This is a genomic window from Ruminiclostridium cellobioparum DSM 1351 = ATCC 15832 (assembly GCF_000621505.1).
Lineage (GTDB): Bacteria > Bacillota > Clostridia > Acetivibrionales > DSM-1351 > Ruminiclostridium > Ruminiclostridium cellobioparum.
This window is the reverse complement of sequence record NZ_JHYD01000024.1, coordinates 115343-159468: the sequence shown is the minus strand read 5'-3', so window position 1 is coordinate 159468 and position 44126 is coordinate 115343. Positions and strand designations below refer to the sequence as shown.

Here is a 44126-nt window from a genome sequence, read left to right as displayed (position 1 = left end):
TTTTGTTCAGCCGGCCCGGATGCCTCTGACGACTTACTGTTCAGGTCACCTGAGTCACTTTGTTCTCCGGTTTTTTCCACGGTCTTGCTGCCGGTATCCTGCTGCTGCAATCCGGATTGCCGTTTTTCCGATTGCTGCATTTTAGAATCCGGCTGCTTGTCCTGTGTGCCGGGAGTAGTTTCTTTGTCTTGACCGGGTTGGCTGTTTTTTGGAGGTATCTTTTTTATATCGGTAAGCAGCTTAATAACTGCCTGGTTTCCAATGGTTTTCTGGAGGATATTTATATCCTGCTGTGTCAATGAATTGGGCAGTCTTTTGAGACGTTGAATTATTTCCATGTAGTTGGGCTGCTTGACTAAGGATTTTTGTTTGGATGATGAGTTCTGAAGGTTTTTGTTCTGTGCCGCTGCCGATTTATCAGGTGCTCTGGTGTACATCCTGTTCAACTCCTAAAATTTATTCCTATATTGAATAGTAAATTTTGAAGTTGATTTAACACCCGGATTTTAAGATTTTTTCTACAATAAAAAATTGATATGAGAAAAAGCCGATTCCAAACAGAATCGACTTTTTCTTTTTCCGCCCCCTAACAAGGGGCACAGCTTATTCTTTCCGTAACTTTAAAGTTTATTTTTGATAAGCACAATATAATTTTATTACCTGAATTTTATATCATCACGCTTTTACCAAGTTTCCCGTTTTCCGGGTTACAACAATATTGTCACCGTCCATGCCGACTTTAATGCTGTCTCCGGCTTTAACCTTACCTTCCAGCATTTCCTCGGCAAGTTTATCCTCAACCATGCTTTGAATAGCACGCCTTAATGGTCTTGCCCCGAATATGGGATCATAGCCCTTTTTGGCCAGATGCAGGAGAAGCTCTTCACTTATTTCAAGATCTATTTCATTGGCTTTAAGCCGCTTGACAAGAACATCCGTCATAAGTTTTACAATCTCTCTGATATTCTCCTCTGTCAACGGGTGGAATACAATAATATCGTCAATTCTGTTCAGGAATTCGGGTCTGAACATTTTTTTCAGTTCACCCATTACATTGCTTTTCATATCCTCATAGTTTTTTGCACTCTCATCCTTTACTGCTGAGAATCCAAGGCGTTTTGGTTCGGTAATGGTTCTGGCTCCCACGTTGGAGGTCATGATAATGATGGTGTTCCTGAAGTCCACCACTCTGCCCTGGGAATCTGTCAATCTGCCGTCTTCAAGAATCTGAAGCAGTATGTTGAATATATCCGGATGGGCTTTTTCAATTTCATCAAAGAGCAGCACCGAATAAGGTCTTCTCCTCACTTTCTCGGTAAGCTGTCCCCCTTCATCATATCCCACATATCCCGGAGGCGAGCCCACCAGCTTGGATACGCTGTGCTTCTCCATAAACTCCGACATATCAACTCTTATCATGGATTTTTCATCTCCGAACATTGCTTCGGCCAGTGCTTTACACAGCTCTGTCTTACCGACACCCGTGGGTCCGAGGAATATGAACGAACCAACCGGACGTTTTGGATCCTTTAATCCGACCCTTCCTCTCCTGATAGCTCTGGAAATTGATTTAACAGCTTCATCCTGACCTATTACCCGGTTGTGAAGGGTATCTTCCATTTTAAGCAGCCGCTCGGATTCCTCCTCGGCAAGCTTCTTGACCGGTATACCGGTCCAGCTGGCTACTATATCGGCTATATCGTCGGCAGTTACAGTATCGGTTTTGGTTTGATTTCTTTGATGCCACTGGTCCTTGACTTTTTCAAGTTCATTTTTCAGTTTCTGTTCTTCATCTCTGATCCTGGCGGCTTTTTCAAACTCCTGACAGCGTATGGCATCTTCCTTTTCCTTGCTCAGCTTATCCACCCTTTCCTCCATATCCTTGATATCGGGGGGAGCGGTAAAGGTTTTCAGCCTGATTCTTGAAGCCGCCTCGTCTACCAGGTCGATAGCCTTGTCAGGCAGGAACCTGTCTGTGATATATCTGTCCGAAAGCTTGACCGAAGCTTCCAGTGCATCATCTGTGATTTTTACCCTGTGATGTGCCTCATACTTGTCTCTGACACCTTTCAGTATTTCCACAGCTTCCTCCTTTGAAGGCTCTCCCACAGTAATGGGCTGGAATCTTCTTTCAAGAGCTGCGTCCTTTTCGATATGCTTTCTGTATTCATTTAATGTGGTGGCGCCGATGACCTGTATTTCACCCCTTGCCAGCGAGGGCTTGAGAATGTTGGAAGCGTCGATGGCACCTTCTGCGGCGCCTGCACCCACGATTGTGTGCAGCTCGTCGATAAACAGGATAACGTTTCCTGCCTTGCGGATCTCCTCCATGGCCTTCTTCAGTCTGTCTTCGAACTCGCCTCTGTATTTTGCACCTGCCACCATTGAGGATAAGTCCAAGGTGACAACTCTCTTATCACTGAGGATTTCGGGAATATTCCCTTCAACTATTTTCTGTGCCAGGCCTTCTGCTATTGCCGTCTTACCGACACCGGGCTCGCCTATGAGACATGGGTTGTTCTTTGTTCTTCTGCTGAGTATCTGGATTACTCTCTCAATCTCCTTATCCCTGCCTATGACAGGATCGATTTTCCCGTCCCTGGCCATATCGGTAAGATCCCTGCCGAACTGGTTAAGCGTCGGGGTGGAAGAATTTGAGCTGCTGTTCTTGGGTGAACCGTTTGACCCCGGCGTCTCTTCATTCAATATCTTCACCAGTTCATTCAGCAGCTTTTGGGGGTCAACGCCCAGGTCCATCATAATTCTGACTGCTACACTTTCGCCTTCCTTCATTATTCCCAGCAGGAGATGTTCCGTTCCGATATAACCCTGCCCCATACGCCTTGCCTCTTTAAATGCAAGTTCCAATACACGTTTTGTTCTGGGAGTGAATCCTACAGGTGTTTCCCCGGCAGTTTCACCTCTTCCGATAAGTTCGTCTATTTCCCTTGAAATTTTTTCTTCTGTTATTCCCTGTGCCTGAAGAACTCTTGCAGCTACTCCCGTTCCTTCTTTTACGAGACCTAACAGTATATGTTCCGTTCCGACATAGTTATGTCCCAGTTCAACAGCACTTTGCTGTGAAAACGAAATTGCTCTTTCTGCTTTTTCAGTAAATCTTTGATACATAATATCCTCCTTTCAAGCGCAACTCTATAGTAATTAATTGTTTTCCATTTTTTGAATTTTCATTCTAATGAGCTCTGCCCGCTTTACATCCCTCTCCTCCTGGTTCAGCTGCTTTCCGGCTATTTTCTGGAGAGTGGCAGGCTGTGAAAGCACCAGCATTTCATTTAATGCCAATATATTAATATCCTTTATTATTCCCATACTTACACCAAGTCTAACATCCGAGAGCAATTTAAAGCATTCCTGTGTGGACAGGACCCTGGCATTTCCCAGAAGTCCATAGGATCTGAAAATTCTATCCTCAAATATATATATATTCTGCTTATACAGTTGATATCTCAGCGCCTTTTCCCGGTCAATAATCTGTTTGCAGATGGCATCTATTGCGGCTATGGTTTCATCGTCCTTCCGTCCCAGAGTAATCTGGTTTGAAACCTGAAACATATCCCCAACGGCCTCACTATTCTCGCCATAGATCCCCCGTACTGCCACGCCCAGCTTGGTGCAGCTTTCCAGGATGGATTTCATAAACCCCGACATCACCAGTGCCGGCAAGTGGAGCATAACCGAAGCTCTCATCCCGGAGCCGATATTTGTAGGGCAGCTTGTAAGATAGCCATATTTGTTATCAAAGGCGTAATCAGCCTTTTCCGCAATAATTGAATCAATTTCATCACATATTCTATATGCCTTTTCCAGCAGTATCCCCGAAAATATGGCCTGAATCCTGATGTGATCCTCTTCATTGACCATGATGCTGACATTTTCGTTTTCATTTATGAAAGCTCCGCTGTTTCCCTTGGATTCCGCCAGCTCAGGACTTATGAGATGTCTCTCCATCAAAGATACCCTGTCAACGGGATGCATTGAAGTCATGTCGGCAAACATTAATTTTCCGTAATTTGAATATTCTGAAATGATGCCCTGCATTCTTTTTACAAGAGCAGCCTGGTGTTTTGGTGTCATTTTTGCCGAAAAGGGTATATCGGCAAAATTTCTTGCAAGTCTCACTCTGCTGGAGACAGCAACATCAAGTTCGGGGCCTTTTTCTACAGGTATTCCGTTCATTCTTCCACCTCCAGAGCACGTATTCTGTCACGGATTTCGGCAGCCTTCTCATATTCCTCTTTTTGCACCGATTCATTCAGGAGCTGTTTCAGCTTCTCTATTTCGTCGGGAACATTTACCTTACTGCTGACTCTTACAGGAACTTTTCCGTGATGCTCCGCATTTCCGTGAAGCCTCTTTATGATGGGGTCCAGTTTCTGCTGAAAGGCCTGATAGCATTGTGAACAGCCCACTCTTGAGGTTTTAAGAAACTCTTCGTATTCCATACCGCAGTTTTTGCATTTAAGTGTCTCAGGTGCTTCCTGTTTTACCTGAGTACCAAACAAACCATTGATCAAATCGTTAAACCCAAAGGGAGAAACAAATTCAGCATGGCTTATTTGATTGGCACATTGTTCACAAAGGTAAATATCTACCTTCGTATTGTTCATTATTTGAGTAAAATGCACATTTGCAGCTCTTTGCTGACAATTTTGACAAAGCATATTAACCTCCTAAGCCATTTTATGGCTTTGACATGTTATGGCTTTGAGCCGCAAGCGCGGCCACAAATCTCTTCACTCCCTCATCCGCTATAAGGCGAATAAAGGAGGTTAACCCTACACTTTATACTAATAGACTAAGAATCATATTTTTAAGCAGCGTTGCCCTTATAATATCCCTATCCGGCATGGGAATGGCACCGACTACTTTATCGCTGGCGGCGGCCTTCATAATATAGCCTTCTCTTTCACTGATTACATCGTAATCAATAAAATTATTTATGAATACTTCAGCCGACTGCTGTGAAATACTGGTTCCCATCGAAGACACAATATGCATCAGATAGTTGCCCGGTCTTGTAATGTTAATCCTCTTGATCTTCACATGACCTCCGCCGCCTCTTCTGCTTTCCACATAATAGCCCCTGTCGGTAGTAAACCTTGTGGATATTACATAGTTGATCTGCGAAGGCACGCAATTGAATTGGTTTGCCAGTTCGTTCCTCTGTATCTCAATAGCTCCGTTGGTATCGGAAATCATCTGTTTTATAAAGGTTTCTATAATATCACTTAAGCTTGCCACAGCATCACCTCCAAATAGCGAAATTGATTTTGACTATCTTTGACCTTAACTAAAGTATATTATATTTTTTAATTGCTTGCAATCCTTTTTTATATTTTTTTCGGAATAAAGACAGACTTAATATCCATTTTATGGCTGCTTGTTGTCAGTCCTGTTATGGGGATCGGTAATTTCGTTCAGCCTGTTTGCGATTTTGACCTGCTCCTGGGGTAATTTCCACTCCCAGTTGGAGGGTACAAATTCAGGGTACGGGGTGTTTACCTCCCCCGGGTTTTCCATATTTGTTACAGTTTTTACATCGGGATTATCCCTGGTTACCTTGTAATATCTCATAATTACCTCCACAACTGATATATAACTATTAATATAATTGTATTCTCATAATATCATTTACTATCATTGTCTTCTTAAAAAAATACTTTAAAAAATACTTTTTGATGATATAGTTATAATCCCTCTTAAAACGACTTATATACGACGTAAGGATAATTGGCAAAATGAAATGATTACCTGTGTTTACAGCCGTATTTTTTGATAATGCAGCGGAATTTTGCCTTATTAACGAAAAAAATGAGCTTGCAGCATTTTCTCTGCAAGCCCGTTCCTATTTGGAAATTATTGGTCAAATTAATTTTATTTCGCTCCAACTTTTGCTTTGTTCTCAGCAACTTTTGTTCTCTGATAGTCAAGAGCCTTCTGGTAATCTATTGAAGTCTTATAGTCTTCATAGTCTTTCCAGAGTTTGTCAAATTCTTCATCCGACTTAGCCATCAACAGCTTGGGAAGAATTTCTCCCCATTTATTTTCCGCCTTTGCAAGGATTTCTCCTTCATCACTGTCTGCAACAGGTCTGTTGTTATCATATACACCATAGTGGGAGCTCTTTCCTTTTGCCCATTCACGGTACTGGTTGAAAGGCTGGCCCGGATCCGGTTCCCAAAGATTCATCATTGAGGAATTGAACATCCAGATTTCACCGTAGGTGTTGTACTTCTTCTTGAAAGTAGCCATGTCGGAGTTCTTCATCTTGTTTATTTCAGGCTTTATAACAGGCTTATTGTCAACCATATCATAAGTTTCGCCTTCTCTTCCAAGGTAAAGGGCCTTCTGTCCGTCTTCACTCATGCCCCATGACATGAACTTGATAGCTCTGTCAGGATTCTTACAGTTCTTTGTAATCATAGTGAGCTCCCAGCCTGAATAACCGGTTGTGCTGAGCATAGGAGGATCCAGTTTGCTGTTTGCAGGCCCGTCAACTGAAATATAAGTTTCCTCAGGCTTGTTGGTATACAGCTGTCCCAGAGGTATCATAGCGTCCTTCCACTGATAGAACAGTGCAAAGTATCTGCCCTGCTGGATTTTTTCCTCGATTTTTGTTCTGTCATCAACAAATACATCTGTGGGCATCATACCTATTTCATGTGCTTTTCTGAAAGTTTTAAGCCAGTTGATGTAATCAGGATGAGGATTACCGCATCTGGTATCATAGAACTTTCCGTCTATCTCTCTGGGAATGGCAAGATATTCAAGAAGTATATCTTCATAAGAATTGTTACCTATTGATGTAAAGAAAGTTCCGCTGAACGGTATCAAAGCTTGACCGTTGTCAACCTTCGGGAACTTTTCTTTAGCAGCCTTAAGTGCATTGAGGAATCCGTCGGGAGTTCTCATATCAGGCTTTCCTATTGCTTCATAGATATCCTTTCTAACGAGGAAGGATCTATTTGAAATAACATTATATTTGGTATTATCGTCAGGTGTATTGCCGTTGCAGGGATATCCGAAAAGATTTCCGTCCTTGTCCTTGTACCAGTTGACGATATCGGGAGCCGCAACCTTCCAGAAATACGGATCGTATTTGTCTGCCAGCTCATTCAACGGATATGTATATGCGTCGGTGGACAACTGGGGAACCTGCTGTTCGTACCATCCCAGCGTTACCATATCAGGCAGTGAATTTGATGCTATCATGGTATTCAGCTTCTGTCCTGCATTTCCAACAGGCACTATAAAGTTGATGTCAATGCCTGTCTGCTCCTTAATCAGTTCATGAGCAAGATTTCCTTTTGGATTGTCAAACCAGGTTTCGTTGACATACCAATCCAATTGCATTGGGGACGTATCCTTTTTCCAGCCTGGTTCTTCTTCGGCTGCTGTTGTACTTTCAGCCGCACCGGTAGATACCGCTGCAGTGTCCGAAGCCTTTGAAGTATCACTGCTGCCGGTGGGCTGGCTGCCGCCGCATGCTGCCAGCAATGTAACTGCCATAGTCAATGCCAGTACAAGGCACAGTAACTTAGCAATTTTAATCTTTTTCATACTATTCCCTCCTGTTAATTATGTGTTTTATATAATACTCAAGCAGCGCGCTTAAGCATTTATAATCAGTAGAAATTGAATATTGCTCATTCTTTTACCGATCCTATGAGCATACCTTTTACAAAGTGCTTTTGCAGGAAAGGGTATATACATACGATAGGAATTGTAGTAATAATCATTGTAGCCATTTGAAGCGATGTGGAGGTAAAGTTTGTCTGGCTTACCGAACCTGCCATGAGGGATGTCTTGGCGGAATCCGAGGTCATGATTATTTTGTACAGATAGGTCTGTATGGGATGAAGCGCCTGCTTGTTTGTGTATATGATTCCCATGAAATAATCATTCCAGTTAAATACCCCGTTAAACAAAAGAATGGTTGCTATAACGGCTTTTGACAGAGGAAGTACTACCCTGGTAAAAACAGTGAAGTAATTTGCTCCGTCCATTTTTGCCGATTCCTCCAGGGCTTCCGGAATGGTTCTGAAGAAGGCCTGGAAAATTATCAGATCAAAGAAACTGAACATTACAGGAATTATATATACTATAAAATTATCAAACATGCCAAGGGTCTTGATAACTATAAAGGTAGGTATGAGTCCTCCCGAGAAAAACATTGTTACAAGCCCCATATTCATATAAACTTTTCTTCCGATCAGTTCCTTTTTCATAAAGGAATATGCCACCATTGCCGTAAAGAATACATGCGTGGCTGTTCCTACCAGAGTTCTGGCAATGGTAATGAAAAATGCAGTAATAATTTCATTGTTTCTGAAAACTTCCTTGTAGTTATCCCATGTAAACTTGCGGGGCCACCAGTAAAGTCCGCCCTGGGCCGAATCAAACCCGTTGTTCAGGGAATGTATCAGAACATACCAGATGGGATACAGGGCACAGAAACAAACCAATAACATAAATAATATATTTAAGGTGTCAAATACTTTAGATCCGATGGACGTTTTCATTTTACTCATATGCATTCCTCCTGTTAAACCAAAGACGTGTCTGTAAGTTTCTTTGATGCCTTATTTGCAGTATACAAAAGGATGAATGCAAATACCGATCTGAATAAACCTACTGCCGTTGCGTATGATAATCTGCCGTTTTCAATACCCAGACGATAGGCATAGATATCTATAACGTCGATAACATCGTACAGGACAGGCTTATAGAATACAAACAGCTGTTCAAAATTGGACCCCAGGAGGTTTCCTATATTTAATACAAGCAGAACTGCTACGGTTCCTTTTATTGAAGGCAGGATGACATTCCATACCCTTCGCAGTCTTCCTGCACCATCAATAACCGCCGCCTCAAACAGGCTTGGATCGATGCCCGATATGGCCGCTATGTAAATAATCGCGTTCCAGCCGATTTCCTTCCACGTCTCGGAGGTTATCAGTATTCCCCAGAAATACTGCGGCGTTCCGATAAGATGGATGGGCTCCTTCAATAATCCCACATGAACTAAAAGTGTAGTTATCAGACCCGAATCCGATAACCAGTTGTACATTATACCGCCTACTATTATCCAGGATAAAAAGTGCGGAAGATATGAAACTGTCTGAACAAATCTTTTGAACCTGGTAGATAACAGCTCATTTAAGAGAATTGCAAATAGTATCGGTATGGGGAATCCAATTATCAACCTTAAGAGGTTAAGACCGAAGGTATCCTTCATAACCAGCCAGAAACGGTCATCTGCAAAGAATTCGGTAAAATTCTTAAAGCCTACCCATTTGGAACCCAGCACTCCTTTTGCAACATTGTACCGCATAAAAGCGATTATGATAAAATACATCGGAATGAAATTAAAAATTATCATCCAGATTACGCCAGGGATTGCCATGGCCTGTAAATCCCTTTGCGCCCATATTCGGGAGATCAGACCTAAAACACCCGATCTCTTTGTTCCCAGGTTTCTTTTTTGTGCGACAGGCATATTGGACAAGATAAACACACACCTTCCTCGTTTTTTGAGAGTAGCAGTACGATAAATGAACAGTATTTGTGTGGCTGACCATCATAAAGTCAATTATGTTTGAAGCCTTCGCCTTCCAGACAAACATGTGCTTTCAAGCATTTTATTTTGAGATGGTAATTGACTTTGTAATTTTATTATAGTGTAAGCAGGTGAATATAAACAGGTAAGCGGTTTTAGATTTGGTTCGTTTTTTTTGGTTGTTTTATACAAAAAAATCGCACCTTTTTTACCGGTATTTGTTGATTACTGCTACAACATACAGTTGCCGGTACAACTGCAGTAAATGTGAAGCTCCAGCCACAGGTGAAACCCGGTGTCAACTCTGTGACACTCCCGGCAATCTGATGGTCAATTTTGTAAATGAGCCCTTAATACTTGTGATCTCTATTCCATATTTGTTTCCATAAAATAATTTGATTCTTTCATTTACATTTTTAAGTCCTATTCCGTTTCCTTTTTTCTCCAGGCGCATGTCGACGGGGATATCCGAAGTCAGAGCCTGCCTTACTTTTTTAAGGCTCTCCCCGTCCATACCCATGCCATTGTCTATTATTTCTATTGAAGTATTTTCTTCATCGGAGTATCCCCGTATGGTTATCTCACCATTTTGTCCAAGTGGTTCGATACCATAATATATTGCATTTTCAACTGCCGGCTGAAGCATCATCTTCAGCACTTCATATTCCATAAGTTCCGGGGGGATTTGAATGTTCAGCCTTATTTCATAGTCATACCTTATGTTCATCAGAAGGATATAATTTCCGATATATTCTATTTCCTCTTTAAGCCTTACGTATTCCTTTGTCCATTTCATGCTGTAACGCAGCAGCTTTCCGAGAGAGTTTATGGCATCGGCCAGTTCATATTTGCTGTCTATTTCAGCCATCATACTGATATTCTGCAGGGTATTGATAATAAAATGTGAATTGATCTGGGTGAACAGGGCATGTATTTCTGCATTTTTCTTAGCCTCCTGCTTCTTTACCACCTCGGATATCAAATCCCCTATTTTGGAGATCATTCTGTTGAAATGAAAAGCCAGTTCACTCATTTCATCCTGGCCGGAGACATTTACACGGGCATCGAGCTTTCCGTCCTCGACTTTGCGCATTGAAGCGATTATCTGCTTTATTTTCACAAGCAGAAGGTTTGTCAGGATATAGATTATAACGCTCATCAAAAGCATTGCCAGAATACTTTCCGCAATAATAAGGGTTCTGGCGTCATTCAAATTTTTTCTGATGGTATCATTTGTTACCACATAGCATATTGTGGCGTCCAGGGTTTCTATATAATCGGATATCAGTGTCATGGGCACTCTGCCCTTTTTAATATGTATTTCCGTGCTCTGACCTTTCAGATCATACCCCTTGTACAGCTCCGTCAAACCGTTGCCGTCCAGGTTGTACTTTTTGGCAAAAGCACTTTTACTGTCATAAATAATGTTACCTCTGTAATCTATGACAAACGCGATCAAATTCTGATTTTCCGACTGTGAGAACATATGCCTGAAAAAAGTATCGGTATACATTGAGGTCTCAATAAACCCCAATTGCTTGTAATTGGAGTATCTTAACGGAACAAAAAGCGACACTACGTTTTTTCTTTCAAGGGTACCGGGATTGAAGTTTACCTCGGGATGGTCAAACTGCCAGTAACCGTGCGAATATTTCATTGTCTCGGTCACTATTGTTTTTTTATTTTTAAGACGTGAATCACTGTAAATGATTGAACCTATTTCAGGAAATTCAGGATTGCTGACATAGATTCTTATTTGATATATATCAGGACTCAGGTTTCTTATGAGCAATATCCTTTTTGTCAGCTCCATGCTAAAATCCACAACTTCGGTCTGATCCTCCCTGTCCCAGCCTTTTATATAGGACATGGTATCGTAATCCCCCGATATTGCATTGATAGTCCTGTAGCAGGTGTCAACCTCCCTTTCAATACTATATTTGGTCTCTTTCAGCAGATCTCTGGAATCTCTTATAAGATCCAGTTCTGTGGATTTATTGGTTTCATTTATAAGCTGGCCGGCAAAGACAATTATAGTTATGCCGATAACCACCGAATAAATTATCATGAGCTTGTGGGCAAGTTTCAACCCGCTGAAGAACGTAATTATTGAAATAAACAGCTTTTTGGCTCTCATGGCTACCCCCGGCAACGGCAGTTAGTTAATATACAGCTTTTCCCTATATTCCTTTGGAGATATTCCTGTGAGTGCGCGAAAGGTGGTGGTAAAATGTTTGGTATTATTGTATCCCACCATCTCTGATACTTCATATATTTTATATATGGAATTCTGCAGCAGATCTTTTGCCTTTTCAATTCTGACCATCCTCAGATAATCCACAAAGTTCATGCCTGTCTTTTCCTTAAAAAGTATGGAAAAATAGGAGTAATTAAGGCTGATATGATTGGCCACCTCTGCCATGGTCAGATCATTCCGGTAATTGTCCTGTACATATTTGACGGCCATTTCAATGGTTTTGTCGGTGCTGCATATACTCTTGAACTGCAATAACACTTCATTGATACTCAATACAAATTTCTTTATGTATCTTGTAAAATCATTGATGTTATGAAATTCAAATATGCTTTTAAAGCTGTCTTCCTGTTCTTTGATAAACTCTATTTTATGAGGTATATGCTCCGAGAGATATTCTATTATCTCCAGTTTCAAACAGGCCGAAAGCTTTTCCAGATATTCCAGATGATATTTCCTTACGGCCTTTTCGTCAAAAATCTGATTGATTACTTTGCACAGCTCATCCTTGCGTTCGGTGTCCAGCATGCCGGTAAGATTTTTTACCAGTCTGACAGGCAGTACAAAATTGCTGTCGGGTTCAGCTATGCCGCTGTAATATATCACCGAACTGTCAGGTACCAGGAGTTTGTATTTCAAAGCATAATCCGACTGGTTGTAGGACCGGCGCATTTCAGAAACATCTGTAAAAGTGCCTCCTATTCCGGCCGTACATCTGGTGCCGAACATTCTGTCAACTGCTTCAAGCAAATTCTTTACATCGGTTCCGGCGTTTAGTATCAGGACCGCATTATCCCTGTTATCCAGAAAATAAAAACCAAAGGTGCCTGTTTCATTCAAACAGTTCCTGAGCTTTGCCACCAGGGACAAGTTGCTTTCAAGTTTATCCCCGGCCTCATAGACCTCGCAGGAATTTACCGTTACTACCCGGTAAGCCTCATTCTCAAAATCCATACCGCAGGTTTTCAAAAGTTTTTCCTCTTCTTCCCTGGTGGTATTGTCACTTAACAGCATAAGCTTGAACTGGTTTGAAAAAAATTCCTCCCTATCACCTGTATTCGTTTTGACATCAGTGTTTTGTCTCTTTATATATTCTTCTTCGGCTTTTTTTACAATATTTAAAAGTTCATTTCTGTCCACCGGTTTAAGGAGATATGCCTTAACGCCATATTTAATGGCCTTCTGCGCATATTTGAAATCATCATATCCGCTTAATACTACTGTATACGGCTTGTATTCCATGCCATCAATCCTTGAAACAAGCTCTATCCCATCAATCTGAGGCATAATCAGGTCGGTGATAACAAGATCGTATCTATTTTCCGATAACCTGTTCAAAGCCTCGATACCATTGACGCATTCGTCAATTTCGGTGAAAATGGAACCGGCTCTGGATATTATAGCCCTTATTCCATTTCTGATATACTTTTCGTCATCAACCAATAATGCTTTAGCCAATGCAATTCCCTCCAGGATAACAGATTATTAGTTCTGATCAGCAGCATTTCACTTCCATTATATCTAGAAAATGTCACCGATTCAAGCGTTGACATAACCCATATAATACAGTTCCAAGCCGTAAAACCACTTGATTACTTCAGGTGGACATCAATGCTATCCACCTTTTTATTGCGTATATCCCGGGCCTCCCGGCCTTCAATTATTTCTCCCGCTATTTCCCTCTCAGTTTTATCCATATAGGTCAATACATATTTTTCCGGCTTTACAGAGTCTTCCCCATAAGTATTTTTCCTTCCGGGATTAATATAGTTAACCATAACACTGCCCAGGAACTTGAAGCTGACCCTTCCAACCGCGTCAAACATCCAGCCCGGCAGAACAGGCCTCAATGCCAGCCTTAATTCCCCGTTCTTACAGGTGAATACTTCCCTGCCCGCCATCATCAGGAACCACATACTCAGCATCTCAGCCGTGGACCCGCTCATTCTGGCAACAAATCCCCGTCCGTGGACACTTTCATCAGGATTTGCAGAGCTGGCTATAAAAGAGGAATTCTCCAGTGTACTTCTGCCATACACCTCAGGCTTCATAAACGGAACCAGCATGGTGCGGATATCCTCGAAGAACTGCCGGTACAGGCCGGCCTGCAGCATGGCATACAGATACTTGTATTCCATATGCAGGAATACGGCCTCCCTCTCCAGCCATCCCGGAGTAAACGCCCTCAGCCGTCCGATTTCCGTACTGCTTTCCTCCAGGGATACCGAGGTTTTATACATCTCAAGTTTTGTATCAAAAATGTCGCTGGACCGTATTGTATTATATAGTTCAAGAGCCTTTTCCTCATCCCCGACGGTCCTTAAAATACGTGCAGGCCCCTCCAGAAACAGAGGAAGGGGACAGCACTCAAACTCAGATACGGTAACATTGGGCTGTCCGTTGACAGGACTTTTTTTGCCTTCGGCCATCTCATATCTTACAGCCTTATATATAAAGTAAGTCGGATAGATCCCGTCTCCAAAAGTCAATGACTTATCCATACCCCTCTGAAGTTTGGCTCTGAACCTGCTGAATATTTTCAGCAGGTCTCCGGTGTCTGCCTCAACCTCTTTTCCGGCTATTCCCCTGCGAATCTGGCTTCTGTACCTTTCTTTTGCAGCCGCTGTTTGATCCCAGTACTCAAAATCATTCAGCCCGGCTGCAAGATTCTCCTCCAAAAGGCTGTCGGCAGCATTCATCAAGGTATTGATTTCTTCCGGCAGGCTGATCTTTTTATGGTATTCCTTACTGCAGGCAATAATGAAATCCACTATTCTCAGCAATTCAGCTGTTTCACACATACTTGAGCCAAACAATCCTGATAAGCCGTTTAATGCGTCATTCCAGCCGGGTTTTCCGGCTTCGATCTCAATGCCCATTCCCTCGGGGTCCAGGCTTACAAACTTTATCAGCGCCAACGCCAGGAGCTTTACATATAAGCTTGTATAATAGACCTCTCCTGCACCTTGCCCTGTTCTCAGCCAGCAGCCCTCAGCTCCCTCATGCGGGTCTTCCTTTTCCTCCAGAAGAGCCCCGTACTGCCGTACCCTGCCGTTGGCCAGCACGTATTTGTCCGACCTTGGCAGTACAAATACAGGACTTTTGTAAAAACAGTACGCCTTTTCATCAAATAAAAAGCTTTCCTTCATATCGGGATAAACCGTCAGAAAGGTTTCAACCAAATCCATATTGTAAGTCCAATGGTCACTCCAATAGCCCTCTCCGAATTCAGCCTCTATATTCTGGCAGGATTTCTCGAGCACTTTTTCCAGCAGTTCTTCTTTTGGTACTGCAAGCTGTGTATTGTGTTCAATAATAAAAGTTATCAGCTTGCCTGGAGTATATTTTCCCGTCACCAGTTTTTTTATTTCGGACCTGTGAGTGCCGATCAGTTCCTCAATCCCGCTCCAGTCATCCTCATTCAGGGTGAAGGTACACCCCTTTACAGACAGGGGATTATAGCCGTCGGCCTGTATCAGGTTCATAAAATGCCTTACATTGAAATCCCTTACCTCGGGTTTTACAAGCACATCATTCCTTCTGTTCTGGCTCACATCCCTGAAATTTCCGTTGCCCTGGGAATATAAAGCCGGTTCAAGGGAGAAGAAATTGTACTCACGTTCCAGATCTCCGTGTTTTCTGGAAAAAACGTGATACACATGATTCCTGCTGCCTGCCTTAAATACCAGAGGATACCCCCCTCTCAGCAGATTGTCAAGATAGCACTGGTCAATGTACTTATCAAAAAGGCTGACCGCAGTTTTTGTATATGTATCCCCCACCAGGTTTTCCACCAATTGGGCGGCCTGTCTCTCCTTGCGCTCTATAAACTCAAGGCTGAAATCATTTTTCCTTGCGTTGATCATGGCCATACCTGATACATGCCCTATTACAGTACATAGAGTGAATACCTTGTTGACAGTTGCCTTAACTCCGGTAAAGCCGCCCGATACTTTGTTTTGTGCTATCTGCTTCCGGCTCAACAGCTCCTCAATGGAACAGTCCCACCCGTCGGGCTTCGACAAGGCATTGTTATATCCGAAAATTATATCCATATCATAAACCGGCGGCAGAAGCCCATGGCTTTCCGAAGAGAAGGAAAGATAGAAGTTCCCTTCTTCAAACTCACTTACCTCTACGGTGTCGGCCGTTGAAGCCCTCACCTTGTAGTAGGCTATCCTGTTTTCGGTATTATAGACCTCATACCAGGATTTCATCAGGTTTGCCATTTCCTGGTAGCCGGCATTTGTGGCTCCCACGGGCAAAAGCTGCGGCATGCCGTCCAGCACCTCAATCTCCCTGTCGGTCCCGTCAAGGCTTTCCATACATACCTTTCTCACTATGGCCGCATAGCTCTCTCCCGGCATGGTGAAATAAGTCACGGCAATCCTCAGGCCAAGTGTCAGGTTTTCTTCCACAATCCTAACAGAATTTTTTTCAATAACCAGTTTCCGGTTATATTGGTCCCGGGATATTGATGAAAAGATTTCATGAATTTCCCCGTCCAGTTTTATAAAAGTGCGAAAGCCTTTTCTTTCAACATTTTGATACATGGTATGTGCAGGAAAGAACTCCATTATTGTTCCGTCTCTGTCCCTGACTCCAAAACTCCCCAGCACCTGTCCTCTGTTGACATAAAACGCCCACATGGGGATTCCGTCAATCCCGGCAATACCAGGCAAAAAACTGGCAAAGGTCTTTGCCTTATCATAATGTTCTATAATAAATTCATTCTTATCATTAAATAAATATTCAGGTTTCATGCTCATCCCCCACCCGCATGCACCGGAAAGCGGACTGTAACCTCTGAAAAATATACTGTCCGGTGTATCCAATTAAACAAATTTTATTCAAGCTCAACTTCAATGGTACTTTCAACCTGCGGGTCAAATTCCAAAATGTCGGTCCTGCCGATTATTGCGACCCCGTCAGCCATACGGCAGCTGATTTTTTTTCCGCCGGCGGTGATATTTGTGATTTTGTACTGTCCAAAATCCAGCTGCCGGCTGTTATTGTACACAAGCTTAATGGCCCGGCCTGCAAAAACAGTTCTCGCTTCGGCAGTTCCCCTTTTATCGAACTGCTCCTTTTTCAGCTTAGGCTGGATCAGAAGATTTCCCGAAGCACCGCGGACACCGTACACTTCGGTGAGCAGCAGGAGCATAAGCCAGCTTGCCGAGCCGGTGAGGTAATGATACATTCCCCTTCCCCTCTCGTTGATATACTCGGGAATCCCCGGATATATCCTGGCCCTGTCAAAATTGGTGCTTATATCGTAAAGTGACTTCAGCACCTCATATCCTTCTGAAACAAAGCCCTGTCTGTACAGTGCAAAGGAATACATAACGGCCATATGGCTGAAAACGGCCCCGTTCTCCTTGTGGCCGAATGCAAAGCCAAAACACCTTCCAAGATCAAGCTTAAGCTCGTTAAAATTATTGTTCAGCCTGTAACTGCCAAGGACGCTGTCGTACAAATAGCGGTTGACAGCTTTTACGGCATTGTTTACCTGTTCTGTTGAGGCAACCCCCATCATTATGGGGAAAACCTGTCCGGTAAGAGTCATTCTCACTCCTGACGCCTTCTGTCCCTCAACCTGCAGGCCTGCATTGTCATAATAGCCGTTAAACCATTGGTATCCTTCCTCCGACCTGACCTGTTCATTCTCCGAAATGTGCTTTGAAAGCCATTGCCCCTTAATTTTCAGGTCCTCTGAAACCTTCTGTATATCCAGGGAGATTTTTTTACCGCTGATATTGTGGACACATGTTTCATAATATTGCTTCAGCAGTTTGTTTTTAGCTTTAGGGTCGTCATAGTCTATACCGTCGCTCAAGGTATCAAAAAGCACCGCCATTTCGGCTGCAACTTCCAGCTGGCCGATTCCCAGTATCTCCTTTACCCTGATCAGCAGTTTGCTCAACTCTATGAGATTGCCGGCATAAAAAGCCGTAAATGCAACAGTTTCACCTTTTTGGGCCGCCATGTCGAAGGCGTCGTTCCAGTCGGCATTTTCAATGCGTATATTGTTGTGTTCCCCTGAGTTGAAGAAGGCGGCCAGGTTCTGTATCAAAATATGTTCAAGGATGGTGCCGGTATAGATATTTCCATTTTCACACTTCTGCTTGCTGCCATACCAGGGAGTCCATTCCTTATCGATATTTGAAGATCTCATAACAAGCCTGTCTTTAAAATATGTCTGCTCTTCAAAGAGGAAATCAAAATCTCCGCTCTGGTTCAGGTAAAGAAGGGTTGTAAAGAAAGGCCATACTCCGTGATCCGACCAAACCCTGCTGATATTATTCCTGTCGGCAACAAACTCACCGGGGCCTTTGCCGATAATAGTAGCATTTGTTCCGTCAAGGCGCACTCCTCCAAAATTGTTGAGAAGCTGGTTTCTCACGGTCTCTGTTTCCATCAGCAGTAAAGCCAGGCAATCCTGCCACAGATCCCTCCAGCCCCGTCCGCCCTTTCCGTAGTCGTGATGGGGCATGAAGGAACAGCCGTAGATTCTTCGCAGTATAGGCTGGAGGGATACCCATCTCATCCAGGCATCAAACTGCCCATCCCGGCTCTTAAAGCTGATTTTTCCAAGCTTTTCCTCCCAAAACTCTCCGGTATCTTTAAGGAGCTTTTCAAACCCCTCGGCATTAAAATATTCCAGGATGTCTGCCTTACCAGAAGTTCTGTCCTCAGTTACAGACATGGCAATTATATATGTTTTGCTGTCTCCGGGTGCAAGTTCACTGTCCCTGAATCTTAAGGCGCCAACCGACTCATATCCGTCAATGGTTTGGCCTTCCATACGGCAATTCCTCTTGTTGGAAACCACCGTTTCGGGCCATTCAAGGCATCCGCCTTCTCCGATATACTCCTCCTCAAGGGGAAATGCACCCAGCGGAAAATTTCGGCCCTCATCTATTCCATATACGTTGTAGGATATCTTATTTAATTTATGTCCCCTCTCATCAAAAGTCATGGCAGGCTGAACCTCTATTCCCTCCCTGACCACATATACCCTGTGAAGAAGGCTGGTCACGTTGCGGTGGTCCCTCACACTTTCGGCGGAACGTCCGTATACCGGGACAGCTGCGGTGGGTGTGAATTTTAAAGTGCCGCCGCCAATATTGGTAATTGTGACCCTCATTAATTCAATCTTATGTTGATTGGCAGGGACAAAACTGGTTATTTCGGCTCTGATGCCCAGCCTGCCGTTTTCACGTGTCACCTTGTGCCACAGAAAGCCTGCCTGGAGCGTGACTTTCTCCTCTGTTTCCTTGTCAAACAACCGGGCATTTTGTATTGAAGATGCCCCCATGGCAGACCAGGCACCGCTGCCTTCAATATATATCCAGAAATTCCGGTTTGATTTTATGTTATGCAAATCCTCCGAAGATACGGGAAGATTGAAAAAAGTGTTTTGCCCGGTTTTTATATCACCATTTAACGTTGGCGTAACAGATGACATCATTCCCGCTTCATTGGCAAGAGGAAAGTAAAGGAAACTGCTTCTCTGGGGAGCTTCCAGCTCAAAGGTCCCCTTATTGTCAATAAATTTCCAGCCTTTAGACATTATTTATACCATCCTGTTTAAATTTTTAATAAAAGAATTCATATCTCCGTGTCCACGTTGCTGTCTGCCCCGGAGCAAGTTCCAGCCTTATGAAGGTTTCAGGGCTTATTACATGCCTGCTGCCCCACAATGCAAATTTTGCAACCTCAAAATCAACTGCCTCACGAATGCCGGCACCGGTTTTGTGATTAAACAGTTCCCAGGAATATTCCGGAGCATTTTCATAGTTTTTGAGAACACAATAGAATTCCTGCTCCACTCCGTTTTCCGGCCAGGTTATGGTACTCTCCCCCAGGACTATCTCCCCAACAATATTTTCAGGGATTATGCATCCGGGAATTTTTAATTCATAGCTGTCCGACACAAATTCATTGTTTATTCCCACAAAATTATGACAGTACTCGGTAGTTTCAAATTTTTTCGAGCCGGTATTTTTCAGCATATAAGAAATGGTCAGAAAATTTTCATCGATTTTTATGTCCTTATTGTATGTATAGGAATATCCGTCATTACTGCCGGATTCCACTTTAAAGCATACCCGGCCGGTACTTGAAGTCACACTGCCGGCAAGGGGAACAACAGGGTAATTCCTGAAAAAATCATATGGTTTGTTATCAATTTTTTTTAAGTTTCCCACGCCGATTTTTATAAAATAATTGTCAACGTAAGTCTCCTCATACCCTATGGCTTGCTCATTCCCGAACTCTCCGCAGAAACCCTGTCCACCCGAGCCCACACCCGGAACCAGGGCCTCCGGAACACAGAAAGTATACCTGTCATCAAGTGTGACCTGTGTGATAAAACCGTTCCAATCAAAGCGGGAGCCCCTGTACACCTCCCCCGGATATGAAACCCGGACTGAAAGTCTGCCGTTATTCAGATCAATAGCCCCATTGCCGCCATGTTCCATAGGTAAACCTCCATATATGCATCAACCTCCAATCCGCTTTGTATGTCCGGGGAGGACCTGTTCAGCGGATTGGAGCCGATAGCTTATTTATTAAATACCAGTGTTGCAATTGAATGTGCAGGCAGTGCATGCCACACGTATTGGTCCCCAAGCTTTGCATTGAGATTCTGCACATTATCCGATTCATTCATGACAATAAGTACAACCGAGCCGTCTTCATTCCTGAATGCCACATGCTGAACAGATGACTCTCCTTCGGTTGAAACGTCTATCCTTAAGGCACCCGGCCTGACAAATTTGCTGAACTGTCCGATATAGTAATAAGAGCTGTTGTAATGTATCTCCTGGGTAGTAGTATCGGCTATTATTGGAGCATCACAGAAGTTCCCCACGTGATTTGGTCCGCCATTTTCATCAAGGATCAGGTTCCAGTCCAACCAGCCCTCCTGCCAGTTGTTAAAGTCACCTATCATGTTTCTGCCGTATCTTTCACCTGTCAGCCATGAGCCAAGGTGAACTCCGCCTTCCTGGCAGCCCTCTGTGAACAGGATATGCTTGTCGGGATATAATTCATGCACCTTTGATAAATTTTCAAAAGCCTCGGACACATACCAGTGATTTGCCACACCGTATACATACTTTGCAGTTTCAGGATCGGACAGGGTACCCGTTGCTCTCTCAACCATAATATCCCTGTTGTGGTCCCAAATGTACAGCTTTATATCTCCAAGCCCTTCCTTTCCAAGAATTGGTCCCAGATAATCCCTTACAAAGGCACCTTCCTCTTCAGCCGAGTAAATACAGGAATCCCAGGTCTGAACCGCGGCAGGTTCATTTTGCACAGTAATTGCACAAATGTTAAGGCCTTTCGCCCTGGCCGCCTTAATGTATTTTACATAATAATTGGCCCAGGCTTCCCTGTATTCGGGAAGCAGCTGTCCCCCGTGGTTCATATCCCTATTGGTCTTCATCCAGGCCGGAGGACTCCATGTGGACGCAAGCAGGGTAATGTCAGCCTTTCTGGCTTTTGACGCCTCCTTTATCATGGGTATTGTCCATTTATCCTCACGGGAGATGTCAAAGGTTTTCAGTTCCCTGTCATTTTCCGCAACATATGTATAATTCTCCAGAGCAAAATCACAGCTGTGTATATGGACCCTGCCCATGGAATAGCCGATGCCGGCCTGGGGGTCAAAGTATTTCATTATAATTTCGTCTCTTTTTGCAGGATTCATTTTATAGAAGGTGTATGCGGCAGCTTCTGTGAATGCGCCTCCAAAACCCACTATTTTTTGATAGCTTTTATGGGGATCAATTGAAAGCACAACACCTGCTGACTTGTTTTTTTCAAGGTTGTATACTCCTTTTTCAGTTAGTCTGTCGTCAGTATTTCTAGCTGTTTGAATGATTTTTACAGTGTTCATGGCAGCCTCTCCAATCATAATTTATAGATATTTGAATTTGTTATTACTGCTCTTTTTATACGCTTCTATCCGGACAGTCGGACAGTTCAGCCGGTATAGCCTTGCCGGCCTATTTAAACAGTGATTAGCTTTCTGAGTACTCGTAACATCATCAATGTTAGCGCTAACATTTTTCGATAAAAAAATTAATCCGAATAATTTTTGTTTTATCGGTGTAATTTTTAATATCAAATGGTAACTTCCGTACTAACTTCATAAAATAAGAACGCACCCAAAACAATTACGAAAATTGTTTTTAACCGTGCATCCTATTTCATGAAGTTGTCCTCGCGTACCATTTGATTCCAATTAAATTTATCTGTAAAGCTAAACAAAACTTCAATCAACACAGCACGTAAAATAACATTAACCGGGTTGGTGCCTGTTGGGGCCTACAGATTCTCTCCATTTCATTTCAGGTTCAAGATATTTCTTTTCATAAGGCAGCTCAGGATTTTTCAGCCTTTCCAAAAGTCTGGCCGCAAGCGCTCTGCCCGTCTCATAAACAGGCTGTCTTACGGTAGTAAGCGGCACTTTTGGAATCAGATCGAAAATAAGCCCGTCAAAACCTGCAATAGATATATCCCGCGGTATCTTAAGCTTCAGCTTTTCAGCCGCTCTGAAAGCACCGATGGCCAAAAGGTCGACGCAGCAAAAAATAGCTGTGGGTTTTTCCCTGGTCATAAGGTCGTAGGCATTGGTATATCCCTCCTGTTCGGAGTTCTCAGCATATCTCACCAGCTTCTCATCGAAGGGGATGTTATTCTTCTCCAATGCCTTTTTATAGCCTTCCAGACGTTCATGTGCATACCGCTGGCTTGTGTCCCTCATAATAAAACCAATTTTTTTGTGTCCATTGGCTATTATCTTATCTGTCATCATTACGGCACCCAGCTCATTATCTACGTCCACACAGTCAATATCCAGATCATTCTTTCCAAAAAGAACAAAAGGCACCTTTATTTTTGCGGTAAAAGCATTTTCCTCACTTAAATCCAGTCCCATTACGATTGCACCGTCACATCTATGGTTGAATTCCAGATCGCGCTTGACCAGAAACAGGTAATTTGCATTACTCAATTCCTCTGCCACACCCGCAATGAGATGCATGTTAAAAGGGTCTGAAATTCCTATATTCCCGGGTATGTAGAGATATATGGTCCGTGTATTGTTCTGTGCCAACGCTTTTGCAGCAAAATTCGGCATAAAATCCAGTGCTTCCATAGCCTGTTCTACCTTGAGCCTTGTAGCCTCCGACACTATGTCAGGAGAATTGATGACTCTTGAGACGGTGATAAGCGATACTCCGGCCAGCTGGGCCACATCCTTCATAGTTGCCATTATCATTTTCCTTTTTATTGGGATTAAAATTTATATATTTTGTATAACTTGCATAAATTATATTATATGTTAGCGCTAACATTTATAAATAAATTCTATATCCTTTCATATCGGAAGTCAACAATTAAAAATTTAATTTTTGAAATTTATACTTTCCCGGACAATAAAAAGCTGCTGCACATTAATTAATTTATTCATGTACAGCAGCCTGTCAGCTCAATTATTATTCTATTTTTCTTATTATTTCTACTGCTCTATTATTTCTATTATCTTATTATTCTTCTTCCTCTTCCACCATATTCTTCTTGGCCTCTTCAATTATCTTGCCGGCAACTATGGCAGGAGCTTCCTCGTATCTTTCAAACCAGAGCTTGAAATATCCGCGGCCCTGAGTCATTGATCTCAGGTCGGTGGCATACTTGAACATTTCGGATTGAGGCACCTCGGCTTCAACCTGCTGTATTCCGTTGTCCTGAGGATTCATTCCCAGTATGCGGCCGCGTCTCTTGTTCAGGTCACCGATTATGTCTCCCATATAGTTGTCGGGTACGTATACTTCCACATGGGCAATTGGTTCCAGAAGCGCAGGTCCGGCCATAGGCAGACCTTTTTTATATGCAAGCCGTGCTGCGATTTTAAAGGCCATTTCCGAGGAGTCAACATCATGGTAGGAGCCATCTACAAGGGTTGCTTTCAAATTGACCACCGGATATCCAGCCAGGACACCTTTTACGATGGCTTCCCTCAGGCCTTTTTCAACAGCCGGATGATAGGATTTTGGCACCGAACCTCCGAATATCTTTTCTTCAAATACCAGGTCTTCCTTATCTCCATGCTCAAATTCAATCCAGACATGACCGTACTGTCCATGTCCTCCGGATTGCTTCTTGTGCTTGCCTTCGACTTTTACCTTCTTCTTTATGGTTTCCCTGTAGGGCACCCTGGGATCAACCAGATTGACCGCAACTCCGAATTTTGCCTTCAATTTGCTGACTATGACATCCAGGTGCTGTTCGCCGACACCTGATATGAGCGTCTGATGTGTTTCAACGTTGATGGATACCTTGAAGGTAGGGTCCTCATCCTGCAGCTTGTGCAATCCCGAGCTGATTTTTTCCTCATCCCCTTTTGCTTTTGGCTCAACAGCCAGTGAGAGTGCAGGCTCGGGGAACACTATCTTATCCAGTATAACCTTGTTGGACTGGTCACAAAGCGTGTCATTGGTATTTGTAGCCGCCAGTTTGGCAATTCCTCCAATATCTCCGGCAATAAGCCTGTCGGTGGGAATCTGTTTTTTACCGCGCATTACAAATATCTGTCCGATTTTTTCAACCTTTTCAGTTGTAGTATTGTATACTGCCGAGTCGGCTTTCAAGGTTCCCGAATAAACCCTGAACATTGAAATCTTTCCTACAAAGGGGTCGGCGATGGTCTTAAATACAAGCGCAGTCAGGGGGCCGGCTGGATCTGCCTTTATCTCAACCTTCTCATCAGTTCCTGCCTTTACAGCTTTGGTACTGACACTTTCCGGAGAAGGCATATACTCGACAATTGCATTCATCAATTCCTGCACACCCATATTTTGAAGTGCGGAACCGCAGAATACCGGCGCTATTGAGCCGTCATAAATTCCGGCCTTAATACCTTTCCGGATTTCTTCCCCGGTGTACTCCTCGCCTCCGAAGTATTTCTCCATAAGAGCCTCATCGGTTTCGGCGATGAGTTCATTTAATGAATCTTTTAATTTTGTAACTTTATCAGTTAAATCGGAAGGAATATCAGTATCTACGACTTTATCCTTCTGGAACTTTTTCGCAGTCATATTGATTATATCCACATAACCAACATATTTGTCAGCTTCATAGATTGGAAGCTGGAAAGGAATAACTCCGTTGCCGAAGGTACCTGTCATCTTTTCCAATACGGCATTGAAATTGGCATTTTCTTCATCCATCTTGTTTATGAAGAATATTCTTGCAGCATTGTGCTCTTTAGCATATGTCCATGACTTTTCGGTACCTACCGAAACACCACTTTTTGCAGAAACTATGATAACCGCGCCTTCTGCAACACGGATACCCTGCATAACTTCACCGACAAAATCAAAATAACCGGGAGTGTCTATCACATTAATCTTGTGGTCCATCCATTCACATGGAGCCATTGCGGTACTAATGGATATCTTTCGTTTGACCTCCTCAGGGTCGTAGTCTGTTGTGGTTGTACCGTCAGCCACTTTGCCAAATCTGTCCAATACGCCCGTATTAAACAGCATAGCCTCCGCCAGGGTGGTTTTACCTCCATTACCGTGAGCCAAGAGGCAAATATTCCGTAGTTTTTGTACGGCATAGTCCTTCATAATCATTCCCCCTTATTAATTTTAATCGTTCACACTGTTATATGAGGATTCCTTAAAATTATTTTTAAGTCTTCCTAAAAACCGCATCTCAGCAAAGCTAGTTCATCAAGCGAATAATTCCCCTCCGGGATCAGAGCCCATTTAAGAATAGCAGTTCACTTGAGGACCGCAGGTTTGCGGCCCGGCCTCGCCAGCCCCCGATTGCTTTAAGGAGGCAGGTGTAAAAGAAAAAATAGAGTAGATTAGGAACATATTTCAAAACAACCTAACAACAAACTTTATACAATATTTAAATATCCAAATTTTTATATGTCATTATATAATTTTCAGCAGATTTAACAAAATCAATGTATTATCTATTCGATTTTTTATGCCATTCTCCTTTTTTTATATGAAAAAATTTTTATTTAAAGCACATTTAAAAATCCCCCGAATACATTTTATCCAGCAATTGTAAAATATATTTCTCTTTTTTACTGTAAATCCACCGCTTTACATTTTACAAAGGACAGCATCATACTTTAGAGGTTTATTAAATTTCACAATTACTATATAATATTTATTGTAGCAACCGGTCCGGCTTTATATCAATAGTTGAGGAGCGGTTAAAGTATTATGGTAGAAGTTTTTTAAATCTTACTCGATGTAAAATGGTAGAAAGGAAGTAGAATTTATGATTATTGTAATGAACCCCAAGTCGAATCAAATGCAGATCGACGATGTAATCAATGTGTTAAAGAACTCCGGATTGGGAGTTCACATCTCCCAGGGAACCGAACGCACCATAATCGGCATAATCGGTGACAAAAGTGTTTTAAGGGATATACCTCTTGAGCTGATGCCGGGTGTGGAGAAACTGGTCCCTATTGTGGAGTCCTTTAAGCTTGCAGGTAAGACCTTCAGACCCGAGCCAAGTGTTGTCAACGTAAACGGGGTCAAAATCGGGGGCAAGGAGCTGGCTATAATGGCCGGGCCCTGCGCTGTTGAAAATTACGAGCAGATAATGGAAGCCGCCCGCGCTGTTAAAAAGTCCGGCGCCCAGTTTTTGAGAGGCGGTGCCTTTAAACCCAGAACCTCTCCCTATGCCTTCCAGGGGCTTGAAGAAGAAGGTTTAAAACTTTTAAAGGCGGCAAAGGATGAGACCGGCCTCCAGATCATAACCGAAGTAACCGGTGAAAAGGCCGTCGAACTGTCAATGCCCTATGTGGATATGTTTCAAATAGGCGCAAGAAACGTACAGAATTTTCAGCTGCTGAAAGAAGTGGGCAGATCCATGAAGCCTGTGCTTTTGAAGAGAGGTTCTGCAACCACTATCGATGAATGGCTCAACGCCGCTGAATATATAATGAGTGAAGGAAATTACGATGTGGTTCTGTGCGAAAGAGGCATTAGAACTTTTGAAACTGCAACGAGAAATACACTGGACATAAGTGCCGTACCTGTTGTTAAAAATATGAGCCACCTTCCTGTTATCGTTGACCCGAGCCATGCCGCAGGCAAGGCCAAATTTGTCATTCCGCTGGCCAGGGCGGCCATAGCTGCTGGAGCAGACGGATTGATAGTAGAGGTACATCCCAATCCCATGATAGCAATGTCAGATGCGGCGCAGCAGCTGAATCCAGCAGATTTCAACAACTTATGCAGTGATATAGGCAAGCTTGCTCCAATACTGGAAAGAGAATTCAACTACTATGGTTAAAATTAACAGCATATCAATAATCGGCCTTGGCCTTATCGGAGGTTCTCTGGCCAGGGCCCTGCGCCTTAAGCGGCCAGGACTGAAAATTTATGCAGTGGACAGCTGTATTTCTTCCCTCAGGCTCGCGGAGCAGGAAGAGATTATAGACCTGGGATACAGTGACATCTGCCCTGATGTTTATAATTCAGAGATCATATTTATCTGTACGCCGGTGAGAAAAGCCATGGAATACCTTGCCGGACTCTCGGACAAGGTGGGGGAAAATTGCATAATAACAGATGCAGCCAGTACAAAGGCAGAGATATGCAGTTTTGTTGAAAGCCTGAACCGTCCTCCGGTTTTCGTAGGAGGACATCCCATGGCCGGGACGGAAAAGTCAGGCTATCACAACTCCTTTGCCCACCTGTTTGAAAATGCCTATTATGTGCTGACTCCCACAAAGACCACCGGACAGGATACAATTTTAACCCTGGAAGCAGTTTTAAAGGATATCGGGGCCATACCCATAGTAGTCACACCCCACCAGCACGACCTGGTAACAGGCTGTATAAGCCATGTACCCCATGTCATTGCCTCGGCACTTGTAAATCTTGCAAGAGATAAGGAAAACAGCGAGGGTCTGGTAAAACTGCTGGCAGCCGGAGGCTTTAAGGATATCACAAGAATTGCCTCCTCCAACCCCGGCATGTGGGAAAATATTGTTATGAGCAACAGTGAAACCGTAATTGATTTGCTGAAGGATTATACTTATATTATTGAGAATTTTATAAAACAGGTAAGAGTTGCCGATAATAAAGGGATTTACCGCTTTTTTGAGGAAGCCAAGATCTTCCGTGACAGTTTTTCAACAAGGGCTACAGGCCTCCTTCCCCCCAGCTTTGAACTGCTGGTGGACGTCAGGGACGAGCCCGGCATCATAGGGAGTATTGCCACACTTTTGGGTGTCAACGGTATCAATATCAAGAATATCAACGTGTCCAACAGCAGAGAATTCGAGCAGGGCTGTCTGAGGATAACACTGTCGGATCAGCTCAACACCGACAGAGCATACGATATATTATCCGGAAACTCTTACAGGGTGTTCCGGCAAGATTAGTACGCTGCGTTGCAGGCTTATCTGTATAAAACTGAATCAAGCACTAAAATTCAAAAGCCGGCAATGTGTATCATGCCGGCTTTTATAATGGCTTATTCTCTTGGAAATCTGTCATTCAGCTTATACCCTAAGACCATAAGACTGTCACTTAAGTGTACATTTTCCACTATGACGTCATAAGGAATTTTCAAATCCATGGGAGAAAAATTCCACAGACCCCTTACACCCAGTTTGGCTATCCTGTCTGCAAGTGCCGCAGTTTCCCTGTATGGAACACAGAGCATAGCAATATCAACTTTGTTAAGTACGACAAAGTCATCAATCTCATTGAGGCTTCTGACTTCCAAATCCTTTATTTTCCTGCCTATAATATCCGGGCTGACATCAAATACTCCGATAATCTTAAAGCCTCTTTTTTCGAAGTTTCCGTAATTAGCCAGAGCTTGCCCCATGTTTCCCGCACCGACGATAATACAATTAAACGTCTTGTTTATTCCTAAAATATTTCCGATCTCGGTATATAGGGACTCAACGTTGTATCCGTAACCCTGCTGCCCAAAACCTCCGAAACAATTCAAGTCCTGTCTTATTTGAGAAGCAGTAATTCCCATCCGAGTACTCAGTTCCTTTGAGGATACTCTCTTTATTCCAAGCTCTAACAAATAATTCAGATATCTATGATATCTTGGAAGCCTTTTTATTACAGCCATAGAAATTTTCTTTGAAGCCATTGGAATTTCACCTCATTATTCTATTTGTGTTGGTATTATATCACCATTGTTATTTTATTGTCAATATTCCAATATACATTATTTGTTAAAAATTAACATATGATACAAAGTATGTTGTCTATAATATATCATAAATATATCATAGCTTGTTTTTAGTGACAACAGATTAACCAGTAAAATTCCAATTTAAATTGATTAGTGTCAAAATTGTAAATGCGTGATAAAATAGTCATGTAGCATACATAAGAAAAAAAGGAACATGGAGGATTAAAATGAAAGTTTTGCACATTATCGGCGGAGGAGATGTTGGAGGAGCAAAGGTACATGTCCTGAACCTTGTTAAGGAACTTGCTTCCAATATCGACGTAACCCTGCTCAGTCTCAGACCTGGGGCCTTTGCAGATGAAGCCCGTGCAATTGGGATTAAAGTTGAAATTATCAAATCTTTAAATATTTATTCTGATATAAAAAAAGCCATAAAGCTGGTAAAAGACAACCAATTCGATATAATTCATTCTCACGGTTCAAAGGGAAATATCTTTGCCTATGTCATAAAAAAAGCCTGCAATATCCCTGTCGTTACTACTATTCACAGTGATTACAAACTCGATTATTTGCACAGCATGTTCAAGAGGCTGACAATTGGTTTGATCAATTCCCGTGTCCTCAGAAAACTCAACTACTACATAGTAGTTACAAGTGCCTTCAGAAAAATGCTTGTTGAAAGAGGTTTCAGCAATGACAGGATATTCACCATACTTAACGGTATGGATATGGGCAGGCCATCGGCAGTTTTGTCCAGAGACGAGTTTTCTGAAAAATACGGGATTCCGCTGGGGGCTGACGATATACTTGTAGGTACGGCAGCAAGGCTTGACCCCGTCAAGGATATCGGTACACTGTTGGATGCGGCCAGATATGTTGTAAAGCAGAATCCCAAAGTAAAATTTCTCATAGGCGGCGAGGGTGAGCAGGAAAAGGAATTAAAAGCCCGCTCGGCAGAACTCGGCCTTGAACGGAATGTATTTTTTCTTGGCTGGCTCAATAATCCCTACGAGCTCATAAGTGTTTTAGACATTAATACCATGACTTCCATAAGTGAAGGCTTCCCATACTATCTGCTGGAGGGCGCCCGTTATTCCAAAGCCACCATTTGCAGCCGGGTGGGCGGAATTCCCGATCTTATCGAATCTGCGGCAAACGGCTACCTTTTCGAGCCAAAGGATTTCTCAACCCTTGCGGCTCAAATTCTGGACCTGGCCTCCGACAGATCAAAGCGTGAGACCTTCGGCAAAAACCTGTATGAAAAGGCAAACCGGCTTTTCTCCCTGGATGCCATGAGTAAGACTCAGATGAATATTTATGAAGCCATACTCAATGATATTTCAAATAAAAAATCGATCAAAAGTAAATCAGCCGGTGCTAAAAAGTATGATGTAATCATTTCAGGCTATTATGGTTTCAGCAACATAGGTGATGATGCCATGCTCAGATCCATAATTGACAATCTGAGGCGTCAAAAGCCCGATATATCCATTTTGGTTATGTCAAAGAGGCCTATTGAAACTTCAATTAATTATAGCGTCAATACAATTAACAGAAAAAATCTGTTTGCGGTTTATTCGGCAATGAAAAGAGCCAAATTGTTTATTTACGGCGGCGGAAATATAATACAGGACAGCACAAGTTCCCGTTCCATACTGTTTTATCTGGGAATTGCCTGGCTTGCCAAAAAACTGGGACTCAAGGTCATGTTTTACGCCAATGGAATAGGTCCTATCAATAAGAATAGAAATACCGAATATTCCAGAAAAATTTTAGATAAGGCCGACGTGATAACCGTAAGAGAAAAAATCTCCTTTGATGAACTGAAAAAAATGGGTATTACCAAACCGAAGGTTATACTTACGGCTGATGCTGCTCTGGCTGTGCATGTGGACAATACCATAAACACCGACGACATTTTTATCAATGAGGGAATACCCTTGAATGCCAGTTATGCCGGTTTTTCAGTGAGAAAATGCCCGGGCTGTGACAAACAGCAGCATGCCAAATATGAACAGATCATTGCCGAAGCAGCTGATTACGTCTACAACAAATACAACCTCATACCTGTTTTTATACCTATGCAATACTATGCGGATATAGTAACCATACAGAATATTATCTCAAAAATGAAAACCAGGGGCTATGTTATCTCCAATAATCATTCTGTTTCCGAAACCTTCGGGATTGTCAGAAAAATGAGCATTATGATAGGCATGCGCCTCCACGCTTTGATTTTTGCGGCATATATGAATGTTCCCCTGATAGGTATCAGCTATCAGCCAAAGGTTGAAGGCTTCCTTGAATATATTGACCAGCCTTCGGTGGGACATGTAAAGGAGCTTTCCTATACCGTTCTCAGGAACAAGATTGATCAGCTGCTTTTGAACAGCGATGCCGTAAAGCTGGAATTGGAAAAATCAGTAGGGGCTCTTGTAGTCAAGGCCGAGGAGAATTCCCGCCTGGCGATAGAATTGATATCCTAAAAAGCCAACGCTTACAAAGCAAATTAAAATATCCAGCAATGATAATTTTTATGGCAATCAAAAGCTGTTTCAAACAGAAGCTCAAAGTTTCTGTCTGAAGCAGCTTTTTTATATTACAACTGTTTTATAAATAAAAGCTTACCCGCCCTGCTGGCTTTCAAGCTGCTCGGTCACCTCGGCCCAGACGGCATACAATTCTTCCAGACTCCGCTCTTTTGAGTTTTTTTCTTCGCTCAGCTCTATCAGCTTCATGTGATCGGTGGCAGCTTCCACCATCTCGTTATCTATATCACCCAGGCGTTTCTCGACGCTTGCTATTTCCTTCTCGGTATCTGCAAGCTGCTTTTCAAGTTTCCTGATCCTGCTGCGCTCCTCTTTTGTGGCAATGCGGCTCTGTTTTGCTTCCGATATGGGGTTTGCTTCACTTGCAGCGTTTTGCATGGAGGCATTCTTTTTATAGTGGGAGGCAAAGTAGGTATAGTTTCCGATACAATCCACCGGCGGCTTCACTCCGATGTCAATTATCCTCGTGGCCAGCTTGTCAATAAAGTATCTGTCGTGGGAAACTATGAGCATTGTCCCTTCGTAGTCGGCCAGAGCTGCCTCAAGTATTTCTCTGGAGTTTATGTCAAGGTGGTTTGTGGGCTCGTCCAGAATGATAAAATTGGCTTCCGAGAATATCAGCTTTAGCATGGATACCCTGCTCTTTTCTCCTCCGCTCAGAACAGATATCTTTTTGAATACATCTTCACCCGAGAATAAAAAAGCTGCAAGGGCGCTTCTGACCTCAGTCTGGATGAGCTTCTGATTCACACTCCAGACTTCATCAAGCACAGTATTATCCTCATTCAAATCTTCCATTTCCTGATCATAGTAACCCATATCGACTTTAGCTCCAAAATTGAACTTTCCGGAGGAGGCGGCAAGCCTTCCGGCCAGAATCTTCAGCAGAGTGGATTTACCGCAGCCGTTGGGTCCCAGTAAAAAGACTCTTTCGGCCTTTCTTATCTTAAAGCTTATATTATCAAACAGCTTTTTATCCCCGTAGGCCTTTGATACCGAATCAAGCTCCAGAACATCATTTCCGCTGGTCATGGCCTGATTGAACTTCATTCTCACTTTATCCGGGGCTTCCTGGGGCTTGTCCAGCCTGACCATCCTGTCCAGCGCCTTCAGTCTGCTTTCTGCCGCAATTATATTCCTTTCCCTGTTGAATCTCCTCTGCTGTTCGATAATTGCCTCCTGCCGGGCAATTTCCTTCTGTTGGAGCAGGTAGTGCTTTTCCTGTATCTCGCGGTTGACCGCCTTCTGCTTTACATAGCCGGAATAATTGGTGTTGTAGAAAGTGCTGGTCTTATTCTCTATTTCAATGGTTTTATTAGTGACCGAGTCAAGGAAATATCTGTCATGGGATATTATAAGCAGGCATTTTTTATAGCTTTTAAGATAGTCCTCCAGCCATTCCACCGCCGCTATGTCCAGATGGTTGGTGGGTTCATCCAGCAGGAGGATATCCGGTTCCTCCAGCAGAACCTTGGCTAAAGCCAGTCTTGTTTTCTGCCCTCCGCTCAGTATATTGACCTTGCTGTCAAACTCGCTGTCCAAAAATCCAAGCCCTCTTAAGACTCCTCTGATCCGGCTGTTATATTCAAAGCCCCCAAGATAGGCAAACCTTTCGGTAAGTTTGCCGTATTCCTTCATAAGCGAGTCCAGCTTATCCTGGTCGGTGGTTATGCTTATTTCCTTTTCAATTTTCTTTATAGTTCCCTCCATGGAAACAAGTCGGTCAAAAACTTCCAGAAGCTCTTCCCAAAGCGTGTTTTCGGTGTTAAGAGCGGCATTTTGCCTTAGGTATCCCAATACCAGGTCCTTTGAAATGAATAAATCCCCTTCCTCCTGGTGCAGTTCCCCTGTAATTATTTTAAACAGGGTTGATTTGCCCGCACCGTTCACCCCCACAAGACCCGCTTTGTCATTTTCCTGAAGGCTGAATGAGATATTTTTTATAATTGTATCCGTTCCATAAGAAAATCCTATATTATTGCAGTTAAGTACTATCACTGTTATTTCTCCATAAGTAGTATTTTAAGTTTTTGGCACACTCACCGGAATGATTTTTCCGACGCCTGACAAATTTCAAGTTTATTATAGCAAACTTCGGGCTTATACTGCTACCCGTTTTTTATTTATACGGTTAGTAATTTCAGTAATTTAATCTGTTGTGCTAATTGAAATTTTGTTTTGCTTTACAGTTAGCCCTATATAAAATCAACAAAAAAATCAGGGAGCTGTCTTTATGGCAGAACCCTGATTAATAAACCGGTAAATTATTATTTCCCTTTTTCCGTGGCTTTATCCCTGGCTTTATAATAATTATCCACCCCTGCCTTTATTGCTGCTGACAGTTTGTTCTGATATTCCTCATTACCCAGCAGCTTCTCTTCATCCGAATTGGAGAGGAAACCGCACTCCACAACTACAGTGGGTGTTTTGAGATTCTTTAATATCATTATCTGGTCTTTTTTCACAAGCGCTGCCCTGTCATTGGCATTATCGGCATTCAGTCTTATGGAGTTCTGTATTTCATTTGCAAGTTTCTGGCTGTCAGGTGAATTTGGAGGGAAGAAGGTCTGGGCCCCATGATATTTCGTCTGTGGGAACTTATTCAGGTGTATGCTTAAAACTATATCGGCTCCTGACTCATCCATTATTTTTTTCCTTCTCGTCAAGTCCTCTTTCCTCTTTTGCAATATGGTTTTTGCTTCGTCACTGTAAACCAGCCGGTCGGTTTCTCTTGTCAGAATAACCCTGTAGCCGTCCTTTTCAAGCAGATTTTTTATAAGCATTACAATATTTAAATTTATATCCTTTTCTCTCAAACCGCTGTAATCGCTCACCGCCCCGGGATCCTCCCCTCCGTGGCCGGCATCAAGTATTACGGTCCTTGGAGCAGGTGCCGTTTCCGCGGGTGCCTGCTCACCTGCAGCTGGATTGTCTGTCTGCTTATCTCCCGTCACCGGCTTTGAATAGTCGACCGCAAAGCCAATGCTGAAAACTGTCAATGAGAATAAAAGCAGCAGGCAAACGAACAATATATTCTTTTTACTGATTACTACTATCATATTACCTCCATGAGCCACAAATAGCGGCAAAAAATTGTTTATGAATTTTTGTTTATGAACTTTATCTGTAAGAGTATGCTTATTATTATGGATATTCACAACTATCTCCGATATGCATAAAAAAAGGATTTATAATTAAATTAACGCGTTGTGCTAATTAATTTAATTTTTGCTTTACCTGTGTGATTTTTTTATATCAACTGGTACTTCCGCACTAACTTCATAAAATACACTTTACCTTCGTCGACAATTTAATCGTAATTGTTTTTAACCGTGCATCCTATTTCATGAAGTTGTTCTCGCGTACCAGTTGATTTTAATTAAGTCTATCTGTAAAGCAAAACAAGATTTCGATTAGCATAACAGGTTAAATTAACGCGTTAAGTTAGTTTAACCGCACAGGTACTTTCCGTAATAAATAGCTGCTACCCCACCGGGAACAGCTTTAAAGAACCGTGCTTCAATAGTGCGCGAGAACGTATCCATCAATGAGAAGCCTGATTAGAAGAGCTTGCTTGAAATTTGTAGGCTTATTCAAGTACATCGTGCCGGGAAATTGACAGGAGGTCAATTTGAGCAGCACGCGAGACCCGGATGGTCGAGTCGCTGCGACGGCAAAGAGGTGCTTGAGTAAGCCATACTATTTCAGGCAAGAACTTCGGAGGCGATCCATTGATGGATAGCGGTCGGGAGCGCTATTGATTGTACCGACATGTGTTAAAGCTGTTTCATGTGGCCTTTACAACTGGATTTTACCCGGGAAAGCATATTAAATTAACTAACACAACGCGTTATTTTAAAAAGGACATATCCATCATCCGGATATGTCCTTTTTTATCGGGTTCATAATAATAATTTTCAGCTTTGACTGGTGTATACCAGATCGTCTATTTCTCCGCCCAATTTCTTGATTACAGCACGCACATGGTTGAAGGTCGACCTGTCCATTTCTTTTATATTCTTAAGAATATAGCCTCTTAACAGTGGGATAGCCCTTCCGTCACCATAATCCCCAAGCACCTCCACGGCAAGTTTCAGATTTGAAACCACTCTGAAAGCATGCTTAAGGAAATAAAAAATCTCATCGGACTGATTGTCCCTGGATATCTCGGCAACACAGGCCAATAAATGTTCCTGTATTTCAGACTGCTCTGTTGCATGGAAGGTCTTTATCAAATCCTCCAGAACATCCACATCATATTCCACTAAAGCCGCACATACGGCTTCGGAAATCAAGTCATCTCTAAAGCACTCCAGCAGCAGCTCAATCAGTTTTTTCTTATATTCAGGGTATCTGAAACATCCGATGGCATATACCGACTGCGATACGGCTAAAACTTTTTTGGGTTCCTTGTTTTCCAGCCAGGCCTTTACAAAGCCGAACAATTTATCGGCTGCCTCTTTTCCGTATTCTTTCAGTCTGGCCATAAGAATATCGGGCACACCCACATCTGAAACAGATGAGATATCTATAAATAATTCTGTAAGTTCCTCCAGAGAAGAGATGGAATTTATATACTCCATGGGAGTTTGCATATCAAGTTCTGGAAGCTTTGAATTCAACCATTCAAACTCTATTTCAGCTACCAGCTTTTCTTCGTCTACTTTTATTTCACAATTCTCACTGGTAGCATGTTCTTCAAGATAGCTGCTAAAACCGGCATCAACAGCAAGATTATAACTTTCAGCCACTATAGTGTTCTTTGTCATTTTTACCAGAACCTTCTCTTTTTATTAGTCGTAGGCCTCTTCTTGGGTTGAAGGCCAAAAAGCCGTCTTATAAACGCATTCAGGTCAAAAGCCTTGTAACCTGCGAAATATCCCAGAAAGGACATTATAACAACTGTGGCCCAGGCTGCTATATATCCGGGTACCTGGTATCCGCCCAGCTTTGCAATAAACAGCATGGGAGCCGTCAGCCCTTTTATCAGATTCAGCTTTAAGACATCAAAATTAATAATCGGTGACTCAAAACTGAGGAATGAAATGATTATTTGCAGCAGTACCATGGGAGCTATTGCAATCAAGGCATATATGATACTGTCGGTCAGCTTTACACTGCCATACCGCCTTTTGTCAACTCCGGTCAGGTGGTGCAGTTCGGAATATATCAGGAAAATCATTACAATAAAAATTGCAATGGAAAAAAGGCTGGCCTTGGAATAAAAGCCTATAAAAAATATATAAAAGAAAATCATTGCAAATAAGTAGTTCTTAAAAACCGCCCAGGCGCCGGTAAAATATTTCTTCATGTAACCCTCCGTTCCGCCTTCCTCGCAGGCGGTATAAGCGGGAAATGCACAATGACTCATTTAATGTTTTTATACAATACTCTATGAAAGTATTTCACCAAACAAGCAGCTTATTTCCAGCAAAAATTGATATATAACGAATTATAGCATACACAACCCATTAGGTACATTGTTTTAAAAAATTTTTATGGTAAACGGATATAGTAACCCTATTGCTAAAAATCCTTCTCAACCAATCCTGCTTTTATACTGTCAAGCTTTGCATAATTTACCGAGGTATTGCCCTTTAAGTACAGAATATTCAACTTCTTTAAATTAACCAATGGTGAATAATCCGTTATTATATTGTCCCTGATATATAATTCCGTCAGCGAGGTTAATGCCGATAATGAACTTATGCTTGAAATCCTGTTTCCGTTCAGTGACAGCACTTCAAGCCCGGTAAGCCCCTTAAGCGGCGAAATATCGGATATGTTATTCCTCTGGAGGTATAACACCCTGAGATTTTTCAAATAGCTTAAGCTGGTTATATCCGTTATCTGGGCGTTGCTTATATCCAGATACTCCAGGTTGGTAAGTTTTTTCAGGTCGGAAAGTGTTTTTACCCCCGACGGTACGGCAAGTCTGTACACTTTGGACAATTCGCTGCTGTATATGGTTCCAGTGGGCTTCATCAGCTGCTTTCTCACTGCTGCTTCAACCACTCCGTCATTAAAGGTCACCTTTGCACCGGGTGCTGCCGGGGTCATCACAGGCAGAGCACTTAATATGCTGTCCCATACATCAAGGCCATATGCTTTTGAGGTCTTGTCGGTATAGTCGGGTACATTTGCCAGGCTCCACAGGGAGATACCGCCAAGGCCGTATTCCTTTACCATATCTATTTTTGCCTTTATACTTTTGCTGTTCTCATACAAAGCAACATTATATGTATGGTCGACTGCATTATAAAACTGGAGCACAGGGCCCTGAAGCTCGTTATTGTATCCGTAAGCCATTTTTACCGCCTTGCCGTCGGTATTCTGAATGCGGTTATAGAGCATCTGATATGTAGGTGTATTCCTGTTTTCCATGCTTATAACCGATCCGGGGATCTTATTCCATGCATCGGCTGATGCAGCTTCAAACCGCCATTGTGCCGCATCAAAATTGATTTGAAGCATCACTCTGGACAGATTTGCCTTATCCACATTCTTTTTTATATCTTCCATCGCAAGTTTTATTTTCTTGATAGGTGCCAGACCGTCAATAGGACTCAGGCTGTTGTATCCGGCATACTGCATTACCTGTCCTTTGTCCAGAACGGTTACCGGCTCGTAGTCATGGGCCATTACAATCATCTTGTCGGCTGTAGCCGCTATTTCACCGTAATTGTAGCCTGAATAATTCAATAGAGGATTAACGGCAACATACATTTTTTTGTTAATGCCATTCAGCCGGGCTTTCAGCTCCTTAAGGAATTGATTATACCAGTCGCTGACAGACTTTCCTCCAATAATCATGGTTTTGCCGCTGATATCCTTATCCTGAAGTCCTTCAAAGTCAATTACCACACCGTCGAAATAAATGCCGCTGCCATTGCCCGCTTCGTTCTTCAGCAATTCTACTATCGCATTTACCGCCTTATTCCGCTGTTCCTCATAGGGCAATATTGCTATTGCGTTGACGCTGTCGGAAAAAATGTTCAGCTGGATGGATTTATTTTTGCTTTTGGCATATTTCAATACATCAGTATAATCCGCAGGATAATAAAACATTGTATTCCCATTTATACCCAGCCCGGTAACCACCCCCTGGTCCAGGTCAGCGTACATTCTGCCCCATGCAAAACTTACCGAATCAAGTTCATCTATGTATTTTTTCATACTTTCGGAAAATGTCACCTGAGCAGGATAGAAAGCGTGCAGTTCCAGCTTCTGTTCCGGTTCGGCCTGTGCTGACAAAGTCAGATTGGGTACAAAACTGACCAGCATTGCAAGAATCAGAATTATACGTATTGCTGATTTTAAATTTTTCATTTTAACCCTTTAACCTCTGTCTTTCGATTATTTTCTAGCAAAATTTTCAAATAACTTCCAGTGGTCTGTAACATCTGAAACGTATATCGGTCCGGCAGCCACTGGTTTATATTTATTAATTTTACCATATTGTAGAGTCAGGGTATGTTAAAAATCCGTTACAAAGCTTAATTTTCCAGGATTCTGTAAACTTTGTTCAAAAAAACCCGGCAAAAATATCTGCCAGGTTTTATCTATTTACCTTTTTTATTTACCTTTTTTATCATCTTTTTCAGAATTACCGGAATCTTCTGTCTTCCCCCATTTATATTCCTTATTGAACGGCGATGCCTTTAAAAAACTGCCAATTTCCATGTCTACCTTTCCAAACGGATTCCAGCCTTTCATAATAAAACCTCCTATAATTTGATTAAATAAACCGGTGTCCAAACCTCGATTTTTTAACAGTGATTACATTAACCAATTACGTGTGCACTTACATTTTCACTTCCCAAAACCGTACAAGAGCCTGTTTAATACTCCATTGCGCCTGTCCTTTTGTCGGCTCTTATATAGATTATCCTACTCTAACAATTTAAAGGTTTCAAGGTAGCAAATGATTTTTTTTATATATTTATTTTTATTTATAAATCAAATTTTTATAGGTGTTAAATTTAGCTTATACATGCATTATTTTTAAATAAAATGTATTTGAAAGGCATATTTGTCATTATTTTAACTGTTTAAGCAGATTTGCCATTTCGATGGCGGTCACAGCAGCATCATATCCCTTGTTTCCAGCTTTTGTTCCCGCTCTTTCGACAGCCTGCTCTATGGTATCTGTTGTCAGAACTCCAAATATCACAGGAATCCCGGTATCCAACGAAACCTTTGCAATGCCCTTTGCCACTTCACCGGCAACATAGTCGAAATGCGGTGTAGAACCCCTTATGACGGCTCCAAGGCAGATGAGCGCATCAAATTTTTGAGAAGCTGCCATTTTTTGTGCCGCAAGGGGTATCTCAAAAGCACCCGGCACCCAGGCTGCTTCGATGTCCTCTTCTTTTCCGCCGTGCCTTGAAATGGCATCTATTGCGCCGCTTAGCAGCCTGCTGCTGATAAATTCGTTGAACCTGCCTGTAATAATGCCCAACTTTAAACCCTCTGCAATCAAATTTCCTTCATGTGTTTTTATTGTCATACTTTACCGCCCTCCTGATGTTTTAGTGTATTTGTGTCAATATTGACATCACCGAGTATATGTCCCATCTTTTCCTTTTTCGTCCTCATGTAAAATTCATTTGACTCATTGGTTTGAACCGTGATAGGCACTCTTTCAACCACCTCAAGTCCGTATCCCTCCAGTCCGACCACTTTTTTGGGATTATTGGTCAGAAGCCTTATTTTTCTCACACCCAGATCATAAAGTATCTGGGCGCCAATACCGTATTCCCGCAAATCCGGAGCAAAACCCAGCAGTTCATTGGCCTCCACCGTATCCTTACCCTTATCCTGCAGTTCATAGGCACGTATTTTATTTACCAGACCTATCCCGCGCCCCTCCTGACGCATATACAGCAGTATGCCCCTTCCTTCGCTGCCGATCTGTCTCATTGCGGCATCCAGCTGTTCTCCGCAGTCACATCTCTTTGAGTGGAAGGCATCCCCCGTCAGGCACTCTGAATGCACCCTTACCAGCACAGGTTCATCTGAACTGCCTATGTCCCCTTTGACCAGGGCAACATGGTGTTCGCCGTTTACAACATTTTCATAGGCCGCAATGGTGAAATCCCCGTATTCGGTGGGAAGTTCGGCAAAGGCGGCCGCCTTTACCAGTTTTTCATTGTTTCTTCTATATCTGATCAATTCGGCTACAGTTATTACTTTGAGAGCATGCTTTTTTGAAAATTCCATCAACTGGGGTACTCTTGCCATGGTTCCATCATCATTCATGATCTCACATATCACTCCGGCAGGATACAAACCTGCCATTCTCGCAAGATCCACTGCCGCCTCGGTATGCCCCGAACGCTTCAATACACCGCCATCCCTGGCAATCAGCGGAAATATGTGTCCCGGTCTCAAAAAGTCATTGCTGCCCGAACCGGGGTCCACCAGCTTCTTTACGGTGTTTGCCCTTTCATGGGCCGATATGCCCGTTGTGGAGCTTTTGTGATCCACAGTGACGGTAAATGCGGTTTTCATACTTTCGGTATTCCTCTCCACCATCAGGCCAAGCCCCAACTCTCCGGCACGTGCTTCGGTCACTGGGGCACATATCATTCCTCTTCCATATGAGGCCATAAAGTTAATGCTCCCGGGAGTTACCTTTTCAGCAGCCATCAGGAGGTCCCCTTCATTTTCACGGTCCTCATCATCCACGACTATGATCATCCTTCCCTGCCTTATATCTTCTATGGCCTCTTCAATAGTATTAAATTTCATTTCTTCTCCTCCTTTTCATAAAATTTTATCAGGCAAAACCGTTTTCCCGGAGAAAATCCAGAGATATATCCCTGCCGGGTTCCGGTTCATACTTTTTGTTTAAAAGCTTTTCCACATACTTGCCTATCACATCACATTCAATATTGATCACGTCCCCGGCTTTCCTGGAGCCAAGGGTGGTTACTCCGGCAGTCAGCGGTATAAGTGACACTCTAAAACTCTTTTCATCCGCATGGGCAACTGTCAGACTTGTGCCATCCAGTGCAACCGAACCTTTCATGACAATGTATTTCATGATGGCATCGGGAGCTTCAAGCGTAAGCCAGATGGCGTTATCCTCTTCCGTTCTTCCTGTCACAATTCCCGTACCGTCAATGTGCCCGGTTACAATATGCCCTCCCAGCCTGTCTGTTATCCTCAGAGCTCTTTCGAGATTTACCCTGTCCGACAACTTTAATTTGTTAAGGCCGGTCCTTCTCATGGTTTCAGGCATGACATCAGCCGAGAACCCTTTCTCCCCCCGTTCGGTCACTGTAAGGCATATTCCGTTCGCTGCAATACTGTCCCCTGTTTTTACATCCCTCATTATGTTTGGACAGTGTATCGAAAGCCGGATGGACAGACTTCCATGTACAATTCCCCTGATTTCACCCACTTCCTCTATGATCCCTGTAAACATGAGACTCCTTTCACATACCCTTCTATCAGGATATCCTCATCAAACCTGCTGATACTGATATCCCTCAATTCAAGTGCGTCTTTCATAAATTGTATTCCTTCCCCTTCAACCGGTGTTTTTGCATCCCTTCCTCCAATAATTTTGGGTGCTATAAACACCATTACCTTATCCACTATCTCTGAGTTCAATGCAGCGGCATTCAGGCTGCCGCCGCCCTCCAACAGCACACTGTCCATTTCCTCCCTGTGCAGCTCCTCCATCAGCCGGGACAGGTCAACATGTCCCGGGGCCCCATCCAGCTTTAAAATGCGTACACCCCTGTCTGTGAGTATTTTTTCCTTTTCACCCCCAATTGCCGATGTAGTGGCAAGTATAACGCCGGCTGCCGATCCGCTGTTGATAACCCGGCTGTCCACAGGTATTTTTCCCCTGCTGTCAACAATGATTCTGACAGGGTCATTGCCGCTTTTGGAATCCAGCCTTGTAGTAAGTGACGGGTTGTCGGTCAGGACTGTATTTATTCCCACCATGATGGCCGAGACCCTATCACGTATTACATGCACCTGTTCTCTTGAGCTCTCTCCCGAAATCCACCTGGAGTCTCCGGTCACCGAGGCGATTTTCCCGTCAAGTGTCATTGCGGTTTTCATGATGACAAAGGGCTTTTTTTCAGTGACATATTTGATAAATATCTCATTAAGCCTTTTAGCCTCTTTTTCAAGCACTCCCACAACAGTTTCAATTCCGGCATTCCTCAGCATACTGATTCCCCTGCCGCAAACCTTTGGGTTGGGGTCTTCCATGGCAATCACCACTTTTCTGATACCGGCTTTAATAATTGCCTCGGCACAGGGCGGTGTCCTTCCGTAATGGGAGCAGGGCTCAAGATTGACGTAGAGCGTCCCTCCCCCAACCTCCCCCTTTGCATTCCGGAAGGCTGCCACTTCCGCATGAGCACCGCCCAATTTCTCATGGCAGCCCTCGGCAATGATCTCTCCGTCCCGGACAATTACAGCACCCACAAGGGGATTGGGATTGGTTCTTCCCCATCCCCCTTTGGCAAGTTCCAGAGCTCTTCTCATATAATTTTCATCAATTTTCATAATACAAACTCCCTCATCCATCTTATAAAAACACAAAGTCCCCGGAGTAAAACTACCCCAGGGACTGCAAAAAATACCAAAATAAAATACACTATCTTCCATCCAGACTGTACTGTCGGCTCCGGAATCTGACCGGATCTGCTTTCGCTCGCGGGCTCGCATTTTCATGCCTACCGCCGGTAAGGAATTTCACCTATCCCTGAAGTGTTTATAACACTATATATTATTCAATTAATTTAAATTTAGCATTTGGTTCATCAATAGTCAAGGCTATTTTTTTATTGCCTGTAAATTTTATCACTCATCTATCAGAACTAATTTTATTAAAAAAGGAGTGTCATATAATGAAATTACTTTCACTATACAACACTCCTTTAGAAAAACCGCTTACTGGTCATTACAGATTATTCATTCTGCTGAAGTAATAATTTTCTCCTGAATTCCTTGGGAGAACATTTGTTATATTTATAAAAAAATTTATAAAAATTTGCCATGTTGGGCATTCCAATTAGAGAGGCCGTTTCCAATACCGAAACATCCCCTGTCAGTAAAATCAGTTCTGCATTTACAATTTTCTTATAATTTACATATTCTAAAAATGTTTTTCCTGTATACTTCTTAAAATACTTTCCAAAATAAAAATAATCCAGATTCATTAATTTTGCCGCTTCCTTCATATCAACCCTGCCATTTATATTTTTTTCAATATAGTCCAGTACCGGCAGCAGTTTTATAATCCCGGAATCGTTTTTTAAATCCAGCAGGGAACTCCTGTCACTGCGCACAAGTTCAAGTATGATTTTGTAAATAAGACTGTACATTGCAATTTCATAACCTTTTTCTCTTCGGGCATACTCCCTTGAGATTTCATTTATATGGTCGAATATCCGCCGCTTAACCTCGGGGCTCTCGGTGAATATATAATTGAGCTGGCTATACAAACGGCCGGCTTCAGTAAAATATTTCATATAAGAGATGAGATTCTGCCCTA

General features: G+C 42.8%; 32 protein-coding genes and 1 riboswitch (1 of these 33 cut by a window edge). Of the genes, 3 read left to right on the top strand and 29 right to left on the bottom strand.

The genetic code is table 11. The features are described from left to right. From T344_RS0110025 to fusA, 17 genes are all read right to left on the bottom strand, one after another. Window positions 1–437 (bottom strand): hypothetical protein (locus tag T344_RS0110025; RefSeq protein ID WP_027628584.1); only part of this gene is annotated, 437 nt, incomplete at its 3' end. 238 nt (window positions 438–675) lie between these two features. Next, entirely contained in the window at window positions 676–3129 is a 2454-nt protein-coding gene (locus T344_RS0110020; RefSeq protein WP_027628583.1) for an ATP-dependent Clp protease ATP-binding subunit, read from the bottom strand. A 33-nt stretch (window positions 3130–3162) separates the two neighbouring features. After that, a complete protein-coding gene (locus T344_RS0110015) occupies window positions 3163–4197 on the bottom strand; it encodes a protein arginine kinase (protein WP_027628582.1) in 1035 nt (344 codons plus the stop codon). Next, window positions 4194–4682 (bottom strand): UvrB/UvrC motif-containing protein, encoded by a 489-nt coding sequence (locus T344_RS0110010; protein ID WP_027628581.1) that lies wholly within the window; start codon window positions 4680–4682, stop codon window positions 4194–4196. Before T344_RS0110010 ends, T344_RS0110015 begins: the two co-directional genes overlap by 4 nt. 121 nt (window positions 4683–4803) lie before the next feature. After that, on the bottom strand, window positions 4804–5262 hold the full coding sequence (locus T344_RS0110005) for a CtsR family transcriptional regulator (RefSeq protein ID WP_004627321.1): 459 nt from the start codon (window positions 5260–5262) through the stop codon (window positions 4804–4806). A gap of 129 nt (window positions 5263–5391) precedes the next feature. Beyond that, window positions 5392–5595, bottom strand: a complete 204-nt coding sequence (locus T344_RS0110000) for a hypothetical protein (RefSeq protein ID WP_027628580.1) — start codon at window positions 5593–5595, stop codon at window positions 5392–5394. Window positions 5596–5895: 300 nt separating this feature from the next. Beyond that, a complete protein-coding gene (locus T344_RS0109995; protein ID WP_027628579.1) occupies window positions 5896–7581 on the bottom strand; it encodes an extracellular solute-binding protein in 1686 nt (561 codons plus the stop codon). Between the two features lie 86 nt (window positions 7582–7667). Next, complete coding sequence (locus T344_RS0109990) at window positions 7668–8552, bottom strand: carbohydrate ABC transporter permease (protein WP_004627290.1); 885 nt, start codon at window positions 8550–8552, stop codon at window positions 7668–7670. Window positions 8553–8566: 14 nt separating this feature from the next. Next, complete coding sequence (locus tag T344_RS0109985) at window positions 8567–9538, bottom strand: ABC transporter permease (RefSeq protein ID WP_084331179.1); 972 nt, start codon at window positions 9536–9538, stop codon at window positions 8567–8569. A 340-nt stretch (window positions 9539–9878) separates the two neighbouring features. After that, a complete protein-coding gene (locus T344_RS0109980) occupies window positions 9879–11717 on the bottom strand; it encodes a sensor histidine kinase (RefSeq protein WP_027628576.1) in 1839 nt (612 codons plus the stop codon). A gap of 21 nt (window positions 11718–11738) precedes the next feature. Continuing rightward, window positions 11739–13292 carry a response regulator gene (locus tag T344_RS0109975; protein ID WP_027628575.1) on the bottom strand — a complete coding sequence of 518 codons (1554 nt, stop codon included), beginning with the start codon at window positions 13290–13292 and terminating at the stop codon, window positions 11739–11741. 134 nt (window positions 13293–13426) lie between these two features. Then, on the bottom strand, window positions 13427–16597 hold the full coding sequence (locus T344_RS0109970; protein WP_027628574.1) for a hypothetical protein: 3171 nt from the start codon (window positions 16595–16597) through the stop codon (window positions 13427–13429). A gap of 83 nt (window positions 16598–16680) precedes the next feature. Continuing rightward, a complete protein-coding gene (locus tag T344_RS0109965; protein ID WP_034861016.1) occupies window positions 16681–19407 on the bottom strand; it encodes a GH36-type glycosyl hydrolase domain-containing protein in 2727 nt (908 codons plus the stop codon). 25 nt (window positions 19408–19432) lie between these two features. Next, complete coding sequence (locus T344_RS0109960) at window positions 19433–20317, bottom strand: hypothetical protein (RefSeq protein ID WP_027628572.1); 885 nt, start codon at window positions 20315–20317, stop codon at window positions 19433–19435. An 83-nt stretch (window positions 20318–20400) separates the two neighbouring features. Beyond that, complete coding sequence (locus T344_RS0109955) at window positions 20401–21741, bottom strand: glycoside hydrolase family 30 protein (RefSeq protein WP_027628571.1); 1341 nt, start codon at window positions 21739–21741, stop codon at window positions 20401–20403. A 405-nt stretch (window positions 21742–22146) separates the two neighbouring features. Beyond that, window positions 22147–23121, bottom strand: a complete 975-nt coding sequence (locus tag T344_RS0109950) for a LacI family DNA-binding transcriptional regulator (RefSeq protein ID WP_027628570.1) — start codon at window positions 23119–23121, stop codon at window positions 22147–22149. 274 nt (window positions 23122–23395) lie between these two features. After that, complete coding sequence (gene fusA, locus T344_RS0109945; RefSeq protein WP_027628569.1) at window positions 23396–25480, bottom strand: elongation factor G; 2085 nt, start codon at window positions 25478–25480, stop codon at window positions 23396–23398. 673 nt (window positions 25481–26153) lie between these two features. Between fusA and aroF the strand changes: the two genes are divergently transcribed. Further along, window positions 26154–27179, top strand: coding sequence for a 3-deoxy-7-phosphoheptulonate synthase (aroF, locus tag T344_RS0109940; protein ID WP_004627590.1), 1026 nt, complete (start codon window positions 26154–26156; stop codon window positions 27177–27179). Continuing rightward, on the top strand, window positions 27172–28275 hold the full coding sequence (locus tag T344_RS0109935; protein ID WP_027628568.1) for a prephenate dehydrogenase: 1104 nt from the start codon (window positions 27172–27174) through the stop codon (window positions 28273–28275). Before aroF ends, T344_RS0109935 begins: the two co-directional genes overlap by 8 nt. 92 nt (window positions 28276–28367) lie before the next feature. Here the strand turns inward: T344_RS0109935 and T344_RS0109930 are convergent, their stop codons facing one another. Continuing rightward, the gene (locus T344_RS0109930) at window positions 28368–29006 is read right to left on the bottom strand and encodes a redox-sensing transcriptional repressor Rex (protein WP_004627560.1); all 639 of its coding nucleotides are present in this window, start codon (window positions 29004–29006) and stop codon (window positions 28368–28370) included. Window positions 29007–29278: 272 nt separating this feature from the next. Here T344_RS0109930 and csaB point away from each other — a divergent pair, with 272 nt between their 5' ends. Further along, on the top strand, window positions 29279–31537 hold the full coding sequence (gene csaB / locus T344_RS0109925; protein WP_027628567.1) for a polysaccharide pyruvyl transferase CsaB: 2259 nt from the start codon (window positions 29279–29281) through the stop codon (window positions 31535–31537). Between the two features lie 138 nt (window positions 31538–31675). Here csaB and T344_RS0109920 read toward each other — a convergent pair whose 3' ends face one another. From T344_RS0109920 to T344_RS0109870, 11 genes are all read right to left on the bottom strand, one after another. Beyond that, window positions 31676–33598, bottom strand: a complete 1923-nt coding sequence (locus T344_RS0109920) for an ABC-F family ATP-binding cassette domain-containing protein (RefSeq protein ID WP_027628566.1) — start codon at window positions 33596–33598, stop codon at window positions 31676–31678. Window positions 33599–33867: 269 nt separating this feature from the next. Further along, a complete protein-coding gene (locus T344_RS0109915; RefSeq protein ID WP_027628565.1) occupies window positions 33868–34659 on the bottom strand; it encodes an N-acetylmuramoyl-L-alanine amidase in 792 nt (263 codons plus the stop codon). An 858-nt stretch (window positions 34660–35517) separates the two neighbouring features. After that, window positions 35518–36369 (bottom strand): hypothetical protein, encoded by an 852-nt coding sequence (locus T344_RS0109910; protein WP_027628564.1) that lies wholly within the window; start codon window positions 36367–36369, stop codon window positions 35518–35520. A gap of 2 nt (window positions 36370–36371) precedes the next feature. Beyond that, complete coding sequence (locus tag T344_RS0109905; protein ID WP_027628563.1) at window positions 36372–36911, bottom strand: hypothetical protein; 540 nt, start codon at window positions 36909–36911, stop codon at window positions 36372–36374. 215 nt (window positions 36912–37126) lie between these two features. Continuing rightward, window positions 37127–38929 (bottom strand): leucine-rich repeat domain-containing protein, encoded by a 1803-nt coding sequence (locus tag T344_RS0109900; RefSeq protein ID WP_027628562.1) that lies wholly within the window; start codon window positions 38927–38929, stop codon window positions 37127–37129. Window positions 38930–39175: 246 nt separating this feature from the next. Further along, the gene (locus tag T344_RS30985; protein WP_154669435.1) at window positions 39176–39316 is read right to left on the bottom strand and encodes a hypothetical protein; all 141 of its coding nucleotides are present in this window, start codon (window positions 39314–39316) and stop codon (window positions 39176–39178) included. 322 nt (window positions 39317–39638) lie between these two features. After that, window positions 39639–40109: a 6,7-dimethyl-8-ribityllumazine synthase gene (ribH, locus tag T344_RS0109890; protein WP_027628561.1), complete on the bottom strand. Its 471-nt coding sequence runs from the start codon at window positions 40107–40109 to the stop codon at window positions 39639–39641. Next, window positions 40106–41353, bottom strand: a complete 1248-nt coding sequence (locus T344_RS0109885; protein ID WP_027628560.1) for a bifunctional 3,4-dihydroxy-2-butanone-4-phosphate synthase/GTP cyclohydrolase II — start codon at window positions 41351–41353, stop codon at window positions 40106–40108. The genes ribH and T344_RS0109885 overlap by 4 nt, the downstream gene beginning before the upstream one ends. Before the next feature lie 28 nt (window positions 41354–41381). After that, window positions 41382–42032 carry a riboflavin synthase gene (locus T344_RS0109880; protein ID WP_027628559.1) on the bottom strand — a complete coding sequence of 217 codons (651 nt, stop codon included), beginning with the start codon at window positions 42030–42032 and terminating at the stop codon, window positions 41382–41384. Continuing rightward, complete coding sequence (gene ribD, locus T344_RS0109875; RefSeq protein WP_027628558.1) at window positions 42014–43135, bottom strand: bifunctional diaminohydroxyphosphoribosylaminopyrimidine deaminase/5-amino-6-(5-phosphoribosylamino)uracil reductase RibD; 1122 nt, start codon at window positions 43133–43135, stop codon at window positions 42014–42016. The genes T344_RS0109880 and ribD overlap by 19 nt, the downstream gene beginning before the upstream one ends. 86 nt (window positions 43136–43221) lie before the next feature. Next, a riboswitch (FMN riboswitch) is annotated at window positions 43222–43345 on the bottom strand. 194 nt (window positions 43346–43539) lie between these two features. Further along, window positions 43540–44126 carry the 3' portion of an AraC family transcriptional regulator gene (locus tag T344_RS0109870; RefSeq protein ID WP_051571740.1) on the bottom strand. 226 nt of this gene lie beyond the right edge of the window, so only the last 587 of its 813 coding nucleotides appear in the window; its start codon lies beyond the right edge, outside the window; the stop codon is at window positions 43540–43542.

Bases quoted from the DNA above. Each gene is read 5' to 3' on its own strand.
- T344_RS0110020 (WP_027628583.1), bottom strand. From the start codon at position 3,129: ATGTATCAAAGATTTACTGAAAAAGCAGAAAGAGCAATTTCGTTTTCA.
- T344_RS0110015 (WP_027628582.1), bottom strand. From the start codon at position 4,197: ATGAACGGAATACCTGTAGAAAAAGGCCCCGAACTTGATGTTGCTGTC.
- T344_RS0110010 (WP_027628581.1), bottom strand. From the start codon at position 4,682: ATGCTTTGTCAAAATTGTCAGCAAAGAGCTGCAAATGTGCATTTTACT.
- T344_RS0110000 (WP_027628580.1), bottom strand. From the start codon at position 5,595: ATGAGATATTACAAGGTAACCAGGGATAATCCCGATGTAAAAACTGTA.
- T344_RS0109995 (WP_027628579.1), bottom strand. From the start codon at position 7,581: ATGAAAAAGATTAAAATTGCTAAGTTACTGTGCCTTGTACTGGCATTG.
- T344_RS0109990 (WP_004627290.1), bottom strand. From the start codon at position 8,552: ATGAGTAAAATGAAAACGTCCATCGGATCTAAAGTATTTGACACCTTA.
- T344_RS0109980 (WP_027628576.1), bottom strand. From the start codon at position 11,717: ATGAGAGCCAAAAAGCTGTTTATTTCAATAATTACGTTCTTCAGCGGG.
- T344_RS0109970 (WP_027628574.1), bottom strand. From the start codon at position 16,597: ATGAAACCTGAATATTTATTTAATGATAAGAATGAATTTATTATAGAA.
- T344_RS0109965 (WP_034861016.1), bottom strand. From the start codon at position 19,407: ATGTCTAAAGGCTGGAAATTTATTGACAATAAGGGGACCTTTGAGCTG.
- T344_RS0109960 (WP_027628572.1), bottom strand. From the start codon at position 20,317: ATGGAACATGGCGGCAATGGGGCTATTGATCTGAATAACGGCAGACTT.
- T344_RS0109955 (WP_027628571.1), bottom strand. From the start codon at position 21,741: ATGAACACTGTAAAAATCATTCAAACAGCTAGAAATACTGACGACAGA.
- T344_RS0109950 (WP_027628570.1), bottom strand. From the start codon at position 23,121: ATGGCAACTATGAAGGATGTGGCCCAGCTGGCCGGAGTATCGCTTATC.
- fusA (WP_027628569.1), bottom strand. From the start codon at position 25,480: ATGAAGGACTATGCCGTACAAAAACTACGGAATATTTGCCTCTTGGCT.
- aroF (WP_004627590.1), top strand. From the start codon at position 26,154: ATGATTATTGTAATGAACCCCAAGTCGAATCAAATGCAGATCGACGAT.
- T344_RS0109935 (WP_027628568.1), top strand. From the start codon at position 27,172: ATGGTTAAAATTAACAGCATATCAATAATCGGCCTTGGCCTTATCGGA.
- T344_RS0109930 (WP_004627560.1), bottom strand. From the start codon at position 29,006: ATGGCTTCAAAGAAAATTTCTATGGCTGTAATAAAAAGGCTTCCAAGA.
- csaB (WP_027628567.1), top strand. From the start codon at position 29,279: ATGAAAGTTTTGCACATTATCGGCGGAGGAGATGTTGGAGGAGCAAAG.
- T344_RS0109915 (WP_027628565.1), bottom strand. From the start codon at position 34,659: ATGATAGTAGTAATCAGTAAAAAGAATATATTGTTCGTTTGCCTGCTG.
- T344_RS0109910 (WP_027628564.1), bottom strand. From the start codon at position 36,369: ATGACAAAGAACACTATAGTGGCTGAAAGTTATAATCTTGCTGTTGAT.
- T344_RS0109905 (WP_027628563.1), bottom strand. From the start codon at position 36,911: ATGAAGAAATATTTTACCGGCGCCTGGGCGGTTTTTAAGAACTACTTA.
- T344_RS0109900 (WP_027628562.1), bottom strand. From the start codon at position 38,929: ATGAAAAATTTAAAATCAGCAATACGTATAATTCTGATTCTTGCAATG.
- T344_RS30985 (WP_154669435.1), bottom strand. From the start codon at position 39,316: ATGAAAGGCTGGAATCCGTTTGGAAAGGTAGACATGGAAATTGGCAGT.
- ribH (WP_027628561.1), bottom strand. From the start codon at position 40,109: ATGACAATAAAAACACATGAAGGAAATTTGATTGCAGAGGGTTTAAAG.
- T344_RS0109885 (WP_027628560.1), bottom strand. From the start codon at position 41,353: ATGAAATTTAATACTATTGAAGAGGCCATAGAAGATATAAGGCAGGGA.
- T344_RS0109880 (WP_027628559.1), bottom strand. From the start codon at position 42,032: ATGTTTACAGGGATCATAGAGGAAGTGGGTGAAATCAGGGGAATTGTA.
- ribD (WP_027628558.1), bottom strand. From the start codon at position 43,135: ATGAAAATTGATGAAAATTATATGAGAAGAGCTCTGGAACTTGCCAAA.